Below are 56,770 nucleotides of genomic sequence, written 5' to 3'. Positions count from 1 at the left end.
TGCTGCTGAGCGCCGACCGCACCGACACCCCGGGCGCGGTGCTGGGCACGGAGACGGGTGCCGCGCCCGTCGAGGTCCGGCCGGGCCTCACCGTCTGGCGCCCGGACGCCGCCGCCGGTTTCCGGCAGGACCTCGCCGACTTCCAGGCCCGCGCCGCGAGCGTCCTCGACCTGCTCGGCGCGTCACGGCTGGACGCCGAGGAGGTCACCCCGCTGCCCGGTGCCGAGGAGCTGACCTTCCTGCGCGCGCTGCGGGACGCCGCGCTGTCCGAGAACCACGACCTCCTCGTCGTCGACCTGCCGGCCCTCCCCGAGGCCCTCGCGCTGCTCGCCCTCCCCGAGGAACTGCGCCGCTACCTGCGCCGCCTGCTGCCGCCCGAGCGCCAGGCCGCCCGCGCGCTGCGCCCCGTCCTCGGCCGGCTGGCCGGCGTGCCCATGCCCGCCGACTGGCTGTACGAGACGGCCGCCCGCTGGGACACCGAACTCGCCGCCCTCGAAGCCGTGCTCAACGACCGGCACACCGCCGTGCGCCTCGTCGCCGAGCCCGGCCCGGCCGGCACCGCCGCGCTGCGCACCGCCCGCCTGGGCCTCGCCCTGCGCGGACTGCGCACCGAGGCACTGATCGCCAACCGCACCCTGCCCGACGCCGCCCCGGACTCCTGGCTCGCCGGACTCCTCGCCCAGCAGCGCGCGGCCGTCGAGGAGTGGCGGGGCGCCTACGACGTCCACCCTGTGCCGCACCTCGGCCGCGACCCGCGCGGCACCGACGACCTCACCGCGCTCGCGGTCCCCGCCGTCGAGCCCGCCACCCCACCCGTCGAGTGGACCGTCGCCGACCGGATCGCCGAGGACGGGGTGCTGGTCTGGCACATCCCGCTGCCCGGCGCCATACGGGAGGAACTCGACCTGATCCGGCGCGGCGACGAACTGGTGATCACCACCGGCCCCTTCCGCCGGATCGTTCCGCTGCCCTCCGCCCTGCGCCGCTGCACCGTCTCCGGGGCCGGGCTGCGCGAGGGCGAGCTGCGGGTGCGCTTCGCCCCCGACCCCGGTCTGTGGCCCGCCGCGGCACGGTGAACCGGGGCCGCCCGTTCGGGTACCGTCGTAGGGGCGAACCGCAGTCAGGAGGCCGCCATGAGCGAAGAGCGCCCCGCAGAACCGCACGAGGAGCCGCGGGTGAGCGACGCCGACGCCTGGGCCACGGCCTGCGCCGAGGACCTGGAGGCCGAGAAGGCTCGCCGGCGCACCACGTACGGCCCGCCGCCCGGCTCCGCCGCCGAGGAGCTGAAGAGGCTCGTGGACACGGTGGCCGACAAGCTGTCCGGCCTCCAGTCCCCCCTCCTCGGCCTCGCCGGACCGGCCGCCCAGCAGATGGTCAGGCAGGCCGTCCAGCAGGCGAAGGCGGCCGTCGAGCCCGTCATAGAGCGCAATCCCGACGTCTTCGACCACCTCGCGGCCGCGGGCGGCGAACTGCTCGCCGCCTACCGCTCCGCCGTCCGCGCCCAGGAGCACCGCTGGACCTCCGGCACGTCCGGCCTCGCGGACGAATGGCGCGCGGACCGGCCGGGCGACGGCGGCGACCGGGGCGAGGGCACCGGGCCCTCGGAGCGCATCGACCTGGACTGAAGCCCTCGTCCGCAAGGGCCTCGGGTACGGTTGGCCGTAGCGGGGCTCGACCGAAACTGAGGGATTCATGGGACTCACCATCGGCGTCGACATCGGCGGCACAAAGATCGCGGCCGGGGTGGTCGACGAGGAAGGCAACATCCTCTCGACCTTCAAGGTGCCGACCCCCACCACGCCCGAGGCCATCGTGGACGCCATCGCCTCCGCGGTGGAGGGCGCGCGTGCCGGGCACGAGATCGTCGGCGTGGGCATCGGTGCGGCCGGTTACGTCGACCGGCAGCGCTCCACCGTCTACTTCGCGCCCAACATCGACTGGCGCAACGAGCCGCTGAAGGAAAAGGTCGAGGCCCGCACCGGCCTCCCCGTCGTGGTCGAGAACGACGCCAACGCCGCCGCCTGGGGCGAGTACCGGTTCGGCGCCGGCAAGGGCCACCGCAACGTCATCTGCATCACGCTGGGCACCGGCCTCGGCGGCGGCATCATCATCGGCAACAAGCTGCGCCGCGGCCACTTCGGCGTGGCCGCCGAGTTCGGCCACATCCGGATGGTGCCGGACGGCCTGCTGTGCGGCTGCGGCTCGCAGGGCTGCTGGGAGCAGTACGCCTCCGGCCGCGCCCTGGTCCGCTACGCCAAGCAGCGCGCCAACGCCACCCCCGAGCGGGCCGAACTGCTGCTCTCGCTCGGCGACGGCACCCCGGACGGCATCGAGGGCAAGCACATCTCCATGGCCGCCCGGCAGGGCGACAAGGTCGCGGTGGACTCCTACCGCGAGCTGGCCCGCTGGGCCGGCGCCGGCCTCGCCGACCTCGCCTCCCTCTTCGACCCCTCCGCCTTCATCGTCGGCGGCGGCCTGTCCGACGAGGGCGACCTGGTGCTCGACCCGATCCGCAAGTCGTACAAGCGGTGGCTGGTCGGCGGGAACTGGCGGCCGGTCGCCGATGTGATCGCCGCGCAGCTGGGCAACAAGGCGGGCATGGTCGGCGCGGCCGACCTGGCCCGTGAGCCCGACCCGGTCATGTAAGGAGCCACCCGGCCCGGCGGCGGGGGCCGTGTCCCGGCACGGCCCCCGCCCTCGGGGCGCCCTCGGTCGCCCGCGCCCGAGGGCGCGGCGTACATTGATCCACATGGCGCCGCTCCCCAACTCCTGCACCGAACCCGACGGTTCGGCCGTCATCCGCGTCCTGAGCTACAACATCCGCTCACTGCGCGACGACACCGACGCCCTCGCGAGGGTGATCACCGCCTGCGCCCCCGACCTGGTCCTGATCCAGGAGGCGCCCCGCTTCTTCCGCTGGCGCAAGAAGCTCACCCGGCTGGCCGCGGCCTCCGGGCTGGTCCTCCTCACCGGGGGCGGCACCGCGGCCGGACCCGCGGTCCTCTGCTCGCTGCGGGCCACCGTGGAGCGCACCGAGGACGTGCTGCTGCCGCTCACCCCCGGTCTGCACCGGCGCGGTCTGGCCACCGCGGTGGTCCGCTTCGGCGGCGCCCGCCTCGGCGTGATCAGCTGCCACCTGAGCCTCGACGGCCGTGAGCGCTACGCCCAGGGCGGGCTGCTCCTGGACCGGCTCGACCAGCTCGGCGTGGAGCACGCCGTCGTGGGCGGCGATCTGAACGAGGGCCCCGAGGGCCGCACCTTCCGGCTGCTCGCCGGCGCCCTCCAGGACTGCCGCGACGTGGCCCCCTGGGGCGGCGAGGAGACCTGGACGCACGGCGGGCCCCACCGCCGTATCGACGCGGTGTTCGCCACCAAGGGCGTCGAGGTGCTCGGCTGCGGGGTCCCGCTGGACCAGCCCGGTGTCACCCGAGCCGACCTGGCCGCCGCCACCGACCACCTCCCGGTCCTGACCGCCCTGCGCATCCCGGCCGCCCAGCGGGCCGAGGCCGGTTCCTGAGCCGGTTCTGACCGCCACGGGCGGACGGCCCCCTGGACGCCGGTCCCTAGACGACGGCCCCGCGCCCCGGGTCGTCGTCCTCGTCGTCGTCCGTCCGCATCCGCGCCACCAGCGTGGCGAAGCCGCCGAGGAAACCGCCGATGCCGGCGGTCGCCAGCCACCAGGTCATGTCCCAGCCGAGCAGCACCGCCAGCAGGAGCAGGACGGGTCCGCCGACCACACCGAGCCACGCGAACTTCGCGGTGGTGTCGGCGGTGGGCAGCGGCGGCGGCTCGGGCGGTACGAAGTGCCCCTCGTCGTCCTCGTCGAAGTCGCCCTCGGACGGCTTCGGCGGCCGGTGGTCGCGGGGGCCGACGCCGGGCGCGAAGGAGACGGAGCCGCCCAGCGGCCGGGCGGGCCGCTGCTCCCCGGAGCCCTCGTTGTGGGGCGGCGCGTCCTTCTTTCCGGGCGCGTCCTGCTCCGCGGGCGCGTCCTTCTCCAGCAGCGCCAGGTCCTCCACCGGTTTGAAGGGCCTGGCCCCCGGCGGGTCCGGCGGTTCCTCGCCGTACCCGGCGACGATGGCCCGCCAGGCGGCGTCCTCGTCGAAGGGCATGCCCTTCCCGTCGGGCTCGCTCCGGCCCTCGTGGTCCTCGCGGCCCTCGGGACCGGTCTCGTGCTCAGCCAACTGCGGCCGTCCCTTCCTCGCCGAGACTCGGTGCGAGCCGGCCGATGAAACCGAGGCTCTCCTCGAAGATCCGGTCCGCGTCCACATCCAACGTCGCGACGTGGTAGCTGTGTTCCAGCACGATCTCGCGGACGTCCGTGGACGAGATCCGGCCGAGCACCCGGGCGGAGTCGACCGGCGGGACCACATGGTCCTGGGCGCTGCGCAGCAGCAGCAACGGCTGGGTGACCCGCGGCAGCTCACCGTCCAGCCGGTGCAGGAACCGGCGCAGCGAATGCGCCGCGTGCAGCGGCACCCGGTCGTAGCCGATCTCCGCCGCGCCCCCCAGGGCGATGTCGCTGGCGATGCCCTTGGTGGTGCGCACCAGGTGCCGGGCGACGGGCAGGGCGTACGCGGACAGACCGTGGATCTTGTTGGCCGGATTGACGACGACCACGCCGTCGATCCGCCCGCCGTGCAGCGCGGCCAGCCGCAGCGCGAGGGCCCCGCCCATCGACAGACCCGCCACGAACACCCGGGAGCAGCGCTCGGCGAGCAGCCGCAGCTCGCGGTCCACCTCCGCGTACCAGTCCTGCCAGCCGGTGAGCTGCATGTCCTCCCAGCGCGTGCCATGGCCGGGCAGCAGGGGCAGCGAGACGGTCAGGCCGTGCGCCGCGTGGTGCTCCGCCCAGGGGCGCAGCGACTGGGGGGAACCGGTGAAGCCGTGACAGAAGAGGACGCCCACCTCCCCGCCTGCGTGGCGGTACGGCTCGGCTCCAGGGAGAACCGGCACCTTCGACGCTCCTGTTCCGGGGAAGGGCCCCGCCGTCGGCCGGCCGGGGCGTGGAGAACTCGCGGATGTGCTTCACCGTACGCGACCGCACGGACACCGACCAGGGCCGTCGGGTCCATCGGGCGCCTCGGGGGTTAAGGTCTGTTCGACGGAAACGGGAGGCACACGGGTGTTGTACGGCACGATGAAGGTCGCCATCGGGGGGCCGTTGAAGCTCGCCTTCAGGCCCTGGGTCGAGGGCCTGGAGAACATTCCGGCCGAGGGCCCCGCCATCCTGGCCAGCAATCACCTGTCCTTCTCGGACTCGTTCTTCCTGCCGACGATGCTGGACCGCAAGGTCACCTTCATCGCGAAGGCCGAGTACTTCACCACGCCCGGAGTGAAGGGGCGGTTGACCGCCGCGTTCTTCAAGGGCGTCGGCCAGCTCCCGGTGGACCGCTCGGGTGCCCGCGGCGCCGGCGAGGCCGCGATCAAGAGCGGTATAGAGGTGCTGGAACGCGGTGAGCTGTTCGGCATCTACCCGGAGGGCACCCGCTCGCCCGACGGCCGGCTCTACCGGGGCAAGCCCGGCGGCCTGGCCCGCGTGGCGCTCGCGACCGGCGCCCCGGTGATCCCGGTGGCCATGATCGACACCGAGAAGATCCAGCCGCCCGGCAAGGTGATGCCGAAGCTGATGCGCCCCGGCATCCGCATCGGCAAGCCTCTCGACTTCAGCCGCTACCAGGGGATGGAACACGACCGCTTCGTCCTGCGCGCGCTGACCGACGAGGTCATGTACGAGATCATGAAGCTCTCCGGCCAGGAGTACGTCGACATGTACGCCACCGCCGCCAAGCGGCAGATCGCGGAGGCGGCCAAGGCGGCCAAGGAAGCGGAGAAGAACGCCAGGGAAGCGGAGAAGGAAGCCGGGAAGGAAGCGGGCGGCAGGTAGCCGCGGGGGCCCGGCGGGGGGCCGGGGGACGGTGGAAAAAAAGGGGGGACATGGCCGGGCGCGAGCGTGTGCTGAGGATGTCGGTGGAGCTGCCGCTGTGGCGGGCGCTCGCCGGGTACCGCGTGCTGACCATGCTGTACGCGGCCGGGCTCTGCGTCACCTCGTACGAGGACTACACCCGCCCCTGGATCGCGGTCGGTTACGACGCCGTGCTGGCCGTGTGGACGCTGGCCACCCTGCCCCGGGTACGCAACGCGGCGAGCTGCACCAGGACGTTCCTCGCCGTCGACCTGGCCATCGCGCTCGCCGGCATCCTGCTCACCGCGTTCGCCGACACCCACCAGCGGACCGCGGGCGGCCCCACGTTGCCGACCATATGGACCGGCGGCGCGGTGCTCGCCTTCGCCGTCAAGGGCGGCTGGCGTTGGGCCGCCGCCGTCTCCGTGGTGGTGGCCGCCGCCAACCTGGCCGAGCGCGGCCAGGTCGCCAAGGACACCCTGCACAGCCTGATCCTCGTCTGCATCGCCTCCGTCGGCATCGGCTACGTCGTGGAGGTGGCCCGCGCCTCCGAGCGCACCCTCGCCCGCGCCCTGGAGATCCAGGCGGCGACCCGGGAGCGGGAGCGGCTGGCCCGGGACATCCACGACAGCGTGCTCCAGGTCCTGGCGATGGTGAAGCGGCGCGGCACCGCCCTCGGCGGCGAGGCGGCCGAGCTGGGCCGGCTGGCCGGGGAGCAGGAGGTGGCCCTGCGCACCCTGGTCTCCGGCGGACTGCCGCCCGTCGCCCGGATCCCCGCGGACGGCGCCGTCCCGGCCCGCGAGGAACCGGCGGAGCGGGGCCCGGTCGATCTGCGCACCCTGCTCGCGCCCTTCGCGCGCGACCGGGTGACCCTGGCCGAGCCCGGCGCCCCGGTGCCCCTGCCGCCGTCCGCGGCACGGGAGTTGGCCGCGGCGGTCGGCGCCGCCCTGGACAATGTGGAGCGGCACGCGGGCGAGGGGGCGCGGGCCTGGATCCTGCTGGAGGACGAGCCGGAGGAGATCGTGGTCACCGTCCGGGACGACGGACCCGGCATCCCCGAGGGCCGGCTCGCCGAGGCCGAGGACGAAGGGCGGCTCGGCGTCGCCCAGTCCATCCGGGGCAGACTGCGCGACCTCGGCGGCAGCGCCGAGCTGATCTCGGTGCCCGGGCAGGGCACCGAGGTCGAACTGAAGGTACCGAAGGGCGCCGTGGCGGCGCGGGGGAAGAAGAAGGCGGAACAGCGATGACACAACAGCGGGACCCGATCAGGGTCATGGTGGTGGACGACCACCCCATGTGGCGCGACGCGGTCGCCCGGGACCTGACCGAGTCCGGCTTCGAGGTGGTCGCCACCGCGGGCGACGGCGAGCAGGCCGTGCGCCGCGCCAAGGCCGCCGGCCCCGACGTCCTGGTCCTCGACCTCAATCTGCCCGCCAAGCCCGGCGTCCAGGTGTGCAAGGAACTGGTCGCCCACAACCCGGCGTTGCGCGTCCTGGTGCTGTCCGCGAGCGGGGAGCACGCCGATGTGCTGGAGGCCGTGAAGTCCGGTGCCACCGGTTACCTGCTGAAGTCCGCCTCCACCGGGGAACTGCTGGACGCGGTCCGCCGGACGGCCGCCGGCGACGCGGTGTTCACCCCGGGCCTGGCCGGGCTGGTGCTCGGCGAGTACCGGCGCCTGGCCGCCGAACCGGCGCCCGCGCCCGACACCGACGCGCCGGGCGCACCCCGGCTGACCGAGCGGGAGACGGAGGTGCTGCGGCTGGTCGCCAAGGGCCTGAGCTACAAGCAGATCGCCGAACGCCTCGTCATCTCCCACCGCACGGTGCAGAACCACGTCCAGAACACCCTCGGCAAGCTCCAACTCCACAACCGGGTCGAACTGGTGAGGTACGCGATCGAACGCGGCCTGGACGCGGGGTAGTCCGGTTCGGGACGCAATGCTCCCGATTCACCCGTCCCGCCTCTCCCGATGTGACGCGCATCACCATTAGCGTGACAAAGCGTCAGGCAATGCGGGCGAAGGGACATTTCCATGCGGGTCGGAGTACTCACCGGAGGCGGCGACTGCCCCGGGCTCAACGCCGTCATCCGGGGCGTCGTACGCAAGGGCGTGCAGGAGTACGGCTACGAGTTCGTGGGCTTCCGGGACGGTTGGCGGGGCCCCCTCGAAGGCCGCAGCGTCCGTCTCGACATCCCCGCCGTGCGCGGCATCCTGCCCCGCGGCGGCACCATCCTCGGCTCCTCGCGGACCAACCCCCTCAAGGAGGAGGACGGCATCCGCCGGATCAAGGACAACCTGGCCAAGCAGGAGGTCGAGGCGCTGATCGCGATCGGCGGCGAGGACACCCTCGGGGTCGCCGCCCGGCTGTCCGGCGAGTACGGCGTGCCCTGCGTCGGCGTGCCCAAGACCATCGACAACGACCTGTCCGCCACCGACTACACCTTCGGCTTCGACACCGCCGTCAACATCGCCACCGAGGCCATCGACCGGCTGCACACCACCGCCGAGTCCCATATGCGGGTCCTGGTCTGCGAGGTGATGGGCCGACACGCCGGCTGGATCGCCCTGCACTCCGGTCTGGCCGGCGGCGCCAACGTCATCCTCATCCCCGAGCAGCGCTTCGACCTCGACCAGGTGTGCGCCTGGATCACCTCCCGCTTCAAGGCGTCGTACGCCCCGATCGTGGTGGTCGCCGAGGGCGCCATGCCGAAGGACGGCGAGATGGTGCTCAAGGACGAGACGCTGGACTCCTTCGGGCACGTCCGGCTGTCCGGGGTCGGCGAGTGGCTGGCCAAGGAGATCGAGAAGCGCACCGGCAAGGAGGCCCGCACCACGGTCCTCGGGCACATCCAGCGCGGCGGCACCCCCAGCGCCTTCGACCGCTGGCTCGCCACCCGCTTCGGGCTGCACGCCGTGGACTGCGTGCACGACGGCGACTTCGGCAAGATGGTCGCCCTGCGCGGCACCGACGTCGTGCGCGTGCCCCTCAGCGAGGCGACCGCCAAGCTGAAGACCGTCGACCCGAAGCTGTACGACGAGGTCGGGGTGTTCTTCGGCTGAGCCGGGGCGAACGCCCCGGGGCCGCGGGCCGGCACACGGCCCGCGGCCCCGGGACCGGCCGCCTCACACGGCGCTCGCGCCGCGCAGCCGGCCCAGCAGCTCCGCGACGATCGCCGCCCCGTCGAGCGTCAGCACCGACTCCGGGTGGAACTGCACACCGGCGTACCCGGGCCCGCGCAGGGCGTGCACCTCGCCGTTCGCCGCCCGGCTCACCTCGATGCCGCGCGCGGCCAGCTGCCGCGCCGTCTCCTCGTCGCAGCGGGCCGTGAAGCTGTTGTAGAAGCCGACCGTCTGCGGGCGTCCGAACAGCTCGATCCGCGTCTGCGCCCCCTGGTACGGCACCTCCTTGCGGACGATCGCCAGGCCCAGCTCCGCCGCGATCAGCTCATGGCCCAGGCACACGCCCAGCACCCCGTGCCGGTGCTCGCGCAGCACCACCGCCGTCAGCTCCCGCAGGAACCGCATCTTCGGGTCGGCCAGGTCGCCGGGGTCGCCGGGACCCGGGCCCAGCACCACCGGGCCCTCGTGCGCGAGCACCGCATCCCGCAGTCCCGGCTCGTCGTACCGCCGCACCGTCACCTCCAGCCCCGCCGAACGCAGCAGATGCGCCAGCATCGCCGTGAAGGTGTCCTCGCCGTCCACCACCAGGGCGTGCCCGGTCACCTCGGCGGCCGGCTGCTGCATCCGCAGCCAGAACGGGGCGAGCGAGGCCCGCCGCCCGTCCAGCGCGGCCCGCACCCGGGGGTCGTCGGCCAGCCGGGGCAGCTCCCGCTCCGCGCGCGGCCGGCCGGGGCGCACCCCGAGGGCCGCCAGCACGCCCGCCGCCTTCGCGTGGGTCTCGGCCACCTCGCCGGCCGGATCGGAACCGCGCACCAGCGTGGCCCCGACCCCCACCCGCAGCCGCCCGGCCGCGTCGACGTCGGCGGTACGGATCAGGATGGGGGAGTCCAGGGTCTGCGCGCCGCCCGCGTCCCGGCCGAGCAGGGCCAGCGCACCGGCGTAGTACCCCCGGCCCCCGGTCTCGTGGCGCTCGATCACCCGGCACGCGTTCTGCACCGGCGACCCGGTGACCGTCGCCGCGAACATGGTCTCGCGCAGCACCTCCCGCGCGTCCAGGGACGACCTCCCGCGCAGCTCGTACTCGGTGTGCGCGAGATGCGCCATCTCCTTCAGCCGGGGCCCGACGACGACCCCGCCCATGTCGCCGACGGTGCACATCATCTTCAGCTCCTCGTCGACGACCATCGACAGCTCCTCGATCTCCTTGCCGTCGGCGAGGAAGTCCAGCAGCCGCTCCGGGGTCGGCCCCTCGGCGGGATAGCGGTAGGTCCCGCTGATCGGGTTCATCACGACCGTCCCGCCGGACATCCGCACATGCACCTCGGGGCTCGCCCCGACCAGCGTCCGGTCCCCGGTGTGCACCACGAACGTCCAGTACGCGCCCCGCTCGCCGGCCAGCAGCCGCCGGAACAGCGCCAGCGCGTCGGCGCGGCCGAAGCCGGGGACCGTGCCCTCGTACGTGCGCCGGATCACGAAGTTCGCGCCCTCGCCCCGGCCGATCTCGTCCGCGAGCACCCGCCCGACGATCCCGGCGTACTCCTCGTCGCCGACGTCGAAGCCGCCGCCCTCGACCCGCACCGCGTGCCCGGGCAGCTGCGCGAGCGCCTCCTCCAGCGGGATCTCGCAGGACTCCTCGGGGGTCAGCACCAGCAGCGGGGTGCCGTCGTCACGGACGTCGAAGCCGCGCTCGCGGATCTGCCGGAACGGCACCAGGGCGAGCCCCTCGTCCGGCAGCTCGGCGAGCCGCTCCCGGCTGGTCACCGGGCCGATCAGCACCTCCACCGGGTGCTCGGCGCGGCCGGGGACACGGCGGCGCAGCAGGGCGAAGGGGCGGGGGTCGGACAACAGGTCCATCAGGTCCACGGGTCGGTCTCCTACTCGGTCGGATGAGGAGAGGAACGACCCGGAAAACGCCGAAGGCCGCCCCTCGGGCGGCCTTCGCGAAGTCTGGGTACGCGCGATCAGCGGGCCGCCGGATGAGCGGTCCACCACCAGTTCTGGTTGGAAAGCGCGAACATGCGGACGACCCTACCGCACCCGGCGGCTGTCCACGCAGCAGTCGTCGCGTCTCACTTTTCGGGCGACTCGTGGAACTCGGGACATGACCCCGTAATGTTTACGAGGTGACCGTGAACGCTGATTCCCATGCCGTCGCCGCCGAGGCGACCTGGCGAGACCTGCCCGCGGCGCAGCAGCCCGAGTACCCCGACGCCGAGGCTCTGCGCGCAGTGATCGCGGACCTCGAGTCGTATCCGCCGCTCGTCTTCGCCGGCGAGTGCGACCAACTGCGCGCCCGGATGGCGGCCGTCGCCAAGGGCGAGGCGTTCCTGCTCCAGGGCGGCGACTGCGCCGAGTCGTTCGACGGCGTGGGCGCCGAGCAGATCCGCGCCAAGCTCAAGACGCTGCTCCAGATGGGCGCCGTCCTCACCTACGCGGCCTCGGTGCCCGTGGTGAAGGTCGGCCGGATCGCCGGGCAGTACTCCAAGCCGCGCTCCAAGCCGACCGAGACCCGCGACGGCGTGACCCTCCCGGTGTACCGGGGCGACTCCGTGAACGGCTTCGACTTCACCGAGGCCAGCCGCATCCCGGACCCCGAGCGGCTCAAGCGGATGTACCACGCCTCGGCGTCCACGCTGAACCTGGTGCGCGCCTTCACCACCGGCGGCTACGCCGACCTGCGCCAGGTGCACGCCTGGAACCAGGACTTCGTGAAGACCTCGCCCTCCGGCCAGCGCTACGAGCAGCTGGCCCGCGAGATCGACAACGCGCTGAACTTCATGCGGGCCTGCGGCACCGACCCGGAGGAGTTCAAGACCGTCGAGTTCTTCTCCTCGCACGAGGCGCTGCTGCTGGACTACGAGTCCGCCCTGACCCGGGTCGACTCCCGCACCGGCAAGCTGTACGACGTCTCCGCGCACATGGTGTGGATCGGCGAGCGCACCCGGCAGCTGGACCACGCGCACATCGAGTTCGCCTCGAAGATCCGCAACCCGATCGGCATCAAGCTCGGCCCGAACACCACGGCCGAGGAGGCGCTGACCTACATCGACCGCCTCGACCCCGAGCGGGAGCCGGGCCGGCTGACCTTCATCGTCCGCATGGGCGCCGACAAGATCCGCGACCGGCTGCCCGAGCTGGTGGAGAAGGTCACGGCGTCCGGCGCGACGGTGGCCTGGGTGACCGACCCGATGCACGGCAACACCTTCGAGGCGGCCTCCGGTCACAAGACCCGCCGCTTCGACGACGTGCTCGACGAGGTCAAGGGCTTCTTCGAGGTGCACAAGGCGCTCGGCACCCACCCGGGCGGCATCCACGTCGAGCTGACCGGCGACGACGTCACCGAGTGCGTGGGCGGCGGCGACGAGATCTTCGTCGACGACCTGCACCAGCGCTACGAGACGGCCTGCGACCCGCGGCTCAACCGCAGCCAGTCGCTGGACCTGGCGTTCCTGGTCGCGGAGATGTACCGGGACCAGTAAGGCGGCTCCCGGAGCTGTGCTGGGGCGCGGATCACATGCGATCCGCGCCCCTCGCTCTTTTGCGGTCGCGAAGCGACGGGTAAGGTTAGGTTTGCCTCACCGGGAACGGGACGGCAAAGATCGACGATCCCGTCGAAAGGTGGGTCCGCGTGTACGTCTGCAGCTGCTTCGGCATCACCGACGCCGAGGTCAGGCAGCATGCGGAGGACGGCGCCTGCACACCGCGTCAGATCGCCTCCGCGTGCAAGGCCGGCACGGACTGCGGCCGCTGTGTACGGCGCATCCAGGCCCTGCTCGGCCGGGGCGCCTGCCCCCGCCGTGAGCTGATCGAACAGCGCGCCCCGGTGTCGCTCGACCGGCTGGACGACGCCGCCTAGGCTCAGTTCGAGAAACCGCCGGTGCCCGGCCCCGAGGGATCCGGCTGGCTCTGCTCGATCACCGTCGACAGGTACAGCGCCTCGCCCAGCTTGTCCACGAGTTCCAGCTGGGTGTCCAGGTAGTCGATGTGGTGCTCCTCGTCGGCCAGGATCGCCTCGAAGATGTTCGCGGATGTGATGTCGTCCTTGTCGCGCATGATCTGCACGCCCCGGCGCAGCCGGTCGATCGCCTCGACCTCGATCTGCCGGTCGGCCCGGAACATCTCGGTCACCGTCTGCCCCACCTCGATGTGGGAGAGCCGCTGGTAGTTCGGCAGCCCGTCGAGCAGCAGGATGCGGTCGGTCAGGATCTCCGCGTGCCGCATCTCGTCGAACGACTCGCGCCGGGTGTACTCGGCGAGCTTCGACCACCCCTTGTGGTCCTGGATCTTGGAGTGCAGGAAGTACTGGTTGATCGCCGTGAGCTCGGCGGTCAGCTGTTCGTTGAGCAGTTCGATGACCTCGGGGTCGCCCTGCATCGCAGCGGCTCCTTCCACACGGGGAGAACGGGGGGAGGTGTGCGCCGCATGATTGCATCGGCGGCGAAGATCGTCCAGTAAGTGCGGACTTAGTAAATGTGCTCGCAAATGATGCTCTTTGCCCGTTTCCGGGAGGGTGGGGCGAGGGCACCGTCCGGGGTCTGTCAGGATGGACACATGGGTCATCCGGTGGAGCGAGAGTCTGGAGCGGCGGCAGGGTCCGAGCTTCCGCCGGGGCAGCGACTCCAGCGCGGCTGGCCCGTCACGCACTACGGGCCCGTCCCCAAGTTCCGGCCCGAGCGCTGGGACTTCCGGGTCTTCGGCGCCACCGCCGACGGCGACAAGCACGGCTGGACCCACGAGGAGTTCACGGCGCTGCCGTACACCACCGTGGTGGCCGACCTGCACTGCGTGACCAAGTTCAGCATGCTCGGCGCGGAGTGGGGCGGCGTGCCGGCCGGCGCCGTCGTGGACCTCGCCCCGCCCGCCCCGGACGTCACCCACGTGATGGTCTGGGCGGAGTACGGCTTCAGCTCCAACCTGCGCCTGACGGACTTCCTCGCCGAGGGCACCCTCTTCGCCACCCACAAGGACGGCGAGCTGCTCACCGCCGAGCACGGCTTCCCGGTCCGCCTGATCGTGCCCCATCTGTACGCCTGGAAGGGCCCCAAGTGGGTGCGGGGCGTGGAGTACATGACCGCCGACCGCCGCGGCTTCTGGGAGGAGCGCGGCTACCACAACATCGGCGACCCCTGGAAGGAACAGCGCTACTCCTACCAGGAGGAACCGGGCGACGGCCCGGAGCTGTGAGGTCCTAGCCGTCCCTGAGGCGCTTGAGCCGGGCCACGTCCGCCGCGTGGCCCTCCTTGCCGCCCGGGGTCTCGATGACCAGCGGGACGCCCGCGGTCGCCGGGTGGTTCATCAGCGCGCGAAAGGGCTCCTCGCCGATGTGGCCGGAGCCGATGTTCTCGTGCCGGTCCTTGTGCGCGCCGACCACGTCCTTGGAGTCGTTGGCGTGGATCAGCTTCAGCCGGCCCTCGCCGACGGTCTCCACCAGCAGGTCCAGCGTCTGGTGCATGCCCGCCGGGCCGGTCAGGTCGTGGCCCGCCGCGAAGATGTGGCAGGTGTCCAGGCAGACGCCCAGCTTGGGGTGGGCGTCCAGCGCCTCGAAGTACGGCCCGAAGTCCCAGGTCCGCGAGCACAGCGAGGCGCCCTGGCCGGCGGTGGACTCCAGCAGCAGGAACGGGTCGTCGTCATGGGTCAGCTCGTCCAGCAGCGGCAGCAGATGCGCGCGCACCTGCTTCAGCGCCACCTCCCGGGCCCGCCCGCCGGTCGCGCTGCCGGTGTGCACCACCACGCCCAGCGCGCCGATCTCCCGCCCGCGCCGCAGCGAGTGCCGCAGCGACTCCACGGACCGCTCCACGGTCGCCTCGGTGTGCGAGCCGAAGTTGATCAGGTAGGGGGCGTGCACGTACGCCGGGACGGACTCCTCGGCGCAGGCCGCGCGGAACGCCTCGTCCTGCTTGGGGTTCCCGGGCGGGGTGGCCCAGCCGCGCGGATTGGCCACGAAGACCTGCACGGTCTCCGCCCGCAGCGCGCGGGCGTACGACAGCCCCACGGAGTGCAGGCCGCCGGCCACCGGGACGTGACCGCCGACGGGATTGCGGGGCGGGGAGGACTGAACGGGACTCACCCGTTCAGGGTGTCATGCCCGCGGGTGCCCCCGGACCGCGGTCCCGGGTGAACCCGGTCACCGGATGGTGATGGTGATCGTGGACCCCTTGGGCGCGGTCGCGCCGCCCTCGACCGACTGCTTCTTCACGGTGTCGCCGAACAGCCCGAGCAGCCCGCGGTCCTCGTTCACCTTGAACCCGGCGTCCTCCAGGGCCCGGTGCGCGTCGTCCACGCTGTCGCCGGTGACGTCCGGGACCTCGATCATCTGCGGGCCCTTGGACAGGGTGAGCGTCACCGTGTCGCCCCGGGCCGCCTGCCCGCCGTCGCCGGGGCTCTGCCGGGCGACCTTGCCCTTGTCGTACTCGGAGTTGACCTGGGTGCCCGCGATCCTCACCTTCAGCCCGGCGTCGGTCAGCTCCTGCCGGGCGTCGGCCGGGTCGTCGCCGGTGACGTCCGGTACGTCGACGGGGCTGCCCTTGCTGACGGTCAGCGCGATCGCGGAGCCCGCGTGCCGCGCGGTGCCCGTGCGGGGGGTGGTGGCGATCACGGCGCCCTGGTCGACCTCGTCGCTGAACCGCCGGGTGACCATGCCCGGCTCCAGACCGGCCGCCTTCAGCCGCGCCCGCGCCTTGGCCAGCGGCAGGCCGGCGAGGTCGGGCACCTTCACCGTCTCCGGTCCGAGCGAGACGGTCAGCGTCACCGCGTCGTGGTCGCGGATGCGGGCCCCGGGCTTCGGATCGGTGCCGATCACGGCGCCGCGCGCAACGGTGTCGTCGTAGGCCCGCTCGACCTTGCCGACATGGAGCCCGGCCTGTTCCAGCCGGTCCCTGGCCTGTGCCTCGGTCTTCGTCAGCAGCGGCGGGACCTTGGTGAACTGGCCCGAGTTGATGTACCAGACCCCGGTGCCGGCGCCGAGCACCAGCAGCACGGCGACCGCGACGGTGAGGATCAGCCGCCGGGGCCGGCGCCGCGGCGGTACGGGGGGGCCCTGGAACCGGGCGGTGTGGCCGACGCCGTCGACCGGGTCCCCGTCGACGGGCAGCGGGCGGGGCACGGTCAGCGCGCGGGGGATCACGCTCGTACGGTCGTCCGCGTTGTCGTGCTCCACGGACCTCGCCTGCGGCGGTACGGCGTCCAGCTGCTCCTCGGTCAGCGTGGCGCGGGCCTCGCGGGCCTGGGCGAGCAGCGCGACGGCGTCGCCCGGGCGCACCTCGGGGGTGCGCGCGGTGGCCGCCGCGACCAGCGCGTCCAGCTGCGGCGGCAGCCCCGGCACCAGCGCCGACGGCGGCGGCACGTCCTCGTTGACGTGCCGGTAGAGAACTTGGGCGGGGGTGTCCCCGGAGTGCGGCTTGGCGCCGGTCAGCATCTCGTAGAGGACGACACCGCAGGCGTAGACGTCCACGCGCGGGTCCGCGGTGCCCTGGTCGAGCTGCTCGGGCGCGAGATAGGCCACGGTGCCGAGCACGGAACCGGTCGTACTGGTCACCGTGTCCACCGAGCGCACCAGCCCGAAGTCGGCGACCTTGACCCGGCCGTCGTCGCCTATCAGCACGTTCTCCGGCTTCATGTCGCGGTGCACGAACCCGGCCCGGTGCGCGGCGCCGAGCGCGGCGAGGACCGGCTCCAGGATGTCCAGCGCGGCCCGCGGGCGCAGCGCACCGCGCTCGCGCAGCACGTCCCGCAGGGTGCAGCCGGGGACGTACTCCATCGCCATGTACACAAAGGACCGGTCGGTCCCCTGGTCGAAGACCTGCACCACATTGGGGTGGTCGAGCCGGGCCGCGGACTTGGCCTCCCGGATGAACCGCTCCACGAACGCCCCGTCGGCCGCGAGCGCCGGATGCATCACCTTCAGCGCGAGCACCCGGTCCAGGCGGGTGTCCAGGGCCCGGTACACGGTGGCCATCCCGCCGGCCGCGATCCGCGCGTCCACGCGATAACGACCGTCGAGCACCTGCCCGACGAGAGCGTCCTGAAGGGTCGTATCCACATCGGCGAGTCTACGAGCCCGCACGGCCTCCACCGGCCCGCCGACGGCCCCCGCCCCGGTATTGCAGCGGGGCTGTGACGCTTCCCACCACGGCTCCACCGCTGTGTGACGGGCCGATCACGCCGCCCGCGGGCTCAGAACGCGGGCCGCTCGGGGTCCAGCGCGGCCAGCCCGTCCGCGGGGGAGGACGCCTGGGCCCAGTACCGCCGCGGGATCCGCCCCGCCAGCCGCGCCAGCCGGCCCGCCGACACCGCGTGCCGCATCGCCGCCGCCATCAGCTCCGGCTCCTGCGCGCGCGTCACCGCGGACGCCAGCATCACCCCGGCGCAGCCCAGCTCCATCGCCAGCGCCACGTCCGACGCCGTACCGGCCCCCGCGTCCAGGATCACCGGCACCCCGGCCCGCTCCACGATCAGCTGGAAGTTGTGCGGGTTGCGGATGCCGAGCCCGGACCCGATCGGCGAGCCCAGCGGCATCACCGCGGCGCACCCCACGTCCTCCAGCTTCCGCGCCAGCACCGGGTCGTCGTTGGTGTACGGCAGCACCGTGAAGCCGTCGTCCACCAGTGTCTCCGCCGCGTCCAGCAGCTCCACCGGATCGGGCAGCAGGGTCCGCTCGTCGGCGATGACCTCCAGCTTCACCAGGTCCGTGCCCAGCGCCTCCCGCGCCAGCCGCGCGGTCAGCACCGCCTCGCCGGCGGTGAAGCACCCCGCCGTGTTCGGCAGCACCCGGATGCCGAGCTTCTCCAGCACCGACAGCACCGAGCCGTGCACGGAGGGATCCACCCGCCGCATCGCGACGGTCGTCAGCTCCGTCCCGGAGGCGACCAGCGCCCGCTCCAGCACTTCCAGGCTGGGCGCCCCGCCGGTGCCCATGATCAGCCGCGACCCGACGGCCGTACCGCCGATGACCAGGGAATCGTCCGCCATGGCTCAGCCCCCCTGCACCGCGGTGAGGACCTCGACCCGGTCACCCTCGGCGAGCGCGGTGCTCGCCCACCGGGTGCGCGGGACGACGGTCTCGTTGACGGCGGCCGCCACCCCGGAGGGGGACCGGACCAGCGACCGTACGACGGTGTCGAGGGCGGTGCCGGGGGAGACCTGACGGCGCTCCCCGTTGACGGAGATGGTGAACGGTACGGCGGTCATGCGGGCTGCTCCATGAGGACGGCGCCGAAGCGCTGCGGTGTGAACGGACGGGCCTCCTGCGGCAGCTCGCCGTCGCCCAGCAGCCGCCCCATCACATCTCCGGTGACCGGCGTGAGCAGCACCCCGTTGCGGTGGTGCCCGGTGGCGAGCAGCAGCCCGTCGAGGCCGGACGGGCCGAGCAGCGGCGCGTTGTCCGGGGAGCCGGGACGCAGCCCGGCGCGGGTCTCGGTGAGCGGCAGCTCGGTGATGCCCGGCACCAGCTCGTGGGCGTCGCGCAGCAGCTCGTAGACCCCGCCCGCGGTGACCGTCGTGTCCCAGCCCAGCTCCTCGCTGGTGGCGCCGACGACCAGCTCGCCGTTCTCCCGGGGCACCAGGTACACCTGCCCGCCGCGGACCACGGCCCGCACGGTACGGCTGAGGAAGGGCGCGTACCGCTGCGGCACCGTCAGCCGCAGCACCTGCCCCTTCACCGGCCGCACCGGCGGCAGCACCTCCCGAGGCACCCCCGCGAGCCGCCCGCTGAGGCTGCCGCCCGCGAGCACCACCCGCCCGGCGGTGAGCGCCGTGCCGTCCGCCGTGGTGACCCCGGCGGCCCGGCCGCCCGCCACGTCGAGCCGTTCGGCCCACACCCGGTGGAAAACCACCCCGGCCCGCTCGCACGCGGTCAGCAGGGCCGCGGCGAGCCGGCGCGGGTCGATCTGGTGGTCGCCGTCGACCCGCAGCCCGCCGCGCACCCCGGGCGCCAGCATCGGCTCCAGGCGGCGGCACTCCCGCCCGGACAGCCACTGCGACTCCAGGCCGCAGCGCTGCTGCAGGGCGTGCAGTTCCCGCAGATGGGCGCGGTCGTCGGCGTCCAGCGCGACCGCGAGCGTGCCGCACCGGCGGTAGCCGAGGTCCCGGCCGCTCGCCTCGGTCAGCTCGGCCGCGAACTCCGGGTAGCGGCGCGCCGAGCGCAGGTTCAGGGCGAGCAGGGTCTCCTCGCCGTAGTGCAGTTCGGTGACCGCGGCCAGCATCCCGGCCGCGACCTGGGCGGCCCCGCCCCCGGGCGCGGGGTCCACCACGGCGGTGGCGAGCCCGCGCTGCGCGGCCCGCCAGGCCGTGACCAGGCCGATGATCCCGCCTCCGACGACAAGGACGTCGGATGTGTCGGACGTACGTGACGGCATGGGCGTCCAGCCCCTCCCTTCGCCGGCATGACCCGGATCAGGTTCGTACGGTCGGAGGCCGCCAGCCTCCCTCTCAGCCCGGTGCGTCCGGGCTCCCGCGAGTGCTTGTACGGTGGCCACCCTAGCCCGCACCCCTCCTCACCCGTAAGGGAGCCCTCGCTCATGGCCGTGTCGTTGGACGGACTCCACCTCGCCCCCGTCGCGGACCAGTCCGCGGGTCAGGTGGGCACCCGTACCCGGTTCGCGTACCACGAGGAGGACGGCGCGGTGTGGGCCGAGTACCGGGGCGGCGACATCGTCCGCGGCCATCTGGTCGGCACCCGCGAGGGCGACCGGCTGGACTTCCGGTACGTCCAGCTGAGGACCGACGGGACGACGGCCTCGGGGCACTGCGTCTCCACGGTCGTGGAACTGCCCGACGGCCGGGTGCGCCTGGAGGAGACCTGGGAGTGGGAGTCCGGGCCCGGCTCCGGCACCAGCGTTGTGGAACAGCTCACCGAGGACGCACGCTGACTGACTGATCGTCACGTGTCTATGGTGGGCGGGTGAGCGAGCAGACAGCGCAAGAGGGCACGGCACGGACGCGGCGCGTGGTCGTCGTCGGCGCGGGCATGGCCGGGGTGCAGACCGCGGTCGCCCTGCGGGAACAGGGGTTCGCGGGCGACGTGACCGTCATCGGCGCCGAACCGCACCAGCCGTACGACCGGCCCCCGCTGTCCAAGGCCGTGCTGCTCGGCAAGGCCGAGGACTCCGCCTTCGACCTCGACTTCGACTCGCTCGGCGTGGACCTCAGGCTCGGCTGCGAGGCCCTCGGCGTCCGCCCCGGCGACCGGGAGCTGGACACCGAGGCGGGCCCGGTGCCGTACGACGTCCTGGTCCTCGCCACCGGCGCCGAGCCGGTCACCCTGCCCGGCACCGAGGGCGTGCCCGGCGTCCATCTGCTGCGCACCCTGGACGACGCCGCACGGCTGCGGCCCGTGCTCGCCCGGCAGCACGACATCGTGGTCGTCGGCGCGGGCTGGATCGGTGCCGAGTTCGCCACGGCGGCCCGCGAGGCGGGCTGCGCGGTCACCGTCGTCGAGGCCGCCGACCGGCCACTCGCGGGGGTGCTGCCCGCCGAGGTCGCCGCGCCCATGGCCGGCTGGTACGCCGACAGCGGCGCCGAACTGCGCACCGGCGCCCGCGTGGAGCGCGTGGAGCCCGGCGCGGTGGTGCTCGCCGACGGCACCAGGCTGCCCGCGGACGCCGTCGTCGTCGGCATCGGCGCGCGCCCCGCCACCGGCTGGCTGGCCGGTTCCGGCATCGAACGGGGCGCGTTCGGCGAGGTCGTCACCGACGCCCGGCTGCGCGCCTCCGCGCCCGGGGTGTACGCCGTCGGCGACTGCGCCTCCTTCCCCTCGGCCCGCTACGGCGAGCGGCTGCTCGTCCACCACTGGGACAACGCCCTCCAGGGCCCGCGCACGGTCGCCGCGAACATCCTCGGCGAGACCGAGGCCGTCTACGACCCGGTGCCGTACTTCTGGTCCGAGCAGTTCGGCCGCTTCGTCCAGTACGCCGGCCACCACGCCGCCGCCGACCGTCTGGTCTGGCGCGGCGACCCCGCGAGCCCCGCCTGGACGGTCTGCTGGCTGCGCGGGGACCGCCTGGTCGCCCTGCTGGCGGTGGGCCGCCCGAGGGACCTGGCCCAGGGCCGGCGGCTGATCGAGGCGGGCCGCGCGATGGACCCGCGGGCGCTGGCGGACCCGGGCAGGCCACTGAAGGACGCCACGGCCGGCTGACCGGACGGCGGCGGGGGCAGGGGCCCCGGTCCGGGCGGCGCGGGCGCGACCGGCCACGGCGGACCCGCGGTCGAACCACCACATAAGGCACCACCCCCGGCCGAACGCCTACGCTAGTACCCGTGACCGAGATTGACGCGAAGATCGATGCTCTCGTCCCCGCCTGGCTCACCCTCCCCGACATCGCCGAACAGCTCGGCGTCGAGGTGACGCGCGTGCGGCAGCTGGTCAAGGAGGGCCAGCTGATCGCCGTACGCCGAGGTGAGAACCGCGCGCTGCACGTCCCCGCCGCCTTCATCGACGGGGACAAGGTCGTCAAGGGCCTGTCCGGGACCCTGACGCTCCTGCGGGACGACGGCTTCACGGTCGAAGAGATGATCGAATGGCTCTTCACCCCCGACCCGACCCTGCCCGGCACCCCCGCGCAGGCCCTCAGCGAGAATCGCGGCACGGAGGTGAAGCGCCGCGCCCAGGCGCTGGCCGTCTGAGCCCGACCGCCTGAGCGGGTGGCGTACGGCGCCCCGTGCCCGTACGCCACCCGCCCGTCCAGCAGACACACCGACCACTGGGGGACCACGCATGTCCGACACCGCCCGCGCCGCGCTCGCCGACGCCCGCCTCTATCTGTGCACGGACGCCCGCAAGCGCCAGGGCGACCTGCCCGAGTTCCTGGACGCGGTGCTGGCCGGCGGTGTCGACATCGTGCAGCTGCGCGACAAGGGCATGGAGGCCGCCGAGGAGCTGGCGCACCTGGAGGTCCTCGCCGACGCCTGCGCCCGCCACGGCAAGCTGCTCGCGGTCAACGACCGGGCCGACGTGGCGCACGCCGCCCGCGCCGGGGTGCTGCACCTCGGGCAGGGCGACCTGCCGGTCCCCGCGGCCCGCGCGATCCTCGGCGACGACGTGCTGATCGGCCGCTCCACGCATGCCGAGGAGGAGGCCGCCGCGGCCGCCGTCCAGGAAGGCGTGGACTACTTCTGCACGGGCCCCTGCTGGCCCACCCCGACCAAGCCGGGCCGCCCCGCCCCCGGCCTCGGTCTGGTCCGGTACGCCGCCGCGCTCGGCACCGACCGCCCCTGGTTCGCCATCGGCGGCATCGACCTGGGCAACCTGGACGAGGTGCTGGACGCCGGGGCCCGCCGGGTGGTCGTGGTCCGCGCTCTCACCGAGGCCGAGGACCCGGGCGCCGCGGCGGCCGAGTTCGCCAAGCGGCTGCGGCAGGTCTGAGCGGGCCCCGCGGCCCCGTTTCGGGCGGTCCGTCCCAAGGGATGGACGGCAAATCGACAAATCGGGCAATTTTCCCCGGTTTGGTTGGGGGACCGCCATCGCCTGGCTAACCTGCGGGTATGGCCCTCGGAACCGCATCCACCAGGACTGATCGCGCACGCACCGTGCGCGAGATCCTCGCCGGCGGCAAGAAGACGTACTCGTTCGAGTTCTCGGCGCCGAAGACCCCCAAGGGTGAGCGAAACCTGTGGAGCGCGCTGCGGAGGGTCGAGGCGGTCGCGCCCGACTTCGTCTCCGTGACCTACGGTGCCGGCGGGTCCACCCGCGCGGGCACCGTCAAGGAGACCCAGCAGATCGTCGCCGACACCACGCTCACCCCGGTCGCCCACCTCACCGCGGTCGACCACTCCGTCGCCGAACTGCGCAACATCATCGGCCAGTACGCGGACGCCGGCATCCGCAACATGCTCGCCGTGCGCGGCGACCCGCCCGGCGACCCCATGGGCGAGTGGGTGCCGCACCCCCGGGGCCTGACCTACGCGGCCGAACTCGTGCGCCTCATCAAGGAGTCGGGCGACTTCTGCGTGGGCGTCGCCGCCTTCCCGGAGATGCACCCCCGCTCCTCGGACTGGGACACCGACGTCGCGCACTTCGTGGACAAGTGCCGCGCGGGCGCCGACTACGCCATCACCCAGATGTTCTTCCGGCCGGAGTCCTATCTGCGGCTGCGCGACCGGGTGGCGCAGGCGGGCTGCGACACCCCGGTGATCCCCGAGGTGCTGCCGGTCACCAGTGTGAAGATGCTGGAACGACTGCCGAAACTCAGCAACGCCGACGTCCCCGACGCCCTGAAAGAGCGGATCCTCGCGGCACAGGACGATCCGGCGGCGGTACGCTCCATCGGTATCGACTTCGCCACGGAGTTCTGCGCGCGGCTGCTGTCCGAGGGCGTGCCCGGACTGCACTTCATCACGCTCAACAACTCCACGGCGACCCTGGAGATCTACGAGAACCTGGGCCTGCACCACCCCCCGCAGGCCTAGACCTGCCGCACCGTGATGCGACACACTGCGTAACGGCCACTGGGAGAGGGGCGTACATGGGCTGGACGGTCCTCTACATCGCGTTCGGCGTCGTCGCGCTGTGGTTGCTCGGCGAGGTGCTGCTGCAGTACAAGGCGCGGCTGCGCTGGCGACTGCTGGCCTTCGCCGGGTTCCTCGGCGTGGTGGTCGGCGTCATGATGCCGTCCGTCCTCGTGATCGGAGCGGGCGCGATCGCCTTCACGGTCGGCCAGACCCTGGTCACCCTCTCCTTCCGCCGCGGCTTCGTGGCCGGTTGGGCGGTCCGGCGCCCCGGCGCCGACGCGGCCGCCGCGTCCGGGGGCAGCAAGCGCCGCCGCGGCCGGGCGGCCCGGCCCGGCCCGGTGACGGAGCCCCCCGCCGGACCCGGCGACGAACAGGCCCCGGACCAGGCCGACTTGGGCCAGGACACCGGCGCCCCCGCCCCGGCCGACGACCTCTACGACGACTACGACGACGTCTTCTCTCCCGCGCGCCCCACGGCCGCCGAGACCACCGCCGTCTACGAGCCGCAGCCGCTGCCCGACGACACCGGCAACTACGGCGTGTACGGCGACACCGCCACCCACGCCGCCCCGCAGCAGGGCCAGGAGGCCTACGACTACTCCGCGTACGCACAGCAGGGGTACGGCTACGACGCCGCTCCCCAGCAGGGCTACGCCGACTACTCGGACCCCTACGTCGGCGGCCAGTCCTACGGCGGCGCGGGCTACGACCCCGGCTACGCCCAGCAGCAGTACGGCCAGCAGGGTTACGCCCAGGACCCCTACACCGCCGGATACGGCGAGACCCCGCCCGGCGGGGTGTGGGTGCCGCAGCAGCGCACCGACGAGGGGCACGGCGGCGAACTCCCGCAGGAGCAGCCGTACCCGTACCAGGGGCACGGCCGGCAGCCGGACGCCGGGTACGACGAGCAGTACCGCTACTGACGTCCGGGCCCCGCGCGCCGCGAGGCCGGACTCAGCGCGCGCCCGGATTCACTGCGCGCCCGGATTCACTGCGAACCCCGGAAGTCCGGGCCCTCCACGACCAGTCCCGCCACCAGCGCGCCCGACATCCCCGCGTGCGGCAGTCCGCCGCCCGGGTGGGACCAGCCGCCGACGCCGAACAGGCCCGCCACCGCCGTGCCGTTGGCCGGGTGCAGCACGCCCTGCGGCGCGGCCAGCGCGGGCGGCGGCACCGCGCCGCCCGTGGCACCCGTCTCCCGCGCGGTGTCCAACGGGGTGCGCACCTCCCGCCACAGCGTCCGCTCCCGCAGGTCGGGCACCGCGCGCTCGGCGGCGGTGATCATGCGCTCGGCGAACGCGTCGGCGACACCCGGCGCCCCCCAGTCGTAGCGCGTCGCCGCCGGTACCGTCGCCGTCAGCACCATCGACTCGTGGGCGTCGTCCGGGCGCAGCGCCGGGTCGTCCGGACGGTCGATCCGGACCGTCGGCAGCTTCGGCGGGGTGCCGTGCCGGAACAGGTCCAACTCGCCCTCGGCGTCGGCCGAGTGCACCACCGTGCGGTGCGCGGCGCCGGGCTCGCGGGCGCCGCGCAGCGCCAGGCACACCACCATCCGCCCCGGGAACCGGTCCTCGGGCCGCGGAGCGACGGTCCCGGCCCCGTACGGCGTGCCCGCCACCTGGCCGCCCAGCCGCCAGGGCTCCGCGCCGACCACGAACTCCGCCTCCGCCACCGTCGCTCCCGCGGGACCGGAGGCACCGGACGCGCCCCCGCCCAGCTCGACGCCGGTGACCCGGCCGTCCTCGGTCAGGATCCGGGTGATCTCGGTGCCGAAGACGAACTCCACCCGCCGGGCCAGGCAGCGTTCGTACACCGCGCGCGCCAACTCCCGTATTCCGCCGCGCACGTACCAGGTGCCGAAGGCGTGCTCCATGTACGGCAGCACGGCCGCGCTCGCCGGGGCCGAGGCGGGGTCGACGCCGTGGGCCAGCGCGTACCCGGCGAGCAGCGCGGCCAGCCGGGGATCGCGCAGCTCCCAGGCGCCGATCTCGGCCAGCGTGGCGGCCCGGCGGGTGCGCAGCAGACGCTTGTGCGGGACGGCCGGGTAGGGCTCCTTGTCCGCCAGCACCCGCCAGTTGGACCACAGGGGTTCCTCCAGCAGCGGTCGGCGGGTGCGGTCCCAGGCCTCGCGGGCCCGCACCAGGAAGTCGCCCCAGCGCGCGCCCGCGCCGCCGCCCAGCGCCTCGTCCAGCGCCGCGACGACGCCCGCGCGCGAGGCGTTCGGCAGCGCGACCTCGGTGCCGTCCGCGAACACATGCCGGGCGGAGGGGTCGACCTGGACCAGCTCGACGCACTCCTCCAGCGGTTCCTTGCCGGTCTTGACGAACAGGTCGCGGTAGACGGCGGGCAGCGTCAGCAGCCCCGGGCCGGTGTCGAAGCCGAAGCCGTCCCGCTCCAGCCGGCGCACCGCACCGCCGTAGGTGTCCGTGCGCTCGTACACCACCACCCGGTGGCCCGCGACGGCCAGCCGGGCGGCGGCCGCCATCGCGCCCATACCGGCGCCCATCACCGCGATCCGTGCCATGCCTGCGACTTTAGCGACCGCCACCGACAGGCCGCTCCGCGGGCGACCGTCGGCGACTCGGCGCGGGTCGGGAGCCGTTCGTGTGCCCGCCCGGGTGCCGCCGTTGCGGCGCTCGCGGGCCGGCATGGCCCCGGTACGGCTCAGAAGGGGCGGGGCGCCGGTCCGCGCGCCTGTCGGCGGCCGGCGCGGCGGCGCAGGAAGCGCCGGATGCGGGAGACCAGGAAGTACAGCGCGATCAGTCCGGCGGCCAGCAGCGCGGCCGCGACGACCGCCGCCGCCCAGGGATGGAACAGCGCGAAGGAGACCAGCCCGGCGACGCCCAGGTCCTCACCGATGCTCAGCGCGATGTTGCTGAACGGTTCCGGCGAGGCGTTGACCGCCATCCGCGTCCCCGCCTTGACCGAGTGGCTGGCCAGCGCCGTCGCACCGCCGACCGCCGCGGCCGCCACGTCGGAGAGGGAACCGCTGTGCCCGGCGAGCAGCGCGCCCACCCAGGCGCCCGCGGCCGGCCGGACCACCGTGTGCACCGAGTCCCACACCGTGTCCACGTACGGGATCTTGTCGGCGGCCGCCTCGCACAGGAACAGCACGCCCGCGACGACCAGCACCTCCGGGCGCTGCAACGCCTGGGGCACCTCGTCGCTCACCCCCGTCACGCCGAACAGGCCGAGCAGCAGCACCACCGCGTAGGCGTTGACGCCGCTGGCCCAGCCACTGGTGAAGACGAGGGGGAGCACGGACACGCAGGCGATCGTAGCCAGGCCGCGGCCCACGTGTCCTGGGCCCGCGCACGCAGACGTGAGTATCCGTACCTAGCCCCCCGGATGAGTAGCCGCACGGATGGGCCGGGCCCGGCGCGGACGAGAAAGTGGAGGCACGGCACGGGGGCGCGGCCCGGCACCGCCGGCACGGGGCGGCGGAACGGCGCCCGCCGCCCGGCCGTACCAGGGGGAGAACACGGGGGAGCACGGGGGAACGCCGAAGGCGCCGGTCCGGCAGCGGACCGGCGCCTTCCGCGTCTCGTCGCCGGCTCAGACCCTGCCGCTGACCCGGCCCTGGAGCAGCCGGGACAGGGCCGCGTGCACGTCGTCCAGGGAGCGCTCGGGCTGGAAGGACTTCCAGTCCAGCGCGGCCACCAGCACCATGCCCACCAGCGCCGCCGCCGTCAGCTGGACGTCGATCTCGTCGCTGAACTCGCCGGCCGCCACACCCTCGCGCAGCACCCCCTCGACCACCGCGACGGCCTCCTGGCGCACCACCATCAGCGTGGACTGCCAGGCGCGGTTGGTGCGCCACAACTCGGCCACGTAGAGCTGGGTGAAGGCGGGGTAGCGGTCGATGAACACCAACCCGGCGCGGATCATCGCGTCCAGCGCGTCCACCTTGCCGCCACCCGCCAGCGCGGTCCGTTCCGCGGCCTCCTTCAGGGAGGCGGTGAGCAGGCCGACCCCGTGCCGCAGCAGCTCCTCGAAGAGGACCGACTTGCTCGCGAAGTTGTAGTAGACCGTGCCCTTGGCCACTCCCGCCCGCTCGGCGATCTCGTCCACCGTGGTCGCGGAGAATCCCTGCTCGGCGATGAGCGTGACGGCCGCCTCGTAGAGCTTCTGCCGGGTGGCCTCCCGGCGCGTACTGCCGCCGGACCTGGCGCTGCTGCTTTCCATGGCACCGATTCTCACAGGTCCGAGACCCTGCCGGACCCGCCCGCGGGTCACAGGCTCAGCTCCGGGTGCAGCCGGTCCAGGGTCCACACCTGCCGGCGCCGGGCCGCGAGCGCGGTCAGCGCGAGGGCGCCCGCGGTGAACGCGGCCAGCACCGCGCACGCCTGCCACACCGGGCCGAGCCCGCCGCCCGTGATCAGCCGGCGTAGTGCCGCCACGATGTAACTCATCGGCAGATACGGGTGGATGGCGTTGAAGAAGCCCGGGCTGGTCTGCACCGGATAGGTGCCGCCCGCCGAGGTCAGCTGGAGCATCAGCAGGGCGAGGACCAGGATCCGGCCGGCCGCGCCGAAACGGGCGTTGAGCCACTGCACGATCGCCGCGAAGCACGCGGTGACCAGGAACAGGAAGCCGATCGTGCCGGCCGCCCGCAGCATCCGCAGCCCGATCGCCCAGTGCAGTACGGCCATCAGCGCGCCCACCTGGAGGAACCCGACGGCGACCACCGGCAGCCAGCCCGCGAACGCGATCCGCCAGGCCGGCGAACCGGCCGCCAGGGCACGCCGGTTGAGCGGCGGAATCAGCATGTAGGCCACCATCGCGCCCACCCACAGGGACAGCGGGATGAAGTAAGGGGCGAACCCGGTGCCGTAGTTGGGCGCCCGGTGCAGATCGTGGGAGGCCAGCTGGACCGGGTCGGCCATCACGCCGGTGCGCTCGTCGCGGTCGTGCTTGTCGTAGTCGGGGATCTTCCTGGCGCCGTCGTGCAGTCCGCCGGCGAGCCGGTCGGAACCGTCGGCCAGCTTGTACAGGCCGCCGTCGAGGCTCCGGGCGCCGGTCTCGGCGGTGCCGATGCCCTGGTCGAGGGTGGTCGCACCGGTCTGGGCGGTGCCGATCCCGGTGTGCAGCTTCTTGGCGCCGGTGGCGACCTTCTGCGCGCCGTCGTTCAGTTCGTTGATCTTCTTGACCGCGTCGGCGACGTCCTCGGAGAGGTGGGGCGCGGTCCGCTGGAGGGCGCGGGCCTGCTTGCGGAGGGTGCCCAGGTCGGCCCGCATGGCGGTCAGGTCGCCGTGCTGGTCGGCGATCAGGGTGTTGAGGTCGTCGGCGACACCGGCCACGTCCTCGGCGGCCTGCTCGGCCTTCTTCAGCTGGGGGCAGAAGGGGTCGGGGACGGTGACGGTCTCGCAGCGCGCTCTGTAGAGGTCGGCGAGGACGGTGGCGGACAGCCGGGCGTTCTTCGCGGCCTGGGGCGCGTGCGCCACCAGCACGTCGAGGTTGTCCTGTACGGCCTTGGCCGAGTCGGCGACCAGGCCGGCGGTGTCGCCGATGGTCTTCTCGTTGTCCTTGAGGAACGGACCGGCCTCGGCGTAGACGCCGTTGACCTTGTCGGCGAGCGCCTGGGTGCCGTCGGCGACCTGGCGGGAGCCGCTCTGCAGGTCACCGGCGCCCTTGTTCAGCTTCTTCAGGCCCTTGGCCAGCTTGTCGCTGCCGCTCTTGGCGTCACCGAGCCCGTCGGCGAGGTCCTTGGAGCCCTTTTCCGCCTTCCCCAGGCCGGAGTTGAGCTTGTCGGCCCCCTCGGCGGCCGTGACGGTCTTGTCGTGGATGCCGGAGAAGGAGATGAAGATCTTGTCCAGGAAGCTCCGCGACGCCTTGGTGGACGCGGCGGCGCGCACCTCGTTGAAGACGGTGCGGGAGATCTGCCCGACGATGTAGTTGTTGGCGTCGTTGGTGCGCACCTGGAGGGCGCCGGTCTGCGGGGAGTCGCCGGAACTGGAGGCGACGCGCTCGCTGAAGTCGGCCGGCATGGTCAGCGACAGGTAGTACGTGCCGTTCTCGACGCCCTCGCGGGCCTCGGCGTCGCTGACCTCGTGCCAGTCGAAGCTGCGGCTGTCGCGCAGCCCGGCGACGATGTCGTCGCCCGCGGTGATCCTCCTGCCGTCCGCCGTGGCCCCCTTGTCGTCGTTGACCAGGGCCACCGGGATGCGGTCCAGGCGGCCGTAGGGGTCCCAGAAGGACCACAGGTACAGGGCGCCGTAGAGCAGCGGGAGTACGAGCAGGGCGACGAGGGCGGCGCGGGGCAGCTTCCCGCGTCCGAAGCGCCGCAGTTCGAGGGCGGCCAGCCTAGGCGAGCGCATCGGCGTCCTCCTTGGGGTCCCGCTGCTCTACGGCGCCCTGGGCGCCGCCGTGGTCCGTGCGGACGGTGACGCAGTCCCCGGGGGCGGTGCGGCACACCGCCAGGACCGTCGTCCCGGCGCGCGCGAGGGAGCGCAGCATGTCCCACACCTCGGCGAGTTCGGCGTCCGACAGCTTCATGTCGAGGTCGTCCACGCCCAGCAGCCGGGGTCGGCCGACGAGGGCCAGCGCGACGGACAGGCGCACCTCCTGCACCCGCTCCAGGTCGCGCACGGCCGTCCGCGAGCCCTTGGGCAGCGACTCCAGGTCGAGCCCGGCGGCGGCGAGCGCCGCGTCCACCCGCAGCCGCGCCTGGTGCGAGCGCCCGGCCCGGGGGTGCAGCACCTCGCGCAGCGAGTCCCCGAACCGGCGCTGGAGCAGGGCCCGTTCGCGCAGATGCTCGCCGACGGTCAGGGCCGGCTCCAGGTCCGTCACCCCGGCCACGTTGGCCGGCGCGCTGACGCGGCGCACGGCCGCCATGTGCCGGGGGAGTTTGGAACCGGCGACGGTGGCCACTCCCTCGGTGGGCTTCATCCGTCCGGTGAGCGCGAGCAGCAGACACGTACGGCCGGAGCCGGACGGTCCCTCGATCGCGATCAGCGAGCCGGGCTCCGCGTCCAGGGTGATGCCGCGAAAGGCCCACCCCCGCGGTCCCTTGAGGCCGAGGCCCTCGGCCGTGACGTGCGCGCCGTCCACAAGCCCCCCTGCGTGACGTTCCCATTTTTTGCACTGACTGGTCAGTTCAAATCTATGCCCTCGCTCCGTCCATGGCAAAAGCCCAGGTCGGAACGGATTGTCAGTGGCATACCTCACGATGGGCACATACGGCACCCGTGCCGTCACAGACGACAGGAGGTTCGTCATGGCCCACTCGTCCGCAGCCGCCGCCCGCCGGCGCCGCGCCCTCGGCCCTGCCCCCTCACTGACCGGCCCGGCGAGCGACGTGCACCCCGTCCTGCGCCAGGCCGCGGCCCCGCCCGCCGCCCTCGACCTGCTCGCCCGGGCCCGCGCCGCCCTCGACGAGGCCACCGCCCTGGACGCACCGAACGAGCGCTACGCGACGGCCCACCTCGCCGCCCTGCGCACCGCCGCCGCCGTGCTCGCCGCCCGCGGTCGCGCCGAGACCTCCCCGCGCCGCCGGGCCCGGATCCGCAGCGCCTGGGAGGTGCTCCCCGAGATCGCCCCCGAACTGACCGAGTGGAGCGCCCTGTTCGCCTCCGGCGCCGACCGCCGCGCCCGCGCCGAGGCCGGCATCCGGGACGCCGCGAGCCGACGGGACGCCGACGACCTGATACGCGACGTGGGGATGTTCCTGCGCCTCGTGGAGCGGATGCTCGTCCTCCAGCCGGTCCTGCCCCAGCCCCGCCGGGACCCCGGCGACCGGGACGGCCCGCCGGGCCGCGGTGACCTGCCGGACGCGGGCTGACCACGCGCGGTGCGCCCCGCGTCCGCCGTGCGAGACGGACACGGCCGCGGCCGCCACGATGACCGGGCGGAGCACCGGAGGCAATAGGGTGGAGAGGCCGGAAACCGTCCAGCCCTGCCGAGGAGCCAACTGCCGTGTCGGACCCGATGCGCCCGCCCGTCTCCCCCGACCGCCCGCGTACGGCGTCGCTGCGCACCGACCCCTCCCGGTCCCGTGCCTCGCTGCGCACCGCGGTGGTCTCGGAGGTGCTCCAGGACGCCCTCGACCGGCGGGTCAAGGCCACCGGACGGGACGCGCTGGACGTCCTCGACACCGGCGGCGGCAGCGGCAACTTCGCGGTGCCCCTCGCCAGCCTCGGCCACCGCGTCACCGTGGTCGACCCCAGCCCCAACGCGCTGTTCGCGCTGGAGCGCCGCGCCGCCGAGGCCGGCGTCGCCGACCGCGTCAAGGGCGTCCAGGGCGACGCGCACGGGCTGTTCGACGTCGTGGAGCGCGGCGGCTACGACGCCGTGCTGTGCCACGGCGTCCTGGAGTACGTGGACGACCCGGCCGAGAGCATGCGCAACGCGGTCGCCGCACTGCGCTCCGAAGGCGTCGTCAGCCTGCTGGCCGCGGGACTCGGCGGCGCCGTGCTCGCCCGCGCCCTCGCCGGCCACTTCACCGAGGCCCGGCAGGCCCTGACCGACCCCGACGGCCGCTGGGGCGCCGGCGACCCGATGCCGCGCCGCTTCACCGCAGACCAGCTGACCGCGCTGGCCGAGGAGGCGGGCCTCAGGGTGAGCGCGGTGCACGGCGTGCGCGTCTTCGCCGACCTCGTGCCCGGCGTCCTGGTGGACACCGAGCCCGCCGCCCTGGACGCGCTGCTGAGGCTGGAGGCCGCGGCGGCCGAGCTGCCCGCGTTCCACTCCGTCGCCACCCAGCTGCACGTGCTGGGCGAGACGCCGGGCGCGGCCGAGCTCTGAGCGCGATACCCGGTGCGCGGCCCGACCCGCCGCTGATCAGGGCGTCGACGGCGGATGGAGTACACCACAAGACCCCCGATCGTGGGGTTTGCGCCGTATGATCGAGGTACACCACCCGGCATGACGGGTCGGCCACCGGGGAATGGAAGCATCGGCGAGCCGGGACGGCCAGCACGGAATCCGGTTGGTCAATTGGCGTAGAGGGGCGGGTTTCACGGGGGCGATTCCCTGCCTATCCTGAAGGGACCCCCCGGGTCGCCCCGGCGACCGCACGATGAGGAGGACTCCGTGCCGCTCTCGGAGCACGAGCAGCGCATGCTCGAGCAGATGGAGCGAGCGCTGTACGCCGAAGATCCCAAGTTCGCGTCGGCGCTTGAGGGAAGCGGGCTGCGTACGTACACCCGGCGGCGGGTCTACCAGGCGGTCGCGGGCTTCCTCGTGGGTATCGCGCTCCTCATGGCCGGAATGGTCGCCCAGCTGATCTGGGTCAGCGTCGTCGGTTTCCTCGTCATGCTCGGCTGCGCGGTACTCGCCGTGACGGGCTGGCGCAAGGCGCCGAAACCGGGGGAGCACCCGACGGGCGCCGTACGGCGCCCGGTGCGTGCCAAGCGCTCGATGATGGACCGCATCGAGGAACGCTGGCAGCGACGACGAGACGAACAGCAGGGCCGCTAGGCCCGCCGCTCCACAGAACGAACTCTCCCGAGGGGGGTGACCACCGGTGGTCACCCCCCTCGGGCATGCTCCGCCGCTGCCGGCCAGGAACCCCAAGGACGCGATCTGCCCGGCCTCCGGCCCGGAAACCACCGCCCCCGGCCACGCCCGGAAAGCCCGGAGATGCGCCGCGCCCGGCCCCCGGCCCGGAGACCGCCGTGCCCGGGGTCGTCCGGGGAAGCCGGGGGGCGGTGGCCCGGGGCGGGGCCACCCCGGATCACTGATCGGCCGCTCCCCGTACCACGGGACGCATCCCGGCCGCCTTGGCCCGCAGCGCGGACCAGTGGGCCGACATCGCCCACAGCGCCCGGACCGCGGAACGCGGCAGCAGGCGCGCCCTGAGGCGGGCACCCCGGCCGGCCGCGGCGTGAAGGGCCCCCGTCGCCTGGCGGACGTCCTCGGCCACGCCCCCGGCCGGCCGCGGCCGAGGGGCGTACAGGACCTGTTCCAGCGCATCCGCGACGCGGTGCACCGCCGCCTCGGCCGGCCCGTCGAGGCGGCCCAGGCGGACGATCCGCTCGGCGGCGCCGCGCGGGGTCAGCGAATCGTCCGGCGGGATGCCCAGGTCCCAGGCGCTGTCCGTCAGCTCCTGCCAGGCGGCCAGGGTGTGCGCCGCCGCTCCGTTTGCGCCGCGGGCGTGCCCGCCGAGCCGCACCGCACGCGTCCGGGCCCGCCACAGCAGCGGCGACAACGGGACCGCCAGCACCACCAGCACGGCCAGGGCGACCAGCGCCGACCCCCACGGCCCGGGGCCGCTGCCGCCGCCCGCCGGGACCGCCGCGGCCGACGGGACGTCGCAGTTCTCCGGCCGGCCCGCGCACGCCGCGCCGGCCGACGGGGCCGCCGAGGGTGCCGCGGAGCCGTGCTTGGACGGCAGGGACTGGTCCGGTTGCGAGGTGCCGGGCGTGACCGACTGGGTGTAGGACGGCACCACACCCCGGGACGGGGTCGGCTCGAAGCGGGTCCAGCCCACGCCCTGGAAGTACAGCTCGGGCCAGGCGTGCGCGTCCTTCAGGCTCACCGCCACCGAGCCGTCGGCCTGCGCGGTGCCGGGCGCGAAGCCCACCGCCACCCGGGCCGGGATGCCGAGGGTGCGGGCCATCGCCGCCATCGCGAAGGAGAAGTGGACGCAGAAACCCTCCTTCTTCTTCAGGAAGTTCGCTATGGCGTCCGGACCGCCGCCGGCCTCCACCTGGGTGTCGTACTGGAAGCCCCCGTCGACGGAGAACCAGTCCTGGAGGCGCACCGCCTCCTCGTAGTGGTTGGCGGCGCCCGCCGTGACCTCGCGGGCGGTCCGGGCCACCACCCCGGGCAGCGTGGACGGCACCCGGGTGAACTCGCGCAGCAGCGCCTTCGGCGGCTCGGGCGCGGCCGCCAGCTGCTCCGCCGTCGGCCGCACGTCCAGGCTGGTCACCTGGTACGTCTTGCCGCGCGTGGTCTGGCCGTGGTCGCCGACCAGCGTCATGCCGGCCGGTTCGTACCGCCAGCTGCCGTCGATGCGCACCCCGCTCGGCGGATAGGGCATCGGCAGCCAGTCCTGGGCGTACCAGTCCGCCGCCCTGACGGTGGTCCGCACGGTGTCCCGCCGGACGTCCGGACCCAGCCCGAGCGGCGTCGGGAACGTGTTCGGCACGTCGACCACCTGCCGCTGGGCCGGCTTCCAGGTGGTGCCGTCGAAATCGTCCAGGGAGACGATCCGCAGATACAGGTCGGAGATGTCGGTACTGGTGGTGCGCAGGGACAGCACCGTGCGGTCGTCACTGGTGTTCAGGCTGTCGCGCAGCGAGACCAGCGGGTTGACGGCGGAGATCGTGCCCCCGCGGCCGGAGCCCGCGCCGACCCCGGTGCCGGTCCTGCTCAGCAGGCCGCCCTGCATCGCGGGCAGCACGAGCGGCACCAGCAGCGCCACACCGAGGGCGACCGCGCCGATCCGGCGACCGGCGCGCACCGGGGACACCACGCCGTCCTGGCCGCCCTCGGCGGGGCGGGACCCGCTGCCGAAGACGCGACCCCACTGGGCGAGCCGGTCCCGGCCCTCCGCGAGCAGCAGCATCAGATAGCCGCCCGCCGCCACCAGGAACCACAACCAGTCGGCACTGCCCTGGGAGAGGCCCGCCGCCACCGAGTACAGCGCGAGCAGCGGCAGCCCGGCCGGGGCGGCACTGCGGTAGGTCACCGCCAGCGCGTCCACCAGCAGGCCGATCAACAGCGCCCCGCCGATCAGCATCAGCCGGATGCCGTCGGTGAGCGGAGCCGGTATCGCGTACTGGCCGACGTCCTGGGAGCCCTGCCGCAGCAGCTCGGCGAAGTACCGGAAGGTGTCCGGGCCGGGGACCAGCCCGGCGAGCGCGTGCCCGCGGGCGAAGACCAGGGTGAGCAGCAGCAGGGTGACCACGGCCTGCGCCGCCACGGTCAGCGGCCGGGCGAGCGGCACCCGCCGGGCCGCCGCGCCCACCCCGGTCTGCACGGCCACCAGCGGGATCAGCTCCAGCAGCCAGGACGGCCCGTTCACCAGCGGCAGCAGCGCGCACGAGGCCATCAGCGTGGCCGCGGCGGCGCACAGGGACAACCGCGCCCGCCCGCTCATCCCCGTGCCCTTCCGACGACCCGCGCCCGCACCCCTCCGTGCACGCCCTGCCCTCCCCGCCCACCAGGGCCGACGCCGGCCGCCCGGCCCCGGCCGGGCGTCCGGACCACCGTGCCCGCGCCCTTGCGGCAGGGGATGTCCGAGGCGGCCCGCGCCCCGTCGGCCGCGCACCGGGACGGCCGTACCCGCGCCCTCCGTGCCGTACCGCCCGGGGCCGCCCCCGGCCGCCGCGCTCCTGTCCGCCCGCTCATCCGCGTGCCTCCCCCGTCATGGCCGCCAGGCCCGCGCGTTCCCGGTCCGCCCGGTGCCACAGCTCGTCCAGCGGGGCGCCGCGCGGGACGTCCAGGGCCGTCCAGCCCGCCTCGCGCAGCAGTCTCAGCCGCGCGGTGTGCGGGCCGTCCGGGGGCGGTGCCGCGGCGGGCTCGCGGGTCCAGGTGTCCGGATCGAGGACGAAGGCGACCGCTCCGCCGCCGCGCCGGTTCATCTGGGCGACCGTACCGGCCTGTTCCTCGTCCAGGTCGCCGAGGAAGGCGATCAGCAGGCCCTCGCCGCCGTCGCGCAGCGCGTCACAGGCCCGGGACAGGTCCTCGCCGTCGGAGTGGTCGATCACCGCGAGGGTGTCCAGCATCAGCCCCGCCGCGGCCGCCGACTCCTGGCCGCCGCCCGAGAAGCCGTCGGCGCTCTCGCCGGGCACCACGCTGCCGGTGTCCGTCAGCAGCCGCACGCTGAAACCGCGTTCGAGCAGGTGCACCAGCACCGAGGCGGCGCCGGCGACGGCCCACTCGAAGGCAGAGTCGGGGCCCGCCCCCTCGTAGGCGCCGCCCCGGGTGTCCAGCAGCACGGTGCAGCGGGCCCGGCGGGGCTGCTCCTCGCGGCGCACCATCAGCTCGCCGTAGCGCGCGGTGGACCGCCAGTGCACCCGGCGCAGGTCGTCGCCGTAGCGGTAGCCGCGCGGGATCACGTCGTCCTCGCCCGCGAGCGCGAGCGCACGCTGCCGGCCCTCGCCGTAGCCCCTGGCCTCGCCGCCGAACCGGGCCGGGTCCAGCGGGGTCACCCGCGGGATGACGGTGAGGGTGTGGAACGCCGAGAAGGAACGGGTGAGTTCGCACATTCCGAAGGGATCGGTGAGCCGCAGCTGGAGCGGGCCCAGCGGATAGCGGCCGCGCAGGTCCGAGCGGACCCGGTAGGACACCTCGCGGCGGCCGCCCGGCTCCACCCGGTCCAGCACGAACCGGGGCCGCGGCCCGAGCACGTAGGGCACCCGGTCCTGGAGCATCAGCAGCCCGGTGGGCAGCCGGGAGACGTTGTCCATGCGCAGCAGGACCCGGGCCTCGCCGCCGGCCGGGACGCGCGCGGGGGAGAGCCGCCGGGTCCCGGAGACCCGGTAGCGGGTGCGGTACAGCACGGCCGCGCAGATCAGCGGCAGCACGGCCAGCAGCAGCCCGACCCGCAGCAGATCGCTCTGACCGAGCACGTAGGCGCACACCGCGGCGGCGACACCGGCCGCGAGGAAGGAGCGGCCGCGGGTGGTCAGACCGGCCAGCGCGGTGCGGATCCCGCCCGGCTCCCCCTGCTCGGCCGCCGCCCGCTCCGTCCCCCCGGCGCTCATCACAGGCCCCGCGGGGGCTGCTGGGGATAGGCCGGGACGCCGTCGAGGCCGCCGCGCCGGGCCGGGGCCGTGGGCACCGGGGTGCGCTGGAGGATCTCCTGCACCACCTGCTCCGCGCCGCGGCGGTTGAGCTGGGCCTGGGCGGTGGGCAGCAGCCGGTGCGCGAGGACGGCCACCGCGAGTTCGCGGACGTCGTCGGGCAGCGCGTACTCCCGGCCCGCCAGGGCGGCGGACGCCTTCGCGGCGCGCAGCAGGTGCAGCGTGGCGCGCGGCGAGGCGCCGAGTCTGAGGTCGGGGTGGGCGCGGGTGGCGGCGACCAGCTCCACCGCGTACCGGCGCACCGGCTCGGCGACGTGCACCCCGCGCACCGCCTCGATCAGCTTCACGATCTCGTGCGCGTGCGCCACCGGCTGGAGGTCCTCCAGGGGGCTGATGCCGCCGTGCACGTCCAGCATGCGCAGCTCGGCGTCCACGCTCGGGTAGCCGACGGAGACGCGGGCCATGAAACGGTCGCGCTGGGCCTCGGGCAGCGGGTAGGTGCCCTCCATCTCGACCGGGTTCTGCGTGGCCACCACCATGAACGGGCTGGGCAGTTCGTAGGTCTGCCCGTCGATGGTGACCTGGCGCTCCTCCATGGATTCGAGCAGCGCCGACTGCGTCTTGGGCGAGGCGCGGTTGATCTCGTCGCCGATCACGATCTGGGCGAAGACCGCGCCGGGCTTGAACTCGAAGTCCCGGCGCTGCTGGTCCCAGATGGAGACGCCGGTGATGTCCGAGGGCAGCAGGTCGGGCGTGAACTGGATGCGCCGCACCGAGCAGTCGATGGACCGCGCCAGCGCCTTGGCGAGCATCGTCTTGCCCACGCCCGGCACGTCCTCGATGAGCAGATGCCCCTCGGCGAGCAGCACGGTCAGGGCGAGCCGTACGACCTCGGGCTTGCCCTCGATCACGCCCTCCACCGAACCGCGCACCCGCTCCACCGTGGCGCTCAGCTCACTGAGGTTCGCACGATCGTCATAGGTCGTCACCCGGCCCTCCTCGGCCCGTTCTGCCAGGGCCGGCCCGCACGTCGCGTGGCCGGCCCGCCCGGAACACGGGACACCACGCGGGAATGTTCCGCGTGATGCCTCACCCCGCATTCTTGCCGCCGTTACCGATTCGTGTCACTCGCCTGTGGACAACTGCCCGCACGATGTCGGTCGTACGGGGTTTTCGCCCACGTTTTCGAGCGATGTCGGTACGGAACGCGGCCGGGCCGGCCGGGGCCGCCGTCAGGCCGGGTCGATCTCGCGCAGCAGACCGGTGCGCACGTCGAAGACGAAGCCGCGCACGTCGTCGGTGTGCAGCAGGAACGGCGAGGTGCGCACCCGCCGCATCGACTGCCGCACGTCCTGGTCGACGTCGCGGAAGGCCTCCACCGCCCACGCCGGGCGCTGGCCGACCTCCATCTCCAGGTCGTGCCGGAAGTCCTCGGTGATGGTCTCCATGCCGCAGCCGGTGTGGTGGATGAGGACGACGCTGCGGGTGCCCAGCGCCCGCTGGCTGACGGTCAGCGAGCGGATCACGTCGTCGGTGACCACGCCGCCCGCGTTGCGGATGGTGTGGCAGTCGCCCAGCTGGAGGCCGAGCGCGGCGTGCAGGTCGAGGCGGGCGTCCATGCACGCCACGACCGCGACCTTGAGGACCGGACGGGCGTCCATGCCGGGGTCGGTGAACTCGGCGGCGTAGCGCCGGTTGGAGTCGACCAGCCGGTCCGTCACGGTGCCGTCACCGGTTATGGCGCCTTCGGACCCAGTGGAAGCTGCTGCGGAAGTCGTCATACTCATGACGTTACTGGTCACCCCCGGCGTGCCCCGCTGCGAGAGCGGACAAAGAACGTCATCGCGGCTTGTTGTGAGCTACCCCATAGGGGCGGCAAACGTGGCCCGGACGGGTGAATCCGCTCGAAAGACGGCGCCCGCCGCGAGTCGCTGCGCGACGCGCAGGCCGGTTGATTGACCGCGAGACACCGTGGACTAAAGTGACGCGAAGCGGGAGACGTGGCTCTCCCCGCTGGTGACAACCCCGGAGACCCGGCACCCGCCCGGACCGTCTCCCCGCGTGCGCGGCGCGTACGTACGGCTCGGCCTCCTCCGCTCCCGGTCGGCAGACGCTTCCGGCGCCGGCCGCCTCCCCCTTCACGAGCCGGCGGGGGCCCGCGGTGCGCACGGCGCCTCGCCGGAATGAGAGGCCCCCTTGAGCGAGAGTCGACACGTCCCGGTGATGCTCCAGCGGTGCCTGGACCTGCTGGCACCCGCCCTGGAGCACCCGGGAGCGGTGGTCGTCGACTGCACCCTGGGCCTCGGCGGCCACAGCGAGGCGCTGCTGGCCCGGTTCCCCGAGGCCCGGCTGATCGGCCTCGACCGGGACAAGGAGGCGCTGCGGCTGTCCGGCGAGCGCCTCGCGCCCTTCGGTGAGCGGGCCACCCTGGTGCACGCGGTCTACGACGAGCTGCCCGACGTCCTCGGCCGCCTCGGCGTCCCGCGCGTCCAGGGCGTGCTGTTCGACCTCGGCGTCTCCTCCATGCAGCTGGACGAGGCCGACCGCGGCTTCGCCTACGCCCAGGACGCGCCGCTCGACATGCGCATGGACCAGACGACCGGCATCAGCGCCGCCGAGGTCCTCAACACCTACCCGGCCGGCGAACTGGTGCGCATCCTGCGCGCCTACGGCGAGGAGAAGCAGGCCAAGCGGATCGTCTCGGCGATCGTGCGCGAGCGCGAGAAGGAGCCGTTCGGCAACAGCGCCCGGCTCGTGGAGCTGATCCGCGACGCGCTGCCGCAGGCCGCCAAGCGCACCGGCGGCAACCCGGCCAAGCGCACCTTCCAGGCGCTGCGCATCGAGGTCAACGGCGAGCTGTCCGTCCTGGAACGGGCGATCCCGGCCGCCGTGAAGGCCCTCGCGGTCGGCGGGCGGATCGCCGTGCTGTCGTACCACTCGCTGGAGGACCGACTGGTCAAGCAGGTCTTCGCGGCCGGAGCGGCGAACACCGCGCCGCCCGGACTGCCGGTGGTGCCCGAGCGCTACCAGCCGCGGCTCAAGCTGCTCACCCGTGGTGCCGAACTTCCCACCGAGGAAGAGATCGCCGAGAACCGCCGGGCCGCCCCCGCCAGGCTGCGGGGCGCCGAGCGCATCAGGGAGGACGCCGAGTGAGCCAGACGGGTGCGTTGGTTTCCCGGACCCACTGGGGGAGCGGTGCCTAGGAAACCCGAACTGAGGGGGAGGGCCGCCCGGCTCGCCCGGCTCTTCCCGGCCGGCCGGGCCCGTGCGGCCCGCACCCCGTTCGTGCTCCTCGTCGTGCTGCTCCTCGGCGGCGGCCTCATCGGGCTGCTGGTGCTGAACTCCGCGCTGAGCGAGGGCTCCTTCAAACTGGCCGACCTCCAGAAACGGACCAAGAACCTCACCGACGAGGAACAGGCCCTGCAACGGGACATCGACGCCTACTCGTCCCCCGACGCCCTCCAGCGCCGGGCCCGTGAACTCGGCATGGTCCCCGGCGGCGACCCGGCCTTCCTCGGCCCCGACGGCACGGTCAAGGGCGTCCCCGGCGCCGCCGCCCCCGAGTCGGCCGCCCTCACCGGCCCGCCCGCGCCGGAGTCCCTCGCCCTGACCCCGCCGCCCGGCCTGCCCGCCACCCCGGCCCGGCCGGGGGACCCGGTCCGCGCCCAGGACCCCGCCCCGCGGGACGGCGCCGACCCCCAGCTCGGCACCCCCCGGTCCGCTCCCACTCCGACGACCCCCGGCAGGTGACGGAAGTGTCCGACAGGGAACCGCCGCGGCGCCGCGTGCCCGCGCCCGCGAAGCCGCCGCGGCCGCGCGGCGCCGCGCAGCGGCAGCCCGGGCCCGGCGCCCGACCGGTCCGGCGGCCCGGCGCGGGCCGGGTGCCCGCCCAGCGCCCACTCCGGCTCGGCAGCCCCCGGCCCCGGCTGCGCCTGGTCGGCCTCGCGCTCGGCCTGGTGCTGCTCACCTTCGTGGTGCGGCTGCTCCAGGTGCAGGCCGTGCAGGCCGGCACGTACACCGCCATGGCCGAGCAGAACCGGTATGTCGTCCACACGCTGACCGCCGAGCGCGGCGGCATCACCGACCGCAACGGCGTCTCCCTCGCCGTCAGCGAGGACGCCTACGACATCACGGCCGACCCGACGATGTTCGCGCCCGGACAGCTGAAGATCACCGACGGTCCCGAGCGCGCCGCGGCCCTGCTCGCGCCGATCCTCGGCCAGGACCAGGCCGCCTTGGTGAAGAAGCTGCGGCCCGCCGACAGGAACTCCCGCTACGCCCGCCTCGCCACCCGGCAGACCCCCCAGGTCTGGAAGCAGATCAAGGACCTGAAGTCGGCGCTCGCGCAGAAGCCGGGCACCGTCAACGTGCTGGCCGGCGTCTTCGCGGACCCCAGCAGCCAGCGCGTGTACCCCAACGGCGACCTCGCCGCCGGGATACTGGGCTGGGTCAACGCCGCCGGCCAGGGCGGCGGCGGCATCGAGCGGATGCTGGACAAGCAGCTCTCCGGGAAGAACGGCAAGATCCGCTACGCCCAGTCGGGCGGCCGCGAGGTGCCCACCGCGGGCTCCGCCGAGACCCCCGCGGTGCCGGGCTCCGACGTCGAGCTGACCATCGACCGCGACATCCAGTGGGCGGCCCAGAACGCGATCACCGAGCAGGTGAAGAAGTCCAAGGCCGACCGCGGCTACGTCGTCGTCCAGGACACCCGCACCGGGCAGATCCTGGCCCTGGCCAACTCGCCCGGCTTCGACCCCAACGACCTGTCCAAGGCCGACCCCGACGCCCTCGGCAACGCGGCCCTCCAGGACGCCTACGAACCCGGCTCCACCGCCAAGGTGATGTCCATGGCGGCCGTCCTCCAGGAGAACGCGGCGACCCCGCTCACCCATGTCGTCGTGCCCAACCGGCTGCACCGCGGCGACCGGCTCTTCCAGGACGACGTCGACCACGCCACCTGGAACCTCACGCTCAACGGCGTGCTCGCCAAGTCCAGCAACATCGGCACCATCCTCGCCACCGGCCAGCTCGGCAAGACCCAGCCGGAGGCCAACAAGGTGCTCTACTCCTACCTGCGCAAGTTCGGCATCGGCAGCTACACCGGACTGCACTTCCCCGGCGAGACCCCCGGCATCCTCGCGCCGCCGCAGAAGTGGTCCACCTCGCAGCAGTACACGATCCCTTTCGGCCAGGGCTTCTCCATCAACGCCGTGCAGGCCGCCTCCGTGTACTCGACCATCGCCAACGACGGCGTACGGATCGAGCCGACCCTGATCCGCGGCACCAAGGGGGCCGACGGACGGTTCACACCCGCGCCGAAGCCGAAGGAGACAAGGGTCGTCAGCGCGAAGACCGCGAAGTCGGTCGCCGAGATGCTGGAGTCCGTGGTGGACGACGAACAGGGCACCGGCATCTCGGCCCGCATCCCCGGCTACAACGTGGCCGGCAAGACCGGCACCGCCAACCGCGTGGATCCGGCCACCGGCAGGTACCGCGGCTACACCTCGTCGTTCGCCGGCTTCGCCCCCGCGGACAAGCCCCGCATCACGGTCTACTGCGCCATCCAGAACGCCACCTCGGGAGGCTACTTCGGCGGCCAGATCTGCGGACCGATCTACAAGCAGGTCATGGAGTTCGCCCTGAAGACGCTCCAGGTCCCGCCCACCGGAGCGCCGCCCGCCAACCTGCCCGTCGACTACAAGCCCTGATCGGCACCGAACACCAGGAACCAGCCAGTGACAACGATCACCCCCGGACCCGGGAACCAGAACGGCCCCGAGCCCTCGCTTCGCTCCGAAGGTGGTGCGCCCGGTACGCTCACCGCCGTGCCACACGCTGATCAGTCCCAAACCACCCAGAAGGGCGCTTCCGTGACATATCCGGGACCGCCGCGACCGGTCCACGTCTCCGCCGCACCCCTCGCGGAGCTGGCCGATCAGCTGGGTGCCGCGGCCCCGGACGCCGCCGCCGAGATCACCGGGATCACCCACGACTCGCGCGCCGTCCGCCCCGGCGACCTGTACGCCGCCCTCCCGGGCGCCCGCCTGCACGGCGCCGACTTCGTCACCCAGGCCGCCGGCCTCGGCGCGGCCGCCGTGCTCACCGACCCGACCGGTGCCGAGCGCGCCGCCGCGACCGGGCTGCCGGTCCTGGTGGTGCCCGACCCGCGGGCCAGGATGGGCGAACTGGCGGCCACCATCTACGGCCACCCCGGCCGCGGGCTGCTCCAGATCGGCATCACCGGCACCTCCGGCAAGACCACCACCGCGTACCTGGTCGAGGGCGGCCTGCGGACCGCGAAGTCCACCGGGCTGATCGGCACCGTCGAGATGCGCATCGGCGACGAGCGGATCAAGTCCGAGCGGACCACCCCCGAAGCCACCGACCTCCAGGCCCTGTTCGCCGTCATGCGCGAACGCGGCGTCGAGGCCGTCGCGATGGAGGTCTCCAGCCACGCCCTGGTCCTCGGCCGGGTCGACGGCTGTGTCTTCGACATCGCGGTCTTCACCAACCTCAGCCCGGAACACATGGAGTTCCACTCCGACATGGAGGACTACTTCCGGGCCAAGGCGCAGCTGTTCACGCCGAAACGCAGCAAACTCGGCGTCGTCAACGTGGACGACGAGTGGGGCCGCCGGCTCGCCGCCGAGGCCACCGTCCCCGTCATCACCTACTCCGCCGAGGGCCACCCGGACGCCGACTGGCGCGCCGAGCACGTCGAGGTCGGCCCGCTGGACTCGGCGTTCACCGTCCGCGGACCGCGCGGCGAGCGGGTGCAGGCCAAGTCGCCGCTGGCCGGCCCCTTCAACGTGGCGAACACCCTCGCCGCCATCGTCGCCCTGGCCGCGGCCGGCCTGGACCCGCAGACCGCCGCCGACGGCATCGCCGCCGTCCCGGGCGTCCCCGGCCGCCTGGAGCGCGTGGACGCCGGGCAGCCCTACCTCGCGGTCGTGGACTACGCCCACAAGACCGACGCGGTCGAGTCGGTGCTCAAGGCGCTGCGCAAGGTCACCAAGGGCCGGCTGCACATCGTCCTGGGCTGCGGCGGCGACCGCGACCAGACCAAGCGCGCCCCGATGGGCGCCGCCGCGGCCCGGCTCGCCGACACGGCCGTACTCACCTCCGACAACCCCCGCTCCGAGGACCCGCTCGCGATCCTCGCGACCATGCTCCAGGGCGCGGCCTCCGTGCCCGCGCACGAGCGCGGCGAGGTGCTCCTCTTCGAGGAGCGGGCCGCCGCCATCGCCGCCGCCGTGGGCCGCGCCCAGGCCGGCGACACCGTGCTGGTCGCGGGCAAGGGCCACGAGCAGGGCCAGGACATCGCCGGCGTGGTCCGTCCCTTCGACGACCGCCAGGTGCTTCGCGAAGCTATCCAGAAGACTCAGGGATGAACTTGTGATCGCCCTCTCCCTCGCCGAGATCGCAGCTGTCGTCGGCGGGCAGACGCACGACATACCGGATCCGTCCGTGCAGGTCACCGGACCGGTCGTCCGGGACTCCCGGGAGGTGGTGCCCGGCAGCCTGTTCGCCGCCTTCGTCGGCGAGCGCGTGGACGGCCACGACTTCGCACCGCAGGTCGTCGAGGCGGGCGCGGTCGCCGTACTGGCGTCGCGTCCGGTCGGTGTGCCCGCGATCGTGGTCGAGGACGTGCAGAGCGCCCTCGGTGCCCTCGCCCGGCACGTCGTGGCCCGGCTCGGCGCCACCCTCGTCGCCCTGACCGGCTCGGCGGGCAAGACCAGCACCAAGGACCTCATCGCCCAGGTGCTGAGCACCAAGGCGCCGACGGTGTTCACGCCGGGCTCGTTCAACAACGAGATCGGGCTGCCGCTGACCGCCCTGACCGCGACCGAGGAAACCCGTTTCCTGGTCCTGGAGATGGGCGCCCGCGGCATCGGCCACATCCGCTACCTCACCGGCCTCACCCCGCCGAGGATCGGCGTCGTCCTCAACGTCGGCAGCGCGCACATCGGCGAGTTCGGCGGGCGCGAGCAGATCGCGCAGGCCAAGGGCGAGATCATCGAGGGGCTGCCGGAGGACGGCGCCGCGATCCTCAACGCCGACGACCCGCTGGTGCGGGCCATGGCACCACGTACCAAGGCGAAGGTGGTCCTTTTCGGAGAGTCGGCCGAAGCGGACGTACGCGCCGAGAATGTACGACTCACGGACACCGGACAGCCTTCCTTCAGGCTTCACACACCCTCCGGTGCAGCTGATGTGACGATGCGCCTGTACGGTGAGCATCACGTGTCGAACGCGCTCGCCGCGGCCGCCGTCGCCCATGAGCTGGGCATGTCCGCGGAAGAGATCGCCACCGCGCTCTCCGGGGCGGGCTCCCTCTCCCGCTGGCGCATGGAGGTCACCGAGCGCCCGGACGGCGTGACCATCGTCAACGACGCCTACAACGCCAACCCCGAGTCCATGCGGGCCGCCCTTCGGGCGCTCGTGGCCATGGGCAAGGGACGGCGCACGTGGGCCGTGCTCGGCAAGATGGCCGAGCTGGGGGACGAGGCGCTCGCCGAGCACGACGCCGTCGGACGGCTCGCCGTCCGGCTCAACGTCAGCAAGCTCGTCGCCGTCGGGGGGATTGAGGCCTCCTGGCTGCAACTGGGCGCATATAACGAGGGTTCGTGGGGTGAGGAGTCGGTGCACGTGTCCGACGCACAGGCGGCGATCGACCTGTTGCGCAGCGAGTTGCGCCCGGGGGACGTCGTCCTCGTGAAGGCGTCACGGTCGGTCGGGCTCGAAGGCGTCGCCGCGGCGCTGCTCGAGACCGGTGCCGAGGGTGAGGTTGCCACCCGATGATGAACCAGATCCTGTTCTCGGGAGTCATTGGCCTCTTCCTCACCCTGGTCGGCACCCCGTTGCTGATCAAGCTGCTGGCCCGCAAGGGCTACGGCCAGTACATCCGTGACGACGGCCCGCGCGAGCACGCCAGCAAGCGCGGTACGCCGACCATGGGTGGTATCGCCTTCATCCTGGCGACGGTCGCCGCGTACTTCCTGTCCAAGGTGATCACCGGCAAGCCGCCGACGTTCTCCGGTCTGCTGGTGCTCGGCCTGATGGTCGGCATGGGCCTGGTCGGCTTCCTGGACGACTACATCAAGATCGTCAAGCGGCGTTCGCTGGGCCTGCGGGCCAAGGCGAAGATGGCGGGCCAGCTGATCGTCGGCATCGCCTTCGCCGTGCTGGCACTGATGTTCCCCGACGCCCGCGGCAACACGCCGGCCTCCACCAAGCTGTCGTTCATCACGGACTTCGGCTGGTCCATCGGCCCGGTGCTGTTCGTGATCTGGGCGCTGTTCATGATCCTCGCGATGTCGAACGGCGTGAACCTCACCGACGGTCTGGACGGCCTCGCCACCGGCGCCTCCGTCCTCGTCTTCGGCGCCTACACCTTCATCGGCGTCTGGCAGTACCAGGAGTCCTGCGCCAACGCGACGACCCTGACCAACCCGGCCGCCTGCTACGAGGTGCGCGATCCGCTCGACCTCGCCGTGGTCGCGTCCGCGCTGATGGGCGCCTGCCTCGGCTTCCTGTGGTGGAACACCTCGCCGGCGAAGATCTTCATGGGCGACACCGGCTCGCTCGCCCTCGGCGGTGTCCTCACCGGTCTGGCCATCCTCTCCCGCACGGAGCTGCTGGTGGCCATCATGGGCGGCCTGTTCGTCCTCATCACCATGTCGGTCGTCATCCAGGTCGGCTCCTTCCGGCTCACCGGCAGGCGCGTCTTCCGGATGGCACCACTCCAGCACCACTTCGAACTCAAGGGCTGGTCCGAGGTCCTGGTCGTGGTCCGCTTCTGGATCATCCAGGGCATCTGCGTGATCGTCGGACTCGGCCTCTTCTACGCGGGATGGGCAGCGGAAAAGTGACCACCGGCTCGGCGCCCTTCGACTTCCAGGGCAAGCACGTCACCGTCGCGGGACTCGGCGTCTCCGGCGTCCCGGCGGCGAAAGCACTGCACGCGCGCGGCGCGCTCGTCACCGTCGTCAACGACGGCGACGACGACCGCGCCCGCGAGCAGGCCGCCGGCCTGGAGGCGCTCGGCATCACCGTGCGCCTGGGCGACGGGGCGACCCTCCCGGAGGGCACCGAGCTGATCGTCACCGCCCCCGGCTGGAAGCCCGACAAGCCGCTGTTCCTGGCGGCGGCCGAGGCGGGCGTCCCGGTCTGGGGCGACGTGGAGCTGGCCTGGCGGCTGCGCGGGCCCGACGCGGCCCCCTGGCTGGCCGTCACCGGCACCAACGGCAAGACCACCACCGTGCAGATGCTCGCCGCCATCCTGAAGGCGGCGGGCCTGCGCACGGCGGCCGTCGGCAACATCGGCGTCTCCCTGCTGGACGCCGTCCTCGGCGAGGAGGAGTACGACGTCCTCGCCGTGGAGCTGTCCAGCTACCAGCTGCACTGGGCGCCCTCGCTGCGCGCCCACTCCGCCGCCGTCCTCAACCTCGCGCCCGACCACCTCGACTGGCACGGCTCCATGGAGGCCTACGCCGCCGACAAGGGCCGCATCTACGAGGGCAACAAGGTCGCCTGCGTCTACAACGTGGCCGACAAGGCCACCGAGGACCTGGTGCGCGAGGCCGACGTCGAAGAGGGCTGCCGGGCCGTCGGGTTCACCCTGGGCACCCCGGGCCCCTCCCAACTCGGCGTCGTGGAAGGCATCCTGGTCGACCGCGCCTTCGTCGAGAACCGGCAGAAGAACGCGCAGGAGCTGGCCGAGGTCTCCGACGTCCGCCCGCCGGCCCCGCACAACATCGCCAACGCCCTCGCGGCGGCGGCCCTCGCGCGCGCCTTCGGGGTGCCCGCCACGGCCGTACGGGACGGACTGCGCTCCTTCCGGCCGGACGCCCACCGCATCGAGCACGTCGCCGACATCGACGGCGTGGCCTACGTGGACGACTCCAAGGCCACCAACACCCATGCCGCGGCCGCCTCGTTGGCGGCCTACGACTCCATCGTGTGGATCGCGGGCGGGCTGGCCAAGGGCGCGACCTTCGACGAGCTGGTCGCCACCGCGGCCGGGCGGCTGCGCGCGGTCGTGCTGATCGGCGCCGACCGGGCCCTGATCCGCGAGGCCCTCGCGCGACACGCGCCGGAAGTACCCGTCGTCGACCTCGACCGGACCGACACTGGGGCGATGCTCCAGGCGGTGACGGAGGCCCGGCGGCTCGCGGTCGCCGGCGACACGGTGCTCCTCGCTCCGGCCTGCGCCTCCATGGACATGTTCACCAACTACAACCAGCGCGGTGACGCGTTCGCGGCCGCGGTCCGCGAACTCCGCGCCTGACCCCGGCCCGCCCGCCGGGCGGATCCTGGGAGGGACGCGTGGGGCGGCCGACGTTCAGTGGAGGCGCCGATGCCCAGTAGCCGTACCGGAAAGCCCCCCGTGCAGCGGGCGTCCCGGCGTCCCGCCGTGTCCCGGTCCGCGGGCGACAACCCCGTGCAGCGGGCCGTCACCCGCGCGCGGCGGGCCTGGGACCGGCCGCTGACCGCCTATTACCTGATCGCCGGCGGCAGCACGCTGATCACGGTGCTGGGTCTGGTGATGGTCTACTCGGCCTCCCAGGTCACCGCGCTCCAGATGGCGCTGCCGGGCTCCTACTTCTTCCGCAAGCAGCTGCTGGCCGCGGTGATCGGCGGGGTGCTGCTGCTGGCGGCCTCCCGGATGCCGGTGAAGCTGCACCGCGCGCTGGCCTATCCGATCCTCGCCGCCGCCGTCTTCCTGATGGCCCTGGTGCAGGTGCCCGGGATCGGCATGTCGGTCAACGGCAACCAGAACTGGATCTCCCTGGGCGGCTCCTTCCAGATCCAGCCCAGCGAGTTCGGCAAGCTCGCCCTGGTGCTGTGGGGCGCGGACCTGATCGCCCGCAAGCAGGAGCGGAGACTGCTGACCCAGTGGAAGCACATGCTGGTGCCGCTGGTGCCGGTCGCCTTCCTGCTGCTCGGACTGATCATGCTCGGCGGCGACATGGGAACCGCGATCATTCTCACAGCGATCCTGTTCGGACTGCTGTGGCTCGCGGGCGCCCCGACCCGGCTGTTCGCGGGCGTGCTGTCGGTCGCGGCGGTGATCGGGGTGATCCTCATCGAGACCAGCCCCAACCGGATGGCCCGCCTCGCCTGCATCGGCGCCACCACGCCGCGGGCCCAGGGCGCCGACTGCTGGCAGGCCGTGCACGGCATCTACGCGCTCGCCTCCGGCGGACTCTTCGGCTCCGGCCTCGGCGCGAGTGTGGAAAAATGGGGTCAACTCCCGGAAGCGCACACCGACTTCATCTTCGCGGTCACCGGTGAGGAACTGGGTCTGGCGGGGACGCTGTCGGTGCTCGCCCTGTTCGCGGCTCTAGGCTATGCGGGTATCCGCGTGGCCGGACGCACGAAGGACCCCTTCGTGAGGTACGCCGCGGGAGGCGTGACCACCTGGATCGTCGCTCAGGCGGTGATCAACATCGGGGCGGTGCTCGGCCTGCTGCCGATCGCCGGCGTCCCGCTCCCGCTGTTCTCCTACGGAGGGTCCGCCCTGCTGCCGACCATGTTCGCCGTCGGGCTGCTGATCGCCTTCGCGCGTGACGAGCCCGCCGCGCGGACGGCACTTGCGAGGCGGCAACCTCGCTTTGGTAGAAAGCGGGCGGGAGGCTCCGGTGCGGAGCGGGGGCCTCGGAGATGGAACACGATGCGACGGCGTGCCTCGGCGGCGCGTTCGTCCGGAGAGCGGTGAATTTCGGTGCATGTCGTACTCGCCGGTGGAGGGACCGCCGGCCACATCGAGCCCGCGCTCGCCCTCGCGGACGCCCTGCGCAGGCAGGACCCGACCGTGGGGATCACGGCCCTGGGCACGGAGCGCGGCCTGGAGACCCGGCTCGTACCGGAGCGCGGCTACGAGCTGGCGCTGATCCCGGCGGTGCCGCTGCCGCGCAAGCCCACCCCCGAACTGATCACCGTCCCGGGCCGGCTGCGCGGCACCATCAAGGCCGCCGAGCAGATCCTGGAGCGCACCAAGGCGGACGCGGTCGTCGGCTTCGGCGGCTACGTCGCCCTGCCCGGCTACCTGGCCGCCAAGCGGCTCGGCGTGCCGATCGTGATCCACGAGGCCAACGCGCGCCCGGGCCTGGCCAACAAGATCGGCTCCCGGTACGCGGCCCAGGTCGCCGTCTCCACGCCGGACAGCAAGCTGCGGGGCGCCCGGTACATCGGCATCCCGCTGCGCCGCTCCATCGCCACGCTGGACCGCGCCGCCGTCCGCCCCGAGGCCCGGCACCGCTTCGGCCTCGACCCCAACCTGCCCACGCTGCTGGTCTCCGGCGGCTCGCAGGGCGCCCGCCGGCTCAACGAGGTGACGCAGGCGGTCGCTCCGTGGCTCCAGCAGGCCGGCATCCAGATCCTGCACGCGGTCGGCCCGAAGAACGAACTGCCGCGTGTGCAGCAGATGCCGGGGATGCCCCCCTACATCCCGGTAAGTTACCTGGACCGGATGGACCTCGCGTACGCCGCGGCCGACATGATGCTCTGCCGCGCGGGCGCGATGACCGTCGCCGAACTCTCCGCCGTCGGGCTCCCGGCCGCCTACGTCCCGCTGCCCATCGGCAACGGCGAACAGCGGCTGAACGCCCAGCCGGTGGTCAAGGCGGGCGGCGGACTCCTCGTGGACGACGCGGAACTGACGCCGGAGTGGGTACAGCAGAACGTGCTCCCCGTACTCGCGGATCCGCACCGCCTCTACGAGATGTCCCGCTCCGCAAGCGAGTTCGGCCGCCGGGATGCCGACGACCTGCTCGTCGGCATGGTGTACGAGGCCATCGCCTCGCGCCGTTAGGACCGTATGACGAAAGGGCAGTGAGCGTGGCCGGACCGACGACCCGTCAGCGCGGGGAACGCCAGCAGGAGTCGTCCGGCCCGCCGCTCGCCCGCAGGCTCGGACGACTACGCCTTCGTACGATCGTCATCCTGGCCGTGGCCGTGGTGCTCGTAGGAGCCGGTTCCGTATGGGTGTTGTACGGCTCCTCCTGGCTGCGGGTCACCCGGGTTCCGGTCTCCGGCACCCGGGTCCTGACCCCCGCCGAGGTGCGCGCGGCCGCGGCCGTTCCGGTCGGGGCGCCGATGGTCTCGGTGGACACCGGCGGCATCGCGGCCCGGCTGCGCCGTGAACTGCCCAGAATCGACACCGTCGAGGTGACGCGGTCCTGGCCGCACGGCATCGAGCTGAAGGTGGCCGAGCGCACTCCGGTCCTGCTGATCCGCACGGGCCGGGGCTTCGTCGAGGTCGACCGCGAGGGCGTCCGGTTCGCCACGGTCCCCCAGCCGCTCAAGGGAGTTCCGCTGCTGCGGATCTCCGCGTCCGGAACGGGTCCGTCCGCGGCGAGCCTGCGCCGCTTCGGCACCGGCCGGCTGACGCGGGAGGCGGTCCGGATCGCCGGCGATCTGCCGCGCCCCGTGGGAAGTCTCACCCGGACCGTCCTGGTCCGCTCCTACGACGACGTCGAACTGGAGTTGGCGGACGGCCGCACCGTCGCCTGGGGCAGCGCCGAGAACGGCCGTGCCAAGGCACGGAGCCTCACCGCACTCATGAAAGCAGCTTCCGGCGCACGGCACTTCGACGTCAGCGTCCCCACCGCCCCTGCGTCATCGGGGAGTTGACGCGCATCAGTGCAGGCCAGCACCCTGGTTGGGCACCGCTATGCCTGATCACATAGGGTGAAAAGAAAAACGGGAGGTTCGGCGTGTTCGTTGAACGGGCGCCACTTGTCGACTTAGTGTCCTGTTCAGAAGACTCCAGGGAACAGACACACTGGTAACCCTAAACTTCAGGCTTAGGGTTCGGGTCGGCGCTACGGACCGTCCCATTCGGCATCTGTCGTCCCGGCGCGGGGCACCGCCCGGCGGCGACGACGTAATTCGAGGCGAGAGGCCTTCGACGTGGCAGCACCGCAGAACTACCTCGCAGTCATCAAGGTCATCGGTGTCGGCGGCGGTGGTGTCAATGCCATCAACCGGATGATCGAGGTCGGTCTCAAGGGTGTCGAGTTCATCGCCATCAACACCGACGCGCAGGCGCTGTTGATGAGCGACGCCGACGTCAAGCTGGACGTCGGCCGGGAACTCACCCGCGGACTCGGCGCCGGCGCCAACCCGGCCGTCGGCCGCAAGGCCGCCGAGGACCACCGTGAGGAGATCGAGGAGGTCCTCAAGGGGGCCGACATGGTCTTCGTGACGGCCGGTGAAGGCGGCGGCACCGGCACCGGCGGCGCGCCCGTCGTGGCCAACATCGCGCGCTCCCTGGGCGCCCTCACCATCGGCGTGGTCACGCGCCCGTTCACCTTCGAGGGACGGCGCCGCGCGAACCAGGCCGAGGACGGCATCGCGGAACTGCGCGAAGAGGTCGACACCCTCATCGTCATCCCGAACGACCGGCTGCTGTCCATCTCGGACCGCCAGGTCTCGGTCCTGGACGCCTTCAAGTCCGCGGACCAGGTCCTGCTCTCCGGTGTCCAGGGCATCACCGACCTCATCACCACCCCCGGCCTGATCAACCTGGACTTCGCCGATGTGAAGTCGGTCATGTCCGAGGCCGGTTCGGCCCTCATGGGCATCGGCTCGGCCCGCGGCGACGACCGCGCGGTGGCCGCGGCCGAGATGGCGATCTCCTCGCCGCTCCTGGAGGCGTCCATCGACGGCGCCCGGGGCGTGCTGCTGTCCATCTCCGGCGGCTCCGACCTCGGTCTCTTCGAGATCAACGAGGCCGCCCAGCTGGTCAGCGAGGCCGCCCACCCCGAGGCCAACATCATCTTCGGCGCGGTCATCGACGACGCCCTCGGCGACGAGGTCCGGGTCACCGTGATCGCGGCCGGCTTCGACGGCGGCCAGCCGCCGGCCCGCCGGGACAACGCCCTTGGCCAGACCTCCGGTTCGGCCCCGGCCCGCCGCGAGGAGCCGGCCCCCGCACGGCAGCCGGAGAGCCGTCCGTCCTTCGGCTCCCTCGGCAGCGTCAAGCCCAAGGAGGAGCCGGAGCCGGCCCCCGAGCCGGTCGCCGACATCCCGGTCGCCCCGCCGGTGCCGCCGGTGCCGCGCCCCGCCTACTCGGACAGCGCGGCCGAGGAACTGGACGTCCCGGACTTCCTGAAGTGATAGGACAGCGCGAGAGCGTGAGCGGCGCGCACTTCGCCTTCACCGACCGGTGGGGCGGGGTGAGCGCCGCTCCGTATGAGGAGCTGAATCTCGGCGGCGCGGTCGGCGACACGCCCGAGTCCGTACGGGCCAACCGCGAACTCGCCGCCACGTCGCTCGGCCTGGACCCCGCCCGCGTGGTGTGGATGAACCAGGTGCACGGCGCCGAGGTGGCCGTGGTGGACGAGCCCTGGGGGAGCGGGAACCCGGTGCCGGAGGTCGACGCCCTCGTCACCGCCCGGCGCGGGCTCGCCCTCGCCGTCCTCACCGCCGACTGCGTGCCGGTGCTCCTCGCCGACCCCGTCGCCGGGGTCGCCGCCGCGGCGCACGCGGGCCGGCCCGGCATGGTCAAGGGGGTCGTCCCCGCCGCCGTACGGGCCATGATCGAACTCGGCGCCGCGCCCGAGCGGATCGTCGCCCGCACCGGACCGGCCGTCTGCGGCCGGTGCTACGAGGTGCCGGAGGAGATGCGCGCCGAGGTGGCGGCCGTGGAGCCGACGGCGTACGCCGAGACCAGCTGGGGCACCCCGGCGGTCGACGTGAGCGCCGGGGTGCACGCGCAGCTCGACCGGCTCGGGGTGTGCGACCGGGCGCATTCGCCGGTGTGCACGCTGGAGTCGGGCGACCACTTCTCATACCGCCGCGACCGCACCACCGGGCGGCTCGCGGGCTATGTCTGGCTGGACTGATGGGGAATGACGGACCGTAGGACCGAACTCGCCGGGAACCTGGCGACAGTGGAGGAGCGCATCGCCCGCGCCTGCGCGGCGGCGGGGCGCGCCCGCGACGAGGTGACCCTGATCGTGGTCACCAAGACCTACCCGGCGAGCGACGTGCGGATCCTGGCGGAACTCGGGGTGCGCCACGTCGCCGAGAACCGCGACCAGGACGCCGCGCCGAAGGCCGCGGAATGTGCGGATCTGCCGCTGAAATGGCACTTCGTCGGTCAGTTGCAGACCAACAAGGTGCGTTCCGTGGTCGGTTACGCCGATGTCGTGCAGTCGATCGACCGCGACCGGCTCGTCACCACACTCTCCAAGGAGGCGGTGCGCGCCGGGCGCGAAGTGGGCTGCCTGATCCAGGTGGCGCTCGACGCGGGCGCGAGCGGGCGGGGCGAGCGGGGAGGCGTCGCCCCCGAAGGAATCGAAGAGTTGGCCGACCTCGTCGCCCGATCGCCGGGACTGCGGCTCGACGGACTGATGACCGTCGCCCCGCTCACCGGGGAGTACGCGGGGCGCGAACAGGCGGCGTTCGAGCGCCTCATGGATTTGTCGACCGACCTGCGCCGAGCCCATCCGGCTGCAACCATGGTGTCGGCAGGGATGAGTGCGGACCTTGAACAGGCCGTGGCGGCCGGGGCGACACATGTGCGCGTCGGCACTGCGGTACTCGGTGTCCGTCCCCGGCTCGGGTAACGTCGCCAGGAAGTCGGACCACAGCAGAAAATATGGTCAGTGTTCGCGAAACGGACACAACGACCGCGTGGATCGCGGGCACTTGGCAGTCGTCAGCCGATCCACCACAGAGCGGAGGACTCAGAGCATGGCCGGCGCGATGCGCAAGATGGCGGTCTACCTCGGCCTCGTGGAGGACGATGGGTACGACGGCCGCGGATTCGACCCCGATGACGATTTCGAGCCCGAGTTGGACCCGGAGCCCGAGCGGGACCACCGTCGACACGAGGTGTCACACCAGTCGCACGGGGTACATCAACCCCAAAGGGATGAATCGGTGCGAGTGGTGCAGCCTCCGGCGCCGCGCGAACCGGTCTCCCAATCGGCTTCGCTACCCGCGGAATCGGGGCGCCCGGCGCGTATCGCGCCCGTGGCGTCCATCACACAAGAACGTCAGTCCCTGGAGAAGAACGCGCCGGTGATCATGCCCAAGGTCGTGTCGGAACGAGAGCCTTACCGGATCACCACATTGCACCCACGGACCTACAACGAGGCCCGTACCATCGGGGAACACTTCCGTGAAGGCACTCCGGTGATCATGAATCTGACTGAGATGGACGACACAGACGCGAAGCGACTTGTCGACTTTGCGGCCGGATTGGTGTTTGGTCTTCACGGCAGTATCGAGCGGGTGACGCAGAAGGTGTTCCTGTTGTCTCCTGCTAACGTCGATGTCACGGCGGAGGACAAGGCCCGCATCGCAGAGGGCGGGTTCTTCAACCAGAGCTGAGACGCAGACCGGACCGAAGCACGGAAGAGCACGGAACAGGGGAGAGGGAAGCGCAGGCCATGAGCGTGTTCGCGCAGGTGATCTACATCGCGCTGATGGTGTTTCTCGTCATCCTCATCTTCCGGCTGGTCATGGACTACGTCTTCCAGTTCGCCCGCTCATGGCAACCCGGCAAGGCGATGGTGGTCGTACTGGAGGCCACCTACACTGTCACCGATCCACCGCTGAAGCTTCTGCGGCGGTTCATTCCGCCGCTGCGTCTCGGGGGCGTGGCGCTCGACCTGTCCTTCTTCGTACTGATGATCATCGTCTACATTCTCATCGCCATCGTGCAGAACTTCGTGAGATGAGCGTGTGGACGACCCGGTCTTGCCGACTGCCGATGACTACGTTGAGGTGAAGAGATGCCGTTGACCCCCGAGGACGTGCGGAACAAGCAGTTCACGACCGTCCGCCTCCGAGAAGGCTATGACGAGGACGAGGTCGATGCCTTCCTCGACGAGGTCGAAGCCGAACTGACCCGTCTGCTCCGGGAGAACGAGGACCTGCGCGCGAAGCTGGCCGCCGCCACGCGTGCCGCCGCGCAGAATCAGCAGAACGCCCGCAAGCCTCCGGAGCAGCAGGAACAGCAGCAGCAACAGCAGCAGGGCATGCGAGGTCCCGGCGCGCCGGTGCCCGCCGGGATATCGGGCCCGCCGCAGCAGCAGATGGGCGGCCCCATGGGAGGCCCGCCCCAGCTGCCCAGCGGTGCTCCGCAGCTGCCCGCCGGCCCCGGCGGTCAGGGTGGTCCGCAGGGCCCCGGCCCGATGGGCCAGGGTCCTATGGGTCAGGGCCCGATGGGCGGTCAGCCGCCCATGCAGCAGCAGATGGGCGGCCCCATGGGCGGTCCGATGGGCGGCCCCATGGGTGGTCCCATGGGCGGTCCCGGTCAGGGTCCCGGTGGCGACAGCGCCGCGCGTGTCCTCTCGCTGGCCCAGCAGACCGCCGACCAGGCGATCGCCGAGGCCCGCTCCGAGGCCAACAAGATCGTCGGCGAGGCCCGCAGCCGCGCCGAGGGTCTGGAGCGTGACGCCCGCGCCAAGGCCGACGCGCTGGAGCGGGACGCGCAGGAGAAGCACCGTGTCGCGATGGGCTCCCTGGAGTCCGCCCGCGCCACGCTGGAGCGCAAGGTCGAGGACCTGCGCGGCTTCGAACGCGAGTACCGCACGCGCCTGAAGTCGTACCTGGAGTCGCAGCTGCGTCAGCTGGAGACCCAGGCCGACGACT

General features: G+C 73.0%; 55 protein-coding genes and 1 riboswitch (2 of these 56 running past the window's edge). Of the genes, 36 read left to right on the top strand and 19 right to left on the bottom strand.

Annotated features, from left to right (window positions below; all coding sequences use genetic code 11):
• The 4 genes from ACSP97_RS10620 to ACSP97_RS10605 form a co-directional block, all read left to right on the top strand.
• Positions 1 to 1,076 carry the 3' portion of an ArsA family ATPase gene (locus tag ACSP97_RS10620; RefSeq protein ID WP_355531639.1) on the top strand. It extends 97 nt beyond the left edge of the window, so 1,076 of the gene's 1,173 nt are visible here — the last part of the coding sequence; the start codon falls outside the window, past its left edge; its stop codon occupies positions 1,074 to 1,076.
• A 57-nt stretch (positions 1,077 to 1,133) separates the two neighbouring features.
• Positions 1,134 to 1,625, top strand: a complete 492-nt coding sequence (locus ACSP97_RS10615; protein ID WP_355143917.1) for a DUF5304 domain-containing protein — start codon at positions 1,134 to 1,136, stop codon at positions 1,623 to 1,625.
• A gap of 67 nt (positions 1,626 to 1,692) precedes the next feature.
• Complete coding sequence (locus ACSP97_RS10610) at positions 1,693 to 2,646, top strand: ROK family glucokinase (RefSeq protein ID WP_070028623.1); 954 nt, start codon at positions 1,693 to 1,695, stop codon at positions 2,644 to 2,646.
• A gap of 103 nt (positions 2,647 to 2,749) precedes the next feature.
• On the top strand, positions 2,750 to 3,517 hold the full coding sequence (locus tag ACSP97_RS10605; protein WP_355143915.1) for an endonuclease/exonuclease/phosphatase family protein: 768 nt from the start codon (positions 2,750 to 2,752) through the stop codon (positions 3,515 to 3,517).
• 46 nt (positions 3,518 to 3,563) lie between these two features.
• On the opposite strand, the gene ACSP97_RS10600 is transcribed toward ACSP97_RS10605, so the two are convergent.
• Positions 3,564 to 4,181, bottom strand: a complete 618-nt coding sequence (locus tag ACSP97_RS10600) for a hypothetical protein (protein ID WP_358304508.1) — start codon at positions 4,179 to 4,181, stop codon at positions 3,564 to 3,566.
• Entirely contained in the window at positions 4,174 to 4,953 is a 780-nt protein-coding gene (locus ACSP97_RS10595; RefSeq protein WP_355143911.1) for an alpha/beta hydrolase, read from the bottom strand. Before ACSP97_RS10595 ends, ACSP97_RS10600 begins: the two co-directional genes overlap by 8 nt.
• A 184-nt stretch (positions 4,954 to 5,137) precedes the next feature.
• On the opposite strand from ACSP97_RS10595, the gene ACSP97_RS10590 reads away from it, so the two are divergent.
• From ACSP97_RS10590 to ACSP97_RS10575, 4 genes are all read left to right on the top strand, one after another.
• Positions 5,138 to 5,884: a lysophospholipid acyltransferase family protein gene (locus tag ACSP97_RS10590; protein WP_355145058.1), complete on the top strand. Its 747-nt coding sequence runs from the start codon at positions 5,138 to 5,140 to the stop codon at positions 5,882 to 5,884.
• A gap of 50 nt (positions 5,885 to 5,934) precedes the next feature.
• Positions 5,935 to 7,149, top strand: coding sequence for a MacS family sensor histidine kinase (macS, locus tag ACSP97_RS10585; RefSeq protein ID WP_355323475.1), 1,215 nt, complete (start codon positions 5,935 to 5,937; stop codon positions 7,147 to 7,149).
• Positions 7,146 to 7,823: a response regulator transcription factor gene (locus tag ACSP97_RS10580; RefSeq protein WP_355143907.1), complete on the top strand. Its 678-nt coding sequence runs from the start codon at positions 7,146 to 7,148 to the stop codon at positions 7,821 to 7,823. Before macS ends, ACSP97_RS10580 begins: the two co-directional genes overlap by 4 nt.
• Before the next feature lie 111 nt (positions 7,824 to 7,934).
• Positions 7,935 to 8,963 (top strand): 6-phosphofructokinase, encoded by a 1,029-nt coding sequence (locus tag ACSP97_RS10575; protein WP_355143905.1) that lies wholly within the window; start codon positions 7,935 to 7,937, stop codon positions 8,961 to 8,963.
• Between the two features lie 63 nt (positions 8,964 to 9,026).
• On the opposite strand, the gene ACSP97_RS10570 is transcribed toward ACSP97_RS10575, so the two are convergent.
• Positions 9,027 to 10,886 carry an anthranilate synthase family protein gene (locus ACSP97_RS10570; protein ID WP_355143903.1) on the bottom strand — a complete coding sequence of 620 codons (1,860 nt, stop codon included), beginning with the start codon at positions 10,884 to 10,886 and terminating at the stop codon, positions 9,027 to 9,029.
• A 98-nt stretch (positions 10,887 to 10,984) separates the two neighbouring features.
• Positions 10,985 to 11,041 carry a trp operon leader peptide gene (locus tag ACSP97_RS10565; protein ID WP_146468532.1) on the bottom strand — a complete coding sequence of 19 codons (57 nt, stop codon included), beginning with the start codon at positions 11,039 to 11,041 and terminating at the stop codon, positions 10,985 to 10,987.
• A gap of 105 nt (positions 11,042 to 11,146) precedes the next feature.
• Here ACSP97_RS10565 and ACSP97_RS10560 point away from each other — a divergent pair, with 105 nt between their 5' ends.
• Positions 11,147 to 12,502, top strand: coding sequence for a class II 3-deoxy-7-phosphoheptulonate synthase (locus tag ACSP97_RS10560; RefSeq protein ID WP_070028615.1), 1,356 nt, complete (start codon positions 11,147 to 11,149; stop codon positions 12,500 to 12,502).
• A gap of 149 nt (positions 12,503 to 12,651) precedes the next feature.
• The gene (locus ACSP97_RS10555; protein WP_355143901.1) at positions 12,652 to 12,879 is read left to right on the top strand and encodes a (2Fe-2S)-binding protein; all 228 of its coding nucleotides are present in this window, start codon (positions 12,652 to 12,654) and stop codon (positions 12,877 to 12,879) included.
• Positions 12,880 to 12,881: 2 nt separating this feature from the next.
• Here ACSP97_RS10555 and bfr read toward each other — a convergent pair whose 3' ends face one another.
• On the bottom strand, positions 12,882 to 13,397 hold the full coding sequence (gene bfr / locus ACSP97_RS10550; RefSeq protein ID WP_355143899.1) for a bacterioferritin: 516 nt from the start codon (positions 13,395 to 13,397) through the stop codon (positions 12,882 to 12,884).
• 177 nt (positions 13,398 to 13,574) lie between these two features.
• Here bfr and ACSP97_RS10545 point away from each other — a divergent pair, with 177 nt between their 5' ends.
• Positions 13,575 to 14,207: a sulfite oxidase-like oxidoreductase gene (locus ACSP97_RS10545; protein ID WP_070028613.1), complete on the top strand. Its 633-nt coding sequence runs from the start codon at positions 13,575 to 13,577 to the stop codon at positions 14,205 to 14,207.
• A gap of 4 nt (positions 14,208 to 14,211) precedes the next feature.
• Here the strand turns inward: ACSP97_RS10545 and ACSP97_RS10540 are convergent, their stop codons facing one another.
• The 5 genes from ACSP97_RS10540 to thiO all read right to left on the bottom strand — a co-directional run bounded on the left by ACSP97_RS10540 (position 14,212) and on the right by thiO (position 19,375).
• Positions 14,212 to 15,090, bottom strand: coding sequence for a deoxyribonuclease IV (locus ACSP97_RS10540; RefSeq protein ID WP_355323472.1), 879 nt, complete (start codon positions 15,088 to 15,090; stop codon positions 14,212 to 14,214).
• A 57-nt stretch (positions 15,091 to 15,147) separates the two neighbouring features.
• Positions 15,148 to 17,061: a Stk1 family PASTA domain-containing Ser/Thr kinase gene (gene pknB / locus ACSP97_RS10535; RefSeq protein WP_358273454.1), complete on the bottom strand. Its 1,914-nt coding sequence runs from the start codon at positions 17,059 to 17,061 to the stop codon at positions 15,148 to 15,150.
• Positions 17,062 to 17,195: 134 nt separating this feature from the next.
• Positions 17,196 to 17,990: a thiazole synthase gene (locus tag ACSP97_RS10530; protein WP_355143891.1), complete on the bottom strand. Its 795-nt coding sequence runs from the start codon at positions 17,988 to 17,990 to the stop codon at positions 17,196 to 17,198.
• 3 nt (positions 17,991 to 17,993) lie between these two features.
• Positions 17,994 to 18,209 (bottom strand): sulfur carrier protein ThiS, encoded by a 216-nt coding sequence (thiS, locus tag ACSP97_RS10525; protein WP_355143889.1) that lies wholly within the window; start codon positions 18,207 to 18,209, stop codon positions 17,994 to 17,996.
• Entirely contained in the window at positions 18,206 to 19,375 is a 1,170-nt protein-coding gene (gene thiO / locus ACSP97_RS10520; RefSeq protein ID WP_355531627.1) for a glycine oxidase ThiO, read from the bottom strand. Before thiO ends, thiS begins: the two co-directional genes overlap by 4 nt.
• Positions 19,373 to 19,484, bottom strand: a riboswitch (TPP riboswitch). (Overlaps the previous gene by 3 nt.)
• A gap of 53 nt (positions 19,485 to 19,537) precedes the next feature.
• Here thiO and ACSP97_RS10515 point away from each other — a divergent pair.
• The 6 genes from ACSP97_RS10515 (at position 19,538) to ACSP97_RS10490 (ending at position 24,388) form a co-directional block, all read left to right on the top strand.
• On the top strand, positions 19,538 to 19,888 hold the full coding sequence (locus ACSP97_RS10515; RefSeq protein ID WP_070028607.1) for a hypothetical protein: 351 nt from the start codon (positions 19,538 to 19,540) through the stop codon (positions 19,886 to 19,888).
• A 32-nt stretch (positions 19,889 to 19,920) separates the two neighbouring features.
• On the top strand, positions 19,921 to 21,153 hold the full coding sequence (locus ACSP97_RS10510) for an NAD(P)/FAD-dependent oxidoreductase (RefSeq protein ID WP_355143885.1): 1,233 nt from the start codon (positions 19,921 to 19,923) through the stop codon (positions 21,151 to 21,153).
• 122 nt (positions 21,154 to 21,275) lie between these two features.
• A complete protein-coding gene (locus ACSP97_RS10505) occupies positions 21,276 to 21,641 on the top strand; it encodes an Rv2175c family DNA-binding protein (protein WP_055707421.1) in 366 nt (121 codons plus the stop codon).
• Between the two features lie 91 nt (positions 21,642 to 21,732).
• Positions 21,733 to 22,380: a thiamine phosphate synthase gene (gene thiE, locus ACSP97_RS10500; RefSeq protein WP_355143883.1), complete on the top strand. Its 648-nt coding sequence runs from the start codon at positions 21,733 to 21,735 to the stop codon at positions 22,378 to 22,380.
• Positions 22,381 to 22,499: 119 nt separating this feature from the next.
• Positions 22,500 to 23,423 (top strand): methylenetetrahydrofolate reductase [NAD(P)H], encoded by a 924-nt coding sequence (metF, locus tag ACSP97_RS10495; RefSeq protein WP_355143881.1) that lies wholly within the window; start codon positions 22,500 to 22,502, stop codon positions 23,421 to 23,423.
• 56 nt (positions 23,424 to 23,479) lie between these two features.
• Positions 23,480 to 24,388, top strand: a complete 909-nt coding sequence (locus tag ACSP97_RS10490; RefSeq protein ID WP_358273447.1) for an SCO2102 family sporulation regulator — start codon at positions 23,480 to 23,482, stop codon at positions 24,386 to 24,388.
• 65 nt (positions 24,389 to 24,453) lie between these two features.
• Here the strand turns inward: ACSP97_RS10490 and ACSP97_RS10485 are convergent, their stop codons facing one another.
• The 5 genes from ACSP97_RS10485 to ACSP97_RS10465 form a co-directional block, all read right to left on the bottom strand.
• On the bottom strand, positions 24,454 to 25,989 hold the full coding sequence (locus ACSP97_RS10485) for a phytoene desaturase family protein (RefSeq protein WP_435643783.1): 1,536 nt from the start codon (positions 25,987 to 25,989) through the stop codon (positions 24,454 to 24,456).
• 140 nt (positions 25,990 to 26,129) lie between these two features.
• The gene (locus ACSP97_RS10480; RefSeq protein WP_355143875.1) at positions 26,130 to 26,732 is read right to left on the bottom strand and encodes a DUF4126 domain-containing protein; all 603 of its coding nucleotides are present in this window, start codon (positions 26,730 to 26,732) and stop codon (positions 26,130 to 26,132) included.
• Positions 26,733 to 27,020: 288 nt separating this feature from the next.
• A complete protein-coding gene (locus ACSP97_RS10475; protein WP_355143873.1) occupies positions 27,021 to 27,650 on the bottom strand; it encodes a TetR/AcrR family transcriptional regulator in 630 nt (209 codons plus the stop codon).
• Positions 27,651 to 27,697: 47 nt separating this feature from the next.
• A complete protein-coding gene (locus ACSP97_RS10470) occupies positions 27,698 to 29,782 on the bottom strand; it encodes a YhgE/Pip family protein (RefSeq protein WP_440557246.1) in 2,085 nt (694 codons plus the stop codon).
• A complete protein-coding gene (locus ACSP97_RS10465) occupies positions 29,769 to 30,515 on the bottom strand; it encodes an ATP-binding cassette domain-containing protein (protein WP_355143869.1) in 747 nt (248 codons plus the stop codon). The genes ACSP97_RS10470 and ACSP97_RS10465 overlap by 14 nt, the downstream gene beginning before the upstream one ends.
• A gap of 166 nt (positions 30,516 to 30,681) precedes the next feature.
• On the opposite strand from ACSP97_RS10465, the gene ACSP97_RS10460 reads away from it, so the two are divergent.
• The 3 genes from ACSP97_RS10460 (at position 30,682) to ACSP97_RS10450 (ending at position 32,882) form a co-directional block, all read left to right on the top strand.
• Positions 30,682 to 31,245, top strand: a complete 564-nt coding sequence (locus tag ACSP97_RS10460; RefSeq protein WP_355143867.1) for an SAV_6107 family HEPN domain-containing protein — start codon at positions 30,682 to 30,684, stop codon at positions 31,243 to 31,245.
• 134 nt (positions 31,246 to 31,379) lie between these two features.
• Positions 31,380 to 32,207, top strand: a complete 828-nt coding sequence (locus ACSP97_RS10455; protein WP_355323457.1) for a class I SAM-dependent methyltransferase — start codon at positions 31,380 to 31,382, stop codon at positions 32,205 to 32,207.
• Between the two features lie 288 nt (positions 32,208 to 32,495).
• A complete protein-coding gene (locus ACSP97_RS10450) occupies positions 32,496 to 32,882 on the top strand; it encodes a DUF3040 domain-containing protein (protein WP_070028597.1) in 387 nt (128 codons plus the stop codon).
• Positions 32,883 to 33,138: 256 nt separating this feature from the next.
• Here the strand turns inward: ACSP97_RS10450 and ACSP97_RS10445 are convergent, their stop codons facing one another.
• The 4 genes from ACSP97_RS10445 to ACSP97_RS10430 all read right to left on the bottom strand — a co-directional run bounded on the left by ACSP97_RS10445 (position 33,139) and on the right by ACSP97_RS10430 (position 38,937).
• Positions 33,139 to 35,508, bottom strand: a complete 2,370-nt coding sequence (locus ACSP97_RS10445; protein ID WP_440557243.1) for a transglutaminase TgpA family protein — start codon at positions 35,506 to 35,508, stop codon at positions 33,139 to 33,141.
• 247 nt (positions 35,509 to 35,755) lie between these two features.
• Entirely contained in the window at positions 35,756 to 37,117 is a 1,362-nt protein-coding gene (locus ACSP97_RS10440) for a DUF58 domain-containing protein (RefSeq protein ID WP_440557241.1), read from the bottom strand.
• Positions 37,117 to 38,145 (bottom strand): AAA family ATPase, encoded by a 1,029-nt coding sequence (locus tag ACSP97_RS10435; protein WP_388288287.1) that lies wholly within the window; start codon positions 38,143 to 38,145, stop codon positions 37,117 to 37,119. The genes ACSP97_RS10440 and ACSP97_RS10435 overlap by 1 nt, the downstream gene beginning before the upstream one ends.
• A 243-nt stretch (positions 38,146 to 38,388) precedes the next feature.
• The gene (locus tag ACSP97_RS10430) at positions 38,389 to 38,937 is read right to left on the bottom strand and encodes a beta-class carbonic anhydrase (RefSeq protein ID WP_355143857.1); all 549 of its coding nucleotides are present in this window, start codon (positions 38,935 to 38,937) and stop codon (positions 38,389 to 38,391) included.
• 415 nt (positions 38,938 to 39,352) lie between these two features.
• On the opposite strand from ACSP97_RS10430, the gene rsmH reads away from it, so the two are divergent.
• The 16 genes from rsmH to ACSP97_RS10350 all read left to right on the top strand — a co-directional run.
• Positions 39,353 to 40,309, top strand: coding sequence for a 16S rRNA (cytosine(1402)-N(4))-methyltransferase RsmH (rsmH, locus tag ACSP97_RS10425; protein WP_355323449.1), 957 nt, complete (start codon positions 39,353 to 39,355; stop codon positions 40,307 to 40,309).
• A gap of 42 nt (positions 40,310 to 40,351) precedes the next feature.
• Positions 40,352 to 40,906 (top strand): septum formation initiator family protein, encoded by a 555-nt coding sequence (locus tag ACSP97_RS10420; protein WP_440557239.1) that lies wholly within the window; start codon positions 40,352 to 40,354, stop codon positions 40,904 to 40,906.
• A gap of 5 nt (positions 40,907 to 40,911) precedes the next feature.
• Positions 40,912 to 42,864, top strand: coding sequence for a peptidoglycan D,D-transpeptidase FtsI family protein (locus tag ACSP97_RS10415; protein ID WP_355323446.1), 1,953 nt, complete (start codon positions 40,912 to 40,914; stop codon positions 42,862 to 42,864).
• 162 nt (positions 42,865 to 43,026) lie between these two features.
• Positions 43,027 to 44,547, top strand: a complete 1,521-nt coding sequence (locus ACSP97_RS10410) for a UDP-N-acetylmuramoyl-L-alanyl-D-glutamate--2,6-diaminopimelate ligase (protein WP_355143849.1) — start codon at positions 43,027 to 43,029, stop codon at positions 44,545 to 44,547.
• Between the two features lie 4 nt (positions 44,548 to 44,551).
• Positions 44,552 to 45,958: a UDP-N-acetylmuramoyl-tripeptide--D-alanyl-D-alanine ligase gene (locus ACSP97_RS10405; RefSeq protein ID WP_382012623.1), complete on the top strand. Its 1,407-nt coding sequence runs from the start codon at positions 44,552 to 44,554 to the stop codon at positions 45,956 to 45,958.
• The gene (gene mraY, locus ACSP97_RS10400; protein ID WP_355143845.1) at positions 45,955 to 47,028 is read left to right on the top strand and encodes a phospho-N-acetylmuramoyl-pentapeptide-transferase; all 1,074 of its coding nucleotides are present in this window, start codon (positions 45,955 to 45,957) and stop codon (positions 47,026 to 47,028) included. The genes ACSP97_RS10405 and mraY overlap by 4 nt, the downstream gene beginning before the upstream one ends.
• Positions 47,010 to 48,446, top strand: coding sequence for a UDP-N-acetylmuramoyl-L-alanine--D-glutamate ligase (gene murD, locus ACSP97_RS10395; protein ID WP_070028587.1), 1,437 nt, complete (start codon positions 47,010 to 47,012; stop codon positions 48,444 to 48,446). Before mraY ends, murD begins: the two co-directional genes overlap by 19 nt.
• Positions 48,447 to 48,515: 69 nt before the next feature.
• The gene (gene ftsW, locus ACSP97_RS10390; protein WP_355531299.1) at positions 48,516 to 49,877 is read left to right on the top strand and encodes a putative lipid II flippase FtsW; all 1,362 of its coding nucleotides are present in this window, start codon (positions 48,516 to 48,518) and stop codon (positions 49,875 to 49,877) included.
• Between the two features lie 6 nt (positions 49,878 to 49,883).
• Positions 49,884 to 50,972 carry an undecaprenyldiphospho-muramoylpentapeptide beta-N-acetylglucosaminyltransferase gene (murG, locus tag ACSP97_RS10385; protein ID WP_070028585.1) on the top strand — a complete coding sequence of 363 codons (1,089 nt, stop codon included), beginning with the start codon at positions 49,884 to 49,886 and terminating at the stop codon, positions 50,970 to 50,972.
• Between the two features lie 26 nt (positions 50,973 to 50,998).
• Positions 50,999 to 51,793: a cell division protein FtsQ/DivIB gene (locus ACSP97_RS10380; protein ID WP_440557235.1), complete on the top strand. Its 795-nt coding sequence runs from the start codon at positions 50,999 to 51,001 to the stop codon at positions 51,791 to 51,793.
• A gap of 279 nt (positions 51,794 to 52,072) precedes the next feature.
• Complete coding sequence (gene ftsZ / locus ACSP97_RS10375; RefSeq protein ID WP_070028584.1) at positions 52,073 to 53,281, top strand: cell division protein FtsZ; 1,209 nt, start codon at positions 52,073 to 52,075, stop codon at positions 53,279 to 53,281.
• The gene (gene pgeF / locus ACSP97_RS10370) at positions 53,278 to 54,009 is read left to right on the top strand and encodes a peptidoglycan editing factor PgeF (protein WP_355143837.1); all 732 of its coding nucleotides are present in this window, start codon (positions 53,278 to 53,280) and stop codon (positions 54,007 to 54,009) included. The genes ftsZ and pgeF overlap by 4 nt, the downstream gene beginning before the upstream one ends.
• A gap of 6 nt (positions 54,010 to 54,015) precedes the next feature.
• Positions 54,016 to 54,735 (top strand): YggS family pyridoxal phosphate-dependent enzyme, encoded by a 720-nt coding sequence (locus ACSP97_RS10365; protein WP_358273424.1) that lies wholly within the window; start codon positions 54,016 to 54,018, stop codon positions 54,733 to 54,735.
• Between the two features lie 127 nt (positions 54,736 to 54,862).
• Entirely contained in the window at positions 54,863 to 55,504 is a 642-nt protein-coding gene (locus ACSP97_RS10360) for a cell division protein SepF (RefSeq protein ID WP_070028581.1), read from the top strand.
• Between the two features lie 59 nt (positions 55,505 to 55,563).
• Positions 55,564 to 55,854 carry a YggT family protein gene (locus tag ACSP97_RS10355; protein WP_070028580.1) on the top strand — a complete coding sequence of 97 codons (291 nt, stop codon included), beginning with the start codon at positions 55,564 to 55,566 and terminating at the stop codon, positions 55,852 to 55,854.
• Positions 55,855 to 55,908: 54 nt separating this feature from the next.
• Positions 55,909 to 56,770 carry the 5' portion of a DivIVA domain-containing protein gene (locus ACSP97_RS10350; protein WP_177330024.1) on the top strand. 275 nt of this gene lie beyond the right edge of the window, so only the first 862 of its 1,137 coding nucleotides appear in the window; the start codon lies at positions 55,909 to 55,911; the stop codon falls past the right edge of the window.

This window comes from Streptomyces sp. SCPE 10, from assembly GCF_051980735.1.
GTDB classification, from domain to species: Bacteria; Actinomycetota; Actinomycetes; order Streptomycetales; family Streptomycetaceae; genus Streptomyces; species Streptomyces misionensis.
Note: the sequence above shows the minus strand (reverse complement) of the source record. Positions and strands in the feature narration are given on the sequence as shown.

Coding starts and splice junctions, on each gene's coding strand:
- ACSP97_RS10445 (WP_440557243.1), bottom strand. CDS start 35,508: ATGAGCGGGCGGGCGCGGTTGTCCCTGTGCGCCGCCGCGGCCACGCTG.
- thiE (WP_355143883.1), top strand. CDS start 21,733: ATGTCCGACACCGCCCGCGCCGCGCTCGCCGACGCCCGCCTCTATCTG.
- metF (WP_355143881.1), top strand. CDS start 22,500: ATGGCCCTCGGAACCGCATCCACCAGGACTGATCGCGCACGCACCGTG.
- thiO (WP_355531627.1), bottom strand. CDS start 19,375: ATGCCGTCACGTACGTCCGACACATCCGACGTCCTTGTCGTCGGAGGC.
- ACSP97_RS10355 (WP_070028580.1), top strand. CDS start 55,564: ATGAGCGTGTTCGCGCAGGTGATCTACATCGCGCTGATGGTGTTTCTC.
- ACSP97_RS10575 (WP_355143905.1), top strand. CDS start 7,935: ATGCGGGTCGGAGTACTCACCGGAGGCGGCGACTGCCCCGGGCTCAAC.
- murD (WP_070028587.1), top strand. CDS start 47,010: ATGGGCAGCGGAAAAGTGACCACCGGCTCGGCGCCCTTCGACTTCCAG.
- ACSP97_RS10490 (WP_358273447.1), top strand. CDS start 23,480: ATGGGCTGGACGGTCCTCTACATCGCGTTCGGCGTCGTCGCGCTGTGG.
- macS (WP_355323475.1), top strand. CDS start 5,935: ATGGCCGGGCGCGAGCGTGTGCTGAGGATGTCGGTGGAGCTGCCGCTG.
- ACSP97_RS10530 (WP_355143891.1), bottom strand. CDS start 17,990: ATGGCGGACGATTCCCTGGTCATCGGCGGTACGGCCGTCGGGTCGCGG.
- ACSP97_RS10475 (WP_355143873.1), bottom strand. CDS start 27,650: ATGGAAAGCAGCAGCGCCAGGTCCGGCGGCAGTACGCGCCGGGAGGCC.
- ACSP97_RS10470 (WP_440557246.1), bottom strand. CDS start 29,782: ATGCGCTCGCCTAGGCTGGCCGCCCTCGAACTGCGGCGCTTCGGACGC.
- mraY (WP_355143845.1), top strand. CDS start 45,955: ATGATGAACCAGATCCTGTTCTCGGGAGTCATTGGCCTCTTCCTCACC.
- ACSP97_RS10610 (WP_070028623.1), top strand. CDS start 1,693: ATGGGACTCACCATCGGCGTCGACATCGGCGGCACAAAGATCGCGGCC.
- ACSP97_RS10440 (WP_440557241.1), bottom strand. CDS start 37,117: ATGAGCGCCGGGGGGACGGAGCGGGCGGCGGCCGAGCAGGGGGAGCCG.
- bfr (WP_355143899.1), bottom strand. CDS start 13,397: ATGCAGGGCGACCCCGAGGTCATCGAACTGCTCAACGAACAGCTGACC.
- ACSP97_RS10580 (WP_355143907.1), top strand. CDS start 7,146: ATGACACAACAGCGGGACCCGATCAGGGTCATGGTGGTGGACGACCAC.
- ACSP97_RS10460 (WP_355143867.1), top strand. CDS start 30,682: ATGGCCCACTCGTCCGCAGCCGCCGCCCGCCGGCGCCGCGCCCTCGGC.
- ACSP97_RS10605 (WP_355143915.1), top strand. CDS start 2,750: ATGGCGCCGCTCCCCAACTCCTGCACCGAACCCGACGGTTCGGCCGTC.
- ACSP97_RS10360 (WP_070028581.1), top strand. CDS start 54,863: ATGGCCGGCGCGATGCGCAAGATGGCGGTCTACCTCGGCCTCGTGGAG.
- ACSP97_RS10485 (WP_435643783.1), bottom strand. CDS start 25,989: ATGGCACGGATCGCGGTGATGGGCGCCGGTATGGGCGCGATGGCGGCC.
- ACSP97_RS10515 (WP_070028607.1), top strand. CDS start 19,538: ATGGCCGTGTCGTTGGACGGACTCCACCTCGCCCCCGTCGCGGACCAG.
- thiS (WP_355143889.1), bottom strand. CDS start 18,209: ATGACCGCCGTACCGTTCACCATCTCCGTCAACGGGGAGCGCCGTCAG.
- ACSP97_RS10615 (WP_355143917.1), top strand. CDS start 1,134: ATGAGCGAAGAGCGCCCCGCAGAACCGCACGAGGAGCCGCGGGTGAGC.
- ACSP97_RS10365 (WP_358273424.1), top strand. CDS start 54,016: ATGACGGACCGTAGGACCGAACTCGCCGGGAACCTGGCGACAGTGGAG.
- ftsW (WP_355531299.1), top strand. CDS start 48,516: ATGCCCAGTAGCCGTACCGGAAAGCCCCCCGTGCAGCGGGCGTCCCGG.
- ACSP97_RS10545 (WP_070028613.1), top strand. CDS start 13,575: ATGGGTCATCCGGTGGAGCGAGAGTCTGGAGCGGCGGCAGGGTCCGAG.
- ACSP97_RS10430 (WP_355143857.1), bottom strand. CDS start 38,937: ATGACGACTTCCGCAGCAGCTTCCACTGGGTCCGAAGGCGCCATAACC.
- ACSP97_RS10590 (WP_355145058.1), top strand. CDS start 5,138: ATGAAGGTCGCCATCGGGGGGCCGTTGAAGCTCGCCTTCAGGCCCTGG.